This is a genomic window from Pedobacter caeni (assembly GCF_900129215.1).
In the GTDB taxonomy this organism is placed as follows: Bacteria; Bacteroidota; Bacteroidia; order Sphingobacteriales; family Sphingobacteriaceae; genus Pedobacter; species Pedobacter caeni.
Window position 1 is genome coordinate 1 of record NZ_FQUQ01000001.1, and the last position, 57,294, is coordinate 57,294.

Sequence of the window (57,294 nt, forward strand, 5' to 3'; positions counted from 1 at the left end):
GACATCCAGGTTGATGATCAGGCCATTTGTTTAGGCAGTAGTGTAACCCTTAATGCAACCAGTTCAATTACCGGAGCGGTATTTACCTGGTATAGTGAAGCTGCCCTTACTAACCGGGTTGGTACCGGATCAAGTTTCGAGGTGGTTGCACCAACTGCTGATGTAAAATACTATGTAACGGTAAAGAACGCTGGCACCTGCGAGAACGTTGTTGCGGAAGCTAAAGTGGTGACGGTAAAGGTTAAACCAAGAGGCCTTGCTGCTGATATCCAGGTTGATGATCAGACGATCTGTCTGGGAGGTAATGTAACTTTAAAAGCAACCAGCACAATTACTGGTGCAGTATTTAACTGGTATACTGATGCACAGTTAAGAAACAAGGTGTACACCGGTTCAGATTATCCGGTAATCCCAACTATTACCACAACTTATTATGTAACTGTTCAATCGACAGCGGTTTGTGAAAACCTTGCAGTCAATGTAAAAGATGTGACAGTTACAGTTCAGCCCAGGGGGCTTGCCAGCGACATTCAGGTTGATGATCAGGTAATCTGTTTAGGAAGCAGTGTAACTTTAAAAGCAACCAGTACAATTACTGGTGCAGTATTTAACTGGTATACTGATGCCCGGTTAAGAAACAAAGTGTACACCGGTTCAGATTATCCGGTAACACCAACCATCACCACAACTTATTATGTAACTGTAAAAAACACCATTACCTGCGAAAACATTTCTGTCAATGCAAAAACAGTTAAAGTTATTGTCAATCCTTTACCTGCCATACCAACGCTTACAAGCCGTACCTCAACCATTTTCTGCGAAGGCGGAAGCACAATCCTCACCTCTTCAGCTTTAACCGGAAACCGGTGGTACAAAGACAACATCATGATCCCCAATGCTACTGCTCAAACCTACACTGCAACAGAATCGGGTTCTTACACCGTGATCCAAACAAACACCAACGGATGTATCAGTCCTGTTTCTTTACCAATAACCGTTACCAAAAATCTTTACCCGGTAATACCTGGTATTTCTCCTTCCGGCACCACTACTTTTTGTGATGGTGGGGTAGTTACCTTAACTTCCTCCTCAGCAACTGGAAACCAATGGTATAAAAGCGGAATTCTGATTCCTGGCGCTACCCATCCAACTTACGATGTTTCTGAAATTGGTGTATACACTGTTAATGTAACAAATACTGCTGGCTGTACAAGTGCAGTTTCTGCCTCAACAACGGTTACTGTAAACCCTGTGCCAAAAGGATTTGATGATCAGATCAATACATTGAGTTGCAGTAGGTCAACATTTACCTACAACTTGCAGTCATTTAACATAAATAACACCATAAGAGGAGGGAATGGAGTACCATCTTCCTTTACCTGGACTGTAAATCCGACAACTGTATCCGGTGCTGTTGACGGATTTGGAAATGCAATTACTGCAAGCCTGATTAATACCGGTATGAGCCCGGAAGAAGTTATTTATACCGTTACTCCACGGGGATTAAGTGTTGGCTGCGATGGTCTTCCTTTTAAAATTAAGGTCCTCGTTCCTGTATGTTCGGCCATCTCAATCACAAAAACTGCCGATCGCAGTTCAGTCGCTGTTCCAGGAGATCAAATCAATTATACGATTACGGTTAGCAATGTGGCAAATGCCAGTCACCATAACCTGATCGTCAACGATCCGCTAACCGGAGGAAATTTAAGTAATCCTACCGGCGATAATGGTAATCATATTCTGGAAAAAGGAGAGTTCTGGACCTATCATACCTCATATGTAGTTACTCAGACAGATTTAGACAACAATGGAGCTCCTGATACAGACCTTGGAGAAGTACAAAACATAGCTACTGTGAAATCTACAGAATCACCAACTCCCAGAACTGCTGTTGCAAATGTTGCTATCCGGCAAAATCCAATCATCCGTTTGGTGAAAACCGGTGTCTTAAACCAGGATTACAGAACGATCAATTATACCTTTTTCATTACCAATAAAGGAAACATAACCCTTAAAGATTTACAGCTTACTGACCCTAAACTTCCAGGCCTCAGCATACCAAATCTAACTGAACTTGGCCCTGGTGCGTCAACAAGCGTTACGGCAACATACACGATTAAAGAAATTGAAAAAAGAGCCGGGACTGTAATCAATACAGCTAAGGTTACAGGAACCTACAACCTTGGCAGCAGGGTCAGCGACATCTCCGGAACAAATGAAAACAATGATGATCCTACAGTAGTTGATATCATTCGTTATCCCTCAGCAGTGGATGATTTTGCAAAAACCAAGGCAGATATCGAGGTGATGGTGCCGGTAACCAACAACGACCGCCCAAGCTTATTCCCGCTGGATGTAGCTACTGTAGATGTAAAAGTACAACCCATAAATGGAAAGCTGCAACTGAACAGGGATGGGAAGGTTGTTTACCATCCTAATAAAGGATATGTAGGTCTGGAAACATTTACTTACATGGTTAATGATGACAACGGGCTTTCTTCAAATGTTGCAGTCGTAACAATCAACGTCATTCCTGCAGACCTCGAAATTCCAAACACTTTTACCCCTAACGGAGACGGTAAGAATGATACTTTTCTGATCAAAGGAAGAGAGAATTACGAGTCGATAGAGATTTCCATTTTTAACCGCTGGGGAGATGAAGTTTATAAAAATAAAAACTATAAAGACGAGTGGGATGGTGCCGGATTAAATGAAGGTACTTATTTCTATGTCTTAAGACTAAAAAAGGCTGGGAAGGAAGAAATACGTAGAAGTTGGGTACTCATTAAAAGATAATTATAACCATGAAGACATTCAGATATGCATCGGTCCTTGTTTACATTTGCTACACCTTAACCGGAGTTGCAAGGGGACAACAAAACATTCAGTTTTCCCAATATATTTTCAACAGCCTCAGTGTAAATCCTGCTTATGCAGGGTACAAAGAGGAATGGTTTGTGCAATTGGCGATGAGGGCACAATGGGTAGGGGTAGAAGGGGCACCACGAACCGCAACCGCCTCCATTGATGGCATTCTGGATCCGAGAGATCGCAAAATGGGACTTGGATTCCAGATCACCACTGATAAAATCGGTGCGCAATCTTCCACATCGGCAACGGCAAATTATGCGTATCGCTTACAGCTCAACGACGATGATACCGAGCGCTTGAGCTTCGGTTTAGGGGTAGGAGCTGCACAATATAGCCTGAAAGGACAATTGCTAACGACTATAGAGCAGGGCGATGAAGCTGTACCAACAGGAAATCAAAGTAATATTGTCCCTGATCTGCGTTTCGGTGTATTCTATAATTCCGACTTCTGGTACCTTGGAATCTCTGCACTGGATATTTTCTCGGGATCTAAAGAAGGGATCCGCAGAAATCAATCCTCTTCCTTAAACATCATCAGGAGCCGCCATGCTTATCTGATGGCCGGAGCATTGGTCAACTTTTCTCCGGATCTCAGAATGAGGCCCAGCATTCTGATTAAAGAAGATTTTAGAGGGCCAACCAGCCTGGATCTGAATACCATGTTTATCCTCAACGATAAAATATGGATTGGTGCATCTTTCAGGGCAGGGCTGAACCTCCGGGAAAAACAAGACCGCCCCATTGGGATCGAAACAGAGAATTCTTTTTCAGGCATTGCTCAGTTTTTCGTCAGCGAACGGTTTAGGATCGGCTACTCCTATGATCATGTGACAAGCAATTTAGGAAGTAACCAAAATGGCTCTCATGAACTGACGATGGGCCTTGCCTTTGGAAAAGTGCCCAGAGCCCTGATCTGTCCAAGAGTATTTTAGACCGGAACGCTCAATGAGAAAGCGGAGAGAATTGTTGTCCTGAGTTTTTAGGCCCCGGTACCGTGCCCGGATGAACTCCTGTCGGTTGTCCTCCGCTTTCAGGATTGGAGTTACTCATCCTGTTCAGCAGATCATTGTGTTTTTCCAGTAAAGAGATGTATTTATTCATCCAGTACTGCACAGAATTGCTGGCATATGGTTCTGTGTTATTTTTTTGCAAATACAAATCTATAAAAGTCTTGTTTCCTATTTTAGAAAATTCTTCAGGAAATTCATTTGAAAAATCGTGCCCAATAGCGTTTCCAATTTTGCATATAGTATATATGCTAATGTACTCTTGTTCAAACCAGTTGTAGATAGAAGTTCTACTTACATTTAGTTTTCGTGCAAGCTCACTAATTCCGATTTTATTACGAACGATCCGTTCGACTATTTCACCTTTATTTAAAATCATAGATAACATGGTATGCAGTTTATACCATCCTACCATTACTAAAGTTTAAGACCACTGGGAAGTTAATCTTGACGCAATTTAAGAAATTATTATTGATCAAACAAATATTAAGAATTCATAGTTTGTTTGATGATATTTTGGTCTTCTAAGTTAATTTGTGATATGCGTTCAATTTTTTTATATTAGAATTGCACTATTAACTGATCCATTTCTAAAATTTGATTTTATGTTTGATGAGCTGAGTAAATACAAGCAGGGGAATTTCTTTTTTCAGGCAACGGACAGTTTGGTTGAAGTTTGTAACCTGACCAGAGATAAATATGGCTTGTACCTGGTTTATGCGCTATCCAAGGGAAGGGTGGAGCTGGTATACATTAATAAATCAGGTCCACCAGAGAAAGCAGGGGTGGTAAAAGAGCCTAAGGACATTGCCGATGACCTCCGGGAAAATTTACTAAATGGGTATCAGTTTGGTGAAATTGAACGTAAAAATTCCTGGCCTGTTCAAATGATGATCGAAGACATCGAAGCACTGCATGTCCATTGGTATGTAACTTATGATGAAAAGAACCACGATTTGCCCGCAACGGTAAAGTCGAAAATCCTCCAGATCTATCAGGGAATCTATGGACATTTACCGCGCTGGAATAAGATGTAAGCTCTGGTTTTATTTTACATAAACCGTTTTGATATTTACAAACTCCCTGATGCCAAAAGCACTGAGCTCTCTTCCATAACCGGATTGGTTAATTCCTCCAAATGGCAGTCTTGGGTCTGATTTAACCAATGAATTGACAAAGCAGGAACCTGCATTTAACCGTTTTGCTGCCAGTTCTTCTCCATGTTTCCTGTCTGCAGTAAATATTGCTGCCCCCAATCCAAAGGGACTGTCGTTCGCGATTCTGATCGCTTCTTCTTCATTTTTTGCCGAGAAAATTAAAGCTACAGGGCCAAATATTTCTTCTTCATAAGCCGGCATACCTTTCCTGATTCCGGTCAGTATAGTAGGGGTGTAGTAAGCATGTTTGCCTTTAAAATCAGGAATTTTTCCACCCAGGATACATTTTGCGCCTGCATTGATGTTTGCAGTTACCTGCTGTTGCAGTTCATTCCTCAGGTCCATTCTGGCCATAGGGCCAAGATCAGTTCCTTCTTCAAAAGGGTCGCCTGTTAACTTCGATTGCATTTTCCCCAGGAAGATCCTGATGAACTCTTTTTCAATTTCCTTAACGAGAATAAACCGCTTTGCGGCAATACAGCTCTGCCCGTTATTGATTAAGCGGCTTTGCATACAGATCTCTGCAGCCTGTTCCAGATCGGCATCGGCCAATACCAGGTAAGGATCGCTTCCGCCAAGCTCAAGTACCGTCTTTTTTAAATGGAAGCCTGCCTGTTGTGCAACCTGCTTTCCGGCTTCGGTACTTCCGGTAAGGGTAACTGCCTTTACCAATGGATGAGCGATTACCTGTTTTACAGATTTGCTCCCAATCAGGAGTACATTGAAAATATCTTTTGGAAAACCAGCGGCTAAGATGACCTCTTCAATTGCCAGTGCACATCCCGTAACATTGGAAGCATGTTTCAGTAATCCTCCGTTTCCTGCCATTAATGCAGGAGCGAGGAAACGGAAAAGTTGCCAGAAAGGGAAGTTCCAGGGCATTACGGCCAGCACCACACCGAGCGGCTGGAAACTGACATAGCTGCTGGAAGCTTCTGTTGCAATCATTTCATCTTTGAGGAACGCTGCGCCATTTTCTGCATAATAATCACATACTGCCGCACATTTCTCGATCTCTGCAATTCCAGGGGCAATGGGTTTTCCCATTTCTTTGGCCATCAAGGTAGCCAAATCCAGTTTCCGCTTCAAAAGGACCTTTGCGGCATTTCTTAATAATTTTGCGCGGTCAGAAAAGGAGCTGTCTTTCCATTTTAACCATGCGGAATGTGTCTTCTCTATTTTTGCAGAGACCTGTTTTTCAGAATCTTCTTTGTAGGATTTGATTAATTTTCCGTTGGTCGGATTGATGGAAATCAGGCTCATTTTTAATCGTATTGGTACACAGGTATAACACTTATCAGGGCTTCAGGTTTTCCTTAATGAAAACCAGTGGATTGAAAAAACGGAGGTCCAGTTGTTTTTTATTCATGGTCAGCCAGCTGGCGCATCCGTAATCGTCAAAACTTTTTCTGATTTCCAGGTGTAAATGATGGTAATCACCTCCGTATTTTTTTGATTCTGCAGGCGTAAATAACCTCGCAATCTTTACATTTTCATCTACCTGCTGGCCCTGGGCCACATATACCTCTTTTAGGTGTTTGTAGGAAGTAAACATGATTTTTCCATCAGGAAGTTTGTGTTTGATGACCACAGTTCGTTGGTTTTCGCCCAGATGAACAGAGCAAACTATGCCCTTTGCCATTGGATAAACGGTAACCAGCTTGTTCTTGGGTTTTAGAGGATTGATGTCTATCGCGGTATGCACATGTCCTTTCAGGTAGCTGTCGCGATGATCACCAAAAATGCTGACCACCTTGATTTGTTTAGGATCTTTGCGATTTGCGACATCAAAGGGAAGGTACCATTTGCTGGCTATGGCATTCGGCGGGCTATCCGTATAATAAGGCTTCCATCTGTCACGGTCGCGCTCAATGGTCATTGGCTCATCGGGGGCCAGCCATAATAATAAAATGGGGAACAGTAATAATTTCATGTCGTTTATTTTAGGAGACGTTTCATTGCCATTACATATCCAAAATGCATGCTTTCATGAAGAGGGATATAGTTGATGATGTCGTTGATGTTGTTTAATTCCAGCCCGTAGCTGTTCACCCAGGGAGTATAATTGTCAAACTTACTGGTGTTAAGGTCTGTTTCCAGTTGATCTGTCGTGCTGATGAGGAGGGCTTTGATCTGTTCAATCTCTTCAGCGGAAACCAATCCTTCTGGTTTTGTCCCTGGTTTATAGCTAAGTACGAAAGATTCGGGCACAAGGGGTTCCTGTCCGGCTTTTCCGTAACATAGATTTTGCTGACTGGCAATTAAATGTGCCAGGTTCCAGATGACATTGTTGTTAAAACCATCTGGAATCCGGTTCAATTGCTCAGTGCTCAATTGCTCTGTAGCCTTTAATATGGCAAATCTTAATTTTCTTAACGTAGTTACCTGAGGAAAGATCTTATCGGGCATAAGTATTTTATATATGTGTTTAAAACCAGAAATGGATAACTATAATTGTTTTGAAAGATAGTTATTTTCTAATGTTAAAAACATATTTTTAGGAAAACCAGTTATTCAGGATAATTTTATCCTTTATGCATTGTTTAAATGGTTTAAACAGGTTTGCCCGGGAGGTTCTCTAATTTCTTTTTAAGTACCTGATATTCCTTTTCGAGATGCCTGAAGGCTTTGCTTTCCATATGCCTGCCCTCATCCTTTTGTTGTAACCTGATATAATCTGCCTCAACCTGTTCAAATCTTTCTTTTACCTTTTTATATTTTTCCTGTTTGGCTTTTTCTTCCGGACTTTCTATGTTGCCGTTTAGATTTCCAATGTATACGCTGTCAGAAACCTCCTTGCCATCGGCAGTTTTAAAGGAAATATAAGCCTCTATTGGCTCGTTCAGCCATTCTTCTTCCAGTTCAATCAGGTATTTTCCTTCTTCTCTTCTTGCGGCATTCAGGAAGGAACGGACCTTTCTTCTTAGGGGATAGTACAGCAGAATCATCACACAGTCGTCATGCCGGAGTTCCCGATCCAGGTAATATGGATCCCAGTTCACAAGTACACCAGTATCTGTTTTTTCCATACTGATGCCTTTGGCTGCGGGTAGCGTGCCTTTACTTAATACCACTTTACTATAATTCACGCTGATGTCTGGATACTCGCCCTGCAGCGCCTGTTTCTTATTATAAGAGGTGGCCAGATTAAACGCATTTTTGACCGTACCTGCAGCCTCCAGACCAAAACCAATGTTGATGAAATCTTTCATTGGTTTGATGAGTTGCATGGTAAGGCTCATAGATTGCTGATTTCCCAATTGTTTTTTGCTTGGTTTACCAGGATCACCTATGGTTCTGCTTACATTTTGTCCGTTTAGTACATAAAATACCATATTGCCGATTTTTCCATTTGGATGGCCATAAGGGCCGGGTTTTAAAATTGCCATGATTAATAGATTAATTTATAATACTACAATATATAAATAAATTATCAATTAAGAAACAATTGATTTCGGAAAGGTGCTGGTACACACCCTGAAGAGTTCGCTATTGAGCGGAATGATCTATGAAATCAGGAATAGCTTATTTCGACTTTTAAAGGGCCATTTGACCTGATAAGGACCTGGCAACCTCTAATCAATATTCAATCAGTATTCATTAAATTCAGGACTCAACCGGGAGCGTGCAGGAGGAGTTCCTTTATTTCAGCCCTATTCATGATTAACCAGAGCAGGAGCTTTGGATTTTCATTTTTTGAAGGAGTGATATAAAGTTTAGCACTCAAACTAAAAATGACAAAGGGATGAACAAGGTTGAAGTTGAATGCCGTTCTATTCTTTTTGTGAATAATACGAGATCACAAGAAAGAAGGGTGTCAATATACGCAATAAAATTAGAAGTAATGAAATTTTGGTGTAAGTGTGTGTCTCATTTTTGGGGCTGTTCAAAAAAAGAGAGAAATAATTAGGAAAACATCTGATTTTTTGAAGTATTATTTGATTATGTATTGTATTTTTGCACAAAAATTCAAATAAATGACTCGTAAGAATAGTAATTCGGAAAAAACTGCGGATGTTGTATTGATTGGAGCAGGGATAATGAGCGCAACACTAGGGATGTTACTCAAAGAATTGCAGCCGGATATCACCATAGAAATTTTTGAAAGACTGGATGTTGCTGCTGCGGAAAGTTCCGATGCCTGGAACAACGCCGGAACAGGGCATTCTGCTTTTTGTGAATTAAACTATACTCCACAAAAGGAGGATGGCTCAGTAGAGACCGCAAAAGCAGTAGCTATTGCAGAATCTTTTGAAGTATCCAAGCAGTTTTGGTCTTTCCTGGTTGAAAATAACCTCGTAGGATCTCCCGAAACATTTATTAAAAGCATTCCTCATATCAGCTTTGTCTGGGGGGAGAAAAATGTGGAATTTTTGAAGGAACGCTATGCCAGACTTCAGGAAAGTCTGCTTTTCCAGGGAATGACCTATTCTGAAGATCCTGAACAACTGAAAAAGTGGATGCCATTGGTGATGGATCAGCGTGATCCTGCCGAAAAGGTAGCGGCGACAAGAATGACGCTTGGAACGGACGTGAATTTTGGCGCATTAACCAGAATGATGTTCAACCACCTTCAGAAAAAAGAAAATGTAAACATGCATTTTCATCATGAAGTTAAAAAACTAAAACAAAAGAACGGTCTGTGGGAAGTAAAGGTGAAGAACGAGGCGACCGGAGATAAAAGAGTGGTTAAAGCCAAATTTGTATTTATCGGAGCTGGTGGCGGATCTCTTCCATTGTTGGAGAAATCTGACATCCCTGAAGGTAAAGGTTTTGGTGGTTTCCCGGTAAGCGGACAATGGTTGAAATGTATCAACCCTGATGTCATCGCACACCACGACGCTAAAGTATATGGTAAAGCCTCGGTTGGTGCGCCACCGATGTCTGTTCCACATTTGGATACGAGAATGATCGATGGCAAAAGAGCTTTGCTCTTCGGTCCTTATGCAGGTTTCTCAACCCGTTTCTTAAAACATGGTTCTTTGCTGGATCTTCCGCTATCTATTAAAGTAAACAATATCCGCCCGATGATCTCTGCCGGATTGGATAATCTTCCACTGACAAAATACCTGATCAATCAGGTGCGCCAGTCTCCGGAAGATAGGATGGAAGCTTTGAGAGAATACCTTCCAACCGCAAAAATGGAAGATTGGGAACTGGAAACAGCTGGTCAGCGTGTTCAGGTGATCAAGAAAGATGAAGAGCATGGTGGAATTCTGGAATTTGGAACAGAGATGGTAACTGCTGCTGATGGATCTATTGCTGCGCTATTGGGTGCTTCTCCTGGTGCTTCTACTGCGGTATCAATTATGGTTACCCTAATGGAACGTTGCTTTGGCGAACAATCGAAAAGCCCGGAATGGCAGGCTAAACTGAAACAAATGATTCCTTCTTACGGACAATTGCTGAGTAATAATGTAAAGCTGACGGAAGAAATCAGAACAAATACTACAGCGACTTTAAATTTGCTGACTGCAGATTAAGGAACAATTCAGCTTAATATATAAAAAGGGCCATTGGTTTTCACACTAATGGCCCTTTGTTGTATAAAAGTTTTGGATAATTCTATTGAACATTAAAAGCCCAGGGGTTATTATCATCAAACTTTTTTTTAATAGTTTCCTGTTAAATAATTCTCATATTAGAGTGTGGTTTGTGTTGATGTTTTGTTCCTGTCCGAAATCGCAAATATTTTAAAGTTGTCAGTAATATTGAAAAACCAGAAATTAAATGTTTAAAAATTTATTTAAAAAAAAGTTATCACCTGCTGAACAATATTTAAACCATTTGAATGGAATTTTTAAGAAAAAGCCCCTTCTATTCAAAGAGGATAGTTTAGATAGCTTACTTCCCGGTGTATCAACAATTGTATACGAAAATATTCCCAGGAAAGGAATGATCACCTCATTTACTTATGGACTTTCTTTGGGAAACCATCCTGACTGGAAAAATGGCAGACCTGAAATTACTTTAACTGTTAAATCAGATAGTTTTGCCTGGGGACGGGTTTCAGGTTATTTAGCAAATTGGCTAAGAGGTAAATGTCCATTTTCTTATGGTAATCCTATTGATTTTCAAGAAAAGATTTCTGATGATTCAGAAATGGACGGATTTTTAGTGTTTGCCCCATCAATTTTCAAGAATAAAAGCGATTATCAAGATATTGATATTGGTGCTGAATACAAGATTTATATTAAAGGAATTTACCCTATATATTCTTCAGAAATTGAAGTAATATCTAAATTGGAATTGGAAAATTTCTGGAAACATCCAAATTTTGAATTGTATAATGTAAATAGAAAGCGAATAACAGAATAAAACACGATTAGTGACATCAAAGACTGACGATCATAACAAGACTGAAAGATGACAAGCAAGCAACGTCTTAAATTTCGACAAAGCTATGAAAACAATATTTCCACCAAACTAGAAATTGATAAAGAGCAATTTTATCGGGACTATTATGAAACCAAACAACCTTTAATTTTAAGTATTTTCGGTATACTAATGTTTTTATATGGGCTTTATATTCTTTTTGAAATAAATACCATCTATGGGATTTTAATAATATTGATCAGTTTGTTTCCTGTTTATCGAGGATTTAAAAGAAATAAAATAGTTTTTAGAATTTCCAAAAAAGGAATCTGGACCGCTGAATTTGGATTTATTTATTTTCGCCACATTGATCGTTTTGAATTTCAACTTCACACAGGGAAATTCAGTTCGGAACGTATAAAAATCTACATGAAAAATTATAAGGCATATCATATGGAGATGCCTTTTTTAGAACAGCATATTTCTCATATTGATAATTGTTCAGAACTGAAAACTTTAATTACTAAAGATCTACAATCTCAAAAAATGAATGGCTAAAAAACTACCGCGAACAAATTAGGGTGTTTTTTATTCATGTATGGAATAAGTAGAATAAAGAAGCAGCAGGATTGGCTATGGTAGATTACTCGGATGTGATGATGAACCGTGTTGTAGCAGTTAAAGGTTATACCAGCAGTGTGACTTTGGGTGTAGAAGCAGTTAAAGAGTTGATGAAGGCTCCGACTAAAAAATACTGAAAACATTTTTCCTATTTTAGTTATTATATATTTCTAATTGACTTGACCATACATCCCAATTAACCATAAAAAATATGACTCTAGTAAAAGCTTATGCCGCACAGAAGGCAGATAAACCACTTGAACCTTATCAATTAACGCGTCGCGAACCAGGAGCCGACGATGTAGAAATTAAAATCCTGTATTGCGGAGTATGTCATTCAGACATTCATACCGCAAGAAATGAATGGGGAGGGACGATGTATCCGGTTGTACCCGGCCATGAGGTTGTTGGAAAAGTGAGCCGTGTAGGCGCAAATGTGAGTCGTTTTAAAGTGGGGGACACGGTAGGGGTAGGCTGCTTTGTCGATTCATGTGGACATTGTGGGAACTGTAAAGACCATCAGGAACAATATTGTGAAAATGGCCATTCTCAAACCTATAACTCTTTTGAGCAGGACAAGAAAACAATTACCTATGGCGGATACTCCACGCATATCGTAGTGACACAAGACTTTGTGCTGAATGTTTCTGATAAGCTGCCTTTAGAAAAGGTTGCTCCGCTGTTGTGTGCCGGTATTACCACATACTCACCGTTAAAATATTGGGGAGTAAAAAAAGGAGATAAACTTGCCGTTGTTGGATTGGGTGGCTTAGGGCATATGGCGGTTAAAATCGCTGCTTCAATGGGTGCTGAGGTAACCATGCTGAGCCGTTCTCCAGGTAAAGCCAAAGATGCAGCAGAACTGGGCGCCCATCATTTTGCACTGACTACAGAAAAGGAAACGATGCAAGGCCTGGCCAATACTTTTGATTTTATCATCGATACGGTATCGGCAGAGCATGATTATAACGAATACCTCGCTTTACTGAACACCAATGGGGTAATGGTTTTGCTGGGTGTTCCACCAACACCATCCGACGTATCGGCTTTTCATTTGATTATGGGACGCAGGAGCCTTGTTGGTTCATTGGTAGGAGGGATTAAAGAAACTCAGGAAATGCTGGATTATTGTGCTGAACATAACATCACTTCAGATGTGGAAATGATCCGCATGGACCAGATCAATGAAGCATATGAAAGAACCTTAAAAGGAGATGTTCACTACCGTTTTGTGATTGATATGGCTTCCATAGATTAATTAGAAACACATCCGGTTTTAATGAAAATATCTTTTAAAATAGTATTTCTGGCTTTGGCAATTGCACTCTGTTCCTGTAAGAGACAGGAACAGAGTGCAGATGCTGAGCAGACTGACTTGTTCGTTCCAGCGGGTTTCACTGCCCTCGATCAAATTGTTGCTGAAATTGCCACAGACGGTGAAGTTCAAAGTGCTTTTATAGGCGAAAACCGTGTAACGCCGAGGCAATGGAAGAGGTACGAAAAGCTTCATGAAATGGCTACAACCGCACAATTGCTGACTTTTATGAACCACAAAAGTGCCGCAGTTCGCTGTTATTCATTTCTCGCATTGGCAGATAAAAATGCTGATCTTGCATTTCCGGTTTTAATGAATCATTTGAAGGATACTTCCGCTGTTACCACAATGGATGGCTGTATTCAAATGACGAGGCCTGTTGCAGACTATTTAATAGATGAAGTAAGCCTCGATCACCTTTATCCTACACACAGTAGGTTTAGTAAACAACAGTTGGATGCGATAGACCGTGTTCTTATTCTGGACAAATCGATGAAGTCTCATGTGAAAAACGCAGCGATAAGCCGATTAGAAAACACCGTTGAACACTATAGTCTAATCAGAAAACTGGTCGAAAACGAGCAGAACGGATTCGCTTTGGTACAGTTGGCTAAATATAAAAATCAAAATGACAGGAACTTAATTTCGACCTTCTTTGCACAGGATACGACTAAGTTTCATGCCTTAGCTGCGGTAACAGAATTTTCGGATAATTTCTTTTACCCATATGTGAAAAAGGTATTTGAAGATGGCGAAAAAAATGATAACTATAGTTTTCCAAACTGGAAAGCCTGCTTTCTGGCATTGGCTAAATATCCAAATCAGGAGACATTAAACCTTTTTGAAAACATATTAAACCGAAAGGATAAATTCCGGAACAAAATACTGGATAAATACTTACTGCTTGCCATTACTAAATATCCTGATCAGCAATATCAACCATTAAAAAGGAAGATAAAGCTGGATAAGGAGGATATGGATGAGATTCAGGAAGAACTATAAGTTTCTCGTCTGATAATTTCTTATCGCAAAGCTGCAAATCAATAAAGCCACATTGATCATCAGGATACTCAGTATGAAACCCTTGTAGTTTTCATGAGGCAGTGCACCAAGATAATGCGCTACAGCCAGACCCTGAAAAGCAAGATAAGTAAGCGCAAAAAACAAGATTTCAAATAGCTTCTTGCTGCCGCTAACAATACCAAGAAAGGTGCTGAGCATCACAATCAGTAAACATCCATTTATGATCTGGATGGCAGCCATGTGGCCTGAAGTCAGGAATAAACGACAAATAACAGGCAAGGACAATACAATAAGCAGACTGAAGCCTGCAATAATTTGTGCCGGTAGCATTCGCTGTAGCGGTTTGTACGAAGCATAAGTGAAATAATGAAGCCTGTTTGTTTTTTCCTTTGTCACGAGCTCTGATATTCTGCCCACCTGAAGGAAGAGCAATACCGGAAGTAAAAAGGTATAAGCAAAATGTAAAGGAACGAACAGGGTGGCTATCCATAAACCTATATTAAGAAACCATAACCATTTTGAATCTTTCCTGACCATCAGCAGTAATTCCGTTTTGATGAATGGAAAGATCCCATAAGCAGGGACTACTGCCGGAAGTGTAAATTTATCAAAACGGGTTCGGGCAGCGGTCGTTGCTTTCAAAAGACTTTCCTGGTCTTTTTCTTTTTTCTTTCTGACCGTTTGTTTAAAATCAAAACGATGGAAGAAAGAGGAGGATAAATACACCAGGGAAAGGATCATGCCTATCCATAAAGCCCTGCTGAACAGGTAGAATCCAGTCCATGAAACACCATTCCATTCAAACGTTTTATAATCTTTTTTTCCGAGGTGAATGGTATAGCCCAGGGATACGTTTTCTATGTTTTCATTAAACTGAGTATTCACTTTGTTTTTAACACTATTGACTACGGTTCTTATTCCAAAACCATCGGTGATGACCTCTATCGGATTGTTATTGTTGCTATTGACATTACTCATGATGCCACCAAAAAGAGCAATATAAAAGATGCAATGCAGTACAGTTTTTCGGCCTAAAAAGACTTCAGCCAGTATGGCAAGCCCGGAGACCAGAAACATTGCCGGAACCACCATCAGGAAGTAAGGAAGCAGGAAGTCGCTGATATGAAATGGATAGCCATGACTTCGGATAAAAAACATGAGGATGCCCATTAAAAGCGCACAAGCTGAAATCGTGAGCAGGACCAGCAGATTGCTCAGGAGCTTGCTCAACAGGTAGCCGAAATTTGAGATCTGAGTGGTTGCAATGATTAATCCAACCTCCGTTTCAATGTCTTTTTTGATCCCGCTATTCACAAGGAAAAAACCACATAGGGAGAGGACTAGTGTACTCATCATTGCCGATACATGTCCTACCCAGGCAGAGTTGTAAACACCTCTGTAGCCATCTATAGTAAAAGTCGTATAGCTTGCATCCGGAGTAGGGACAAAGGAGTAAGCTGCATAAACGGTTACGGCAAGCGTAATGAGGAAGGCATAACTGCGGCTGCGTTGCAGGTAGTCTGCTTTAATAATGGGATATAGATAGTTCAAAATCTTAGTGCTGAGATTGCGTTAAAAATAAATAGACATCTTCCAGGCCGGCAGTTACTTTTTTTGCTCCGGGTTCGGCTTCAGAAGAGGAGGATATATAGCGTATTTGGATCTTTTCTACCTGTCTGCTGGTATTAATCACAAGGTGTTTTGCTTTAAAAAGCTCCAGATCAGAATGAGCAATGCTGGTTTCAAAAACCCTGTTTTCAATTCTTCTGATCAGTTCTGAAGGTACGGCCTTATCAATTAAGGTTCCGTTCTTCATGATGGCCACATCGTCGGCAATGGTTTCAATATCGGATACAATATGAGAAGAAAGGATGACAATGGCATCACTGGCCATTTCAGAGATCAGCTCACGGAACCTGACCCTTTCTTCCGGATCAAGACCTACTGTAGGCTCATCAAAGATCAATACTTTGGGGTCATTGAGTAAGGTCTGGGCAATTCCGATCCGCTGCTTCATCCCTCCGGAATAACTGCCTATTGGTCGTTTTGCATCTGCGGTCAGGTTAACGCCATCGAGTAACATATCAATCCGTTTGCGTAGACCAGAGCCTCCAACGCCTTTCATAGCGGCAATATATTCCAGAAACTCATAAGCATTCAGGTTGGGATATACCCCGAAATCCTGAGGCAGATAACCTAATGTTTTCCGGATGGTATCCGGTTTTTTCACAATATCTTCCCCATTTAGAAATACGGTTCCCCCGGTGGGTTTACTAATGGTGGCTATAATTTTCATCAGGGTGGATTTTCCGGCACCATTAGGGCCGAGTAATCCCAATATTCCTTTGTCTATCCGGATGGAAAAATCGGATAATCCTGTTTTCTGTTTGTTGTATTGTTTGGTTAGGTTTTTAATCTCTAAGGTCATGGTTTACGTAAGTATAACGCTGTGACGTGAAGAAAGGAAAGCAGGTTACAGGGTGTTGGATTTATTAAGGCATATTTTTTGTATTATTGGTATTACTCCCTGTGTATAATGCCTGAAAACAATTTAATGCTCAAAAACGTTAGCTATTTAAATGGAAAAACTACCTCGCTGGTCTAAAATTACGCTGAAGATATTAGGTGGCCTGGTGGCCCTGATCTTAATTGTTTTCATCGCGCTCGGATTGTATGTCAATGCGAATAAGAAAGAATTGCTGGGAACAATTACAAAACAGCTGAATAAGAACCTCAATGGATCGCTGACGATCGGCAATATGGAGCCTACCTTTTTTAAAGGATTTCCGGGTGTTTCCATCAGCCTGAAAAATGTTGTCATGAAGGATAGCCTCTGGAAAAATCACCACCACACCCTGCTGGATGCAAAAGATTTCGACGTTTCTGTAAATACCATGGCCCTTTTAACGGGAACAATAGAGATTAAAAAGATCGGAATCAGTAATGCAACCATTTATCTTTTTACAGATAGCAACGGGTATAGCAATACGGCAATCTTCAGAAAGAAAGATAAAAAGAAAGAGCCGGAAACTGATGAAGGCGGTTCGGATGCGAGGCTTAAGAAATTCAGTCTGAATCAGGTGAGTTTTGTGGTCGACAATAAAAAAGGGCACAAGCTTTTTCAGTTTGATGTCGACGAGCTGAAAGGGGAGATGGACTATTCCTTCTCGGGATGGGAAGCAAAGCTGAAGTTGAAAACCATGGCCAGAAGTCTGGCTTTTAATACGAGAAGAGGAAGTTTCATCAAGGATAAAATGCTGGAAGGTCCTTTTAAAATAAATTATAATGAGGATAGCGGAATCATTGATGTAGCAGAAAACCAATTGAACATTGGAAAAGATCCTTTCCTCATCGGAGCTAAATTTGACACCTCAAAAGAGAATACTGATTTTAAGATTAACATTAAAGCTCCGGGAATACTCTGGAGAGATGCTTCGGCATTACTGGCACCCAATATCAGCTCAAAACTTAACATGTTCGACCTGAAAGCACCAATCGATGTGACCTGTACCATTGCCGGAAATATGGGGCCGGGAGGCGATCCTGCCATCAATGTAACCGCACTGGTAAAAGATAACGTACTGACCACCCCGGGAGCCGTAATTGACAGCTGTAATTTTAGAGGGGTTTTTACCAATAATTACCTCAATGGTAAGGGGTTTACGGATGAAAATTCGGCCATTAAGCTCTATCAGTTCAAAGGGAGCTATAGTGAAATGCCTTTTTCAATTGATACGGTATTTATACATAACCTGGATAAGCCGATTGCGACAGGTGTTTTCAGGTCCAAATTTGAAATTTCGAAGCTGAATAAAGCAATTGGTGAAGAAACCTTGAAATTCACCAGGGGCACGGCGAATGTTAAGCTGGCCTATAAGGCGGATATTGTCGCTTTTAAATTATCGAAACCCATCGTAACCGGAGTGGTTGACATTACCAATGCAGACGTAAGTTATGTTCCAAGAAAGTTGAATTTTACGAACACCGCGATCTCCCTCAATTTTACAAGTAATGATCTTTTTATTAAAAATATCAGGCTGCAGAGTGGCAGGAGTGTGGTGATGATGGATGGAACGATCCGCAACTTTTTAAACCTTTATTATACGGCACCGGAGAAGATCTTACTGACCTGGAAGGTGACGAGTCCGGAATTGCATCTTGGAGAGTTTCTGGGCTTCCTGGGCACCCGTAAGACGGCAAAGAAAGTGAAGCGACAGACGAAAAGTACAAACTTCTCTCAGGATATGAATGAACTTTTCGAGAAGAGTATGGTGGATATGCATTTAAGGGTAGCAAAAGTGTATTATAATAAATTTTTGGCCACGGATGCAACTGCAGACCTGTTCCTTTCAGAATCCGGAATCGGACTTAAAAATATCAGTGTGAAACATGGAGGAGGCTCATTGAAAGTAGATGGAAACATTTCACAGAAAGGGAAGTTCAATCATTTCCTGATCAATACTACCCTGAGCAATGTCGACATTAAGAATTTCTTTTATTCTTTTGATAACTTCGGGATGACGAGCCTCACTTCAAAGAACCTGAAAGGATACTTGTATTCTAAAACAAAAATTGGTGGAACAATCACCGATCAGGGAAGATTGGTGACCAACTCCCTGAATGGGAATGTGGTCTTTGATGTTAAAAGAGGTGCTTTACTCCGGTTTGATCCGATCAAAAATGTTGGAAAATTTGCTTTTCCTTTCAGGGATCTGGACAACATCACCTTTGAAAACCTAAACGGTAAATTTGATATCCGCGGGCCAAGGATTACGATCAATCCAATGCAGATCAATTCGAGTATCCTGAATATGGATGTCGCCGGAGTCTATTCTATGTCGACCGGAACGAATATAGAACTTGATGTGCCGCTTAGGAACCCTAAAAAAGACGAAGACATTACTGATAAGAAAGAGATTCAGGAACGCAGAATGAAGGGAATTGTACTTCACCTGCTGGCCACAGACGGGGAAGACGGAAAGATTAAAATCAAACTCAACAGAAACCGGAGTAAGGGGAAATAGCCTTGCTTTTATTTACCCTGGTGCAATTCTAAAAAAATATTTCACTAAATTTCAATACAGAGGCAACCTATTTCAGGTTGCCTCCGTACTTGTAGGTATAGATGATTTAAATTTTTTACGTGGACGAATCAATCATTCAGGAACTAATAGATGGCTGTAAGAAGAAAGACCGGAAAAGTCAGAAGGGGCTTTATCAGGGCTATTACAGCTATGCCATGAGGATGTGTATTCGCTATGCGAAAGATAAAGATGAAGCTGTTGAACTCGTAAATGATGGCTTTTTGAGGGTATTTATAAATATTCACCGATACGATAAGACAAAACCTTTTAAGCCCTGGCTGAGTACCATCATGATCAATACTTCAATAGATCATTACAGAAAGCAAATAAGGCGTATGGAAATGGAAGAATTAAATGCAAAACATGAGCTGGAGGATCAGGAAAACATCCTTACTCAAATACATTATGAAGACCTGATTAAACTGGTGCAAAAACTTTCCGTTGCTTACCGAACCGTTTTTAACCTGTTTGCGATTGATGGATTTTCTCATGAGGAGATCTCTTCCATGCTCTCTATCTCAGTAGGAACGTCTAAGTCGAACCTCTTTAAGGCAAGAGAACAATTGAAAAAGATGCTCAAAACGATGTAATCAGATTTTGAAAATGAAATGCTCAGATTTTGAGAATAAAAGAAGATATGAATCTAGTTAAAACACCAATATGGAATTAGACGATAACGAGTTTGATGCCGCCTTCAGGGAAAGGGTGTTTGATGCTGATCCTCAGTTTGAGGAGGCAGCATGGGACAAAATGGAGCGGAAGTTGAGGAGGAGGGAGCGTATTGTTCTGTTCAGGAAGGGAAGTGTGGTATTGTCGCTATTGCTTTTAATTGGATTGATCGGCTATTATTCTTTTGATAAAAAACCGTCGGGTAAAGCCAGGACTGAGCTTGCAGGAACGGGGGAAAAAGGAAAAAATACAGGTAAGATGGCGGTATCAGGAGATACTGTGGTGGTGACAAAAGAAGCATCAGTTTTGTCAAAAGATACGCTGGTTCTGCCGAACGGAGATCTGGGTATTGGCCTTCAAAGCACAGACCATAACAATGGTCTTCAAAATAACCATCTTCTGGCTGTAAAGGAAAATCATTTTTTTGCCGCTGGATCTGAAACTCGTGTAAATAGAAATCTGTCCGCTTTAGAGCAGCATAATCTAAGTATCACTAAAGGACTGCTTCAACCTCCGGCTATAGCCCTTTCTTTGAGTCCAGGTTCGGTCGTAAAAGAGGATAAGCTGATTGCTGCAAATAAAGATGTGGAGGCGGCTTCGAATAAACAGAATGCAGAGGTTCAGATTACACAGGAAAAAGAGCGGGAAAAACTGAAAGTAAAACCCCTGATCAAAAAAGCAATCCCAATGAGCCTCGCTTTAAGTGCCGGGCCTGAATTCAATTCCGCAGGTTCTTTAATCGGAGGGAAAGGTGGCTTTAGTGCAGGCCTGACTTTTAGCATGGGGATAGCAAAGAATTTCAGGCTGCAAACGGGACTTAAATACAGTGCTAAAGATTATGCAACAGATAGCTATGCTTATCGTTTTAAAAACCCTCAGTTTCAGGGAATGATTTCCGGTATTGATGCGACCTGTGCTGTACTTGAAATTCCGGTGATCGCCTCTTATACCGTGATGGAGGACAGGCAACGAAGCATAGACCTGAACCTGGGGCTGTCGAGTTACCTGATGCTGAAGGAAGATTATACGTTTAAATATACGCAGTCTTCAGGCATGCCGGACCGTTTAGTAGAGAGAAGAAATGCCAACCAGCACCTGTTCGGTGTAGTTGATCTTTCTGCAACCTACTTTATCAAGCTTAAAACAGAAAAATTTAAAATAGGGGTGGAACCTTTCGTTAAAATACCTTTAACGGGGGTTGGTGAAGGTAGAGTGAACCTGAAATCAAGTGGAATTTCTTTAAAAATACGCTATGACCTGGACAAATAACATCAAAGACTATTAGATATCTGCTAAACTAAAACCAAAAATTATGGAACGTGATGAATTTATCAAATCATTAGGATTTGGGCTGGCACTGGTATGCTCTGGGTCCTGCTTTCAGGGATGTGGTGGGAAGGGCGATACTGGTACGCCAGAACCTAACCCCAATCCAAACCCAGGCGGAAGCACAGCTTCTGTTAACCTGGCTTCCCAATTGCTGGCTGTTGGCGATCAGGCTACGGCAAACGGGGTATTGTTTTTTAGAGTGGCTGCCGGAAATACCAGCAGTGCATTTGTCGCTACTGAAGCGCTCTGTCCGCATCAACAAGGATCGTTGGTCTGGAAGCAGGCCTTAAATAAGATTCAGTGCCAGTTGCATTTTTCTGAATACAGTACAAACGGTACGGTGCTTCAGGGACCTCAGAACACAACCGGTAATACCAGAACCTTGAAAATATATGCGACAGCGATCAGTAATAATACACTAACGGCAACTATAACTTAGATTTGTGGGGGGATGGGAAGAGGCATATTTAGCTTCTTCCCTTTTTTATTTTTTCTCAACCGGAATCTCAAAAAGAGCCAGTTCAATGTTTTCATAATGTTTTGGGAGAATGTTAGATGCCTCAGGAATAATATTGCCCAGATAGTTGAATCCACACTTTACATAGTAAGCAATCAGTCTGGGATTATCTCCCCAGGTGTCCATCCGGATGTATTCTTTGTCTTTTCCGGCAGCAAAAGTATGTGCCCAGGTCACAATCTCATTGACAAAATTAGCGCCTCTGAATTCCGGATTCGTTACAATGCGGTGGAGGTAAATGGCCGGATCCACATCTTTTTCTTTCCAGATCAGGGGGTCATTAAAATCTATGGCAAAAATACAGGCAGTCTTTCCGTCAATCTGAATTTTCCATTGTCTTTCTTCCTTCAGTTCCCGCTCAATCAGGCTACGTTCAAAGCCCTGCCATTGTTTATTGAATACAGTTTTTTGAAAAGCGATAGCCGCATCGTACAATTCGAAAATCTGGTCAATATCATGTATAGTGGAAGGAAGTATCTGCATATTTTTTAACATCTTGCTTAAATTGAATTAACGACAAAATTCGTAAATTTATTCGGAAGGGAACAGATACAAATTTCCCTTATTTAATGGGTACAGATATTTGCTTTACCGGAGCAGTTTCTGTACTTGATGAATTTGCTAAATAACCACCCTAAAAACAGATAAAATATGAAACGTAATGCAACAGCCGTTTGGAATGGCACAATCAAAGAAGGTGCGGGCCACCTGAGTACGGATAGTAAAGTCTTAGACCAGACGCAATACTCTTTTAACAGCCGTTTTGCAGATGGGATAGGTACCAATCCGGAAGAATTAATGGCCGCTGCACATGCCGGTTGTTTTACCATGAAACTGAGTCTTGACCTGACTGAAGCTGGTTTTACTCCGGGATCTTTAGAAACCAAAGCCACCATATCTCTGGATAATGGCGTGATTACGAGCTCACACCTGGTGTTAAAAGCAAGCGTTCCGGGAATCACTGAAGATCAGTTTCAGGAGATTACTGCTGGTGCAAAAGCGAATTGCCCGGTAAGTAAAGCCTATAATATGGAAATTACACTGGATGCTTCATTAGTTTAAGCATACCCGAAAAACCTCAGGCTCTTTCTTATTCCAGGTCTGAGGTTTTTCTCCAGGTGTACCATGCGGATTCTTTTTACCTGACCTCTGTTCTGATTAAAAACTAGTATTCCTGCAGTACGATATTCCAATGCTCTGAACCATCATGGTAAGAACTTGCGAGTATAAATCCTGCCTTCAGGTGTGATTTCATAGAGACTAAATTTCTGGATACAATTTCTGTAACACAGAGCTCATAGCGATCCTTAAGCAGGTTCTTTGTTTCTGTGTAAAGCCTGTTCAATAAGCCTAATCCTCTGAAATCAGAAGATACACAAACCTGCCCGCCCACGATATAGCGATACTCATTTAATGCCTTGCCTTTATAGCTGACTTTATCAAATTCCTTAAACATAGGAATTAAAGAAGGAATTTTATTACGGAAAGCCAGGGGCATGGCTAAATTGTAACCGATAACCTGACCCTGATTGATGGCGATTACCTGAGGTTCTTCCGCGGCCATTTCCTTCAGCAGTTCAAGTGTATGTTGCGCAAATACAAAACCTTGATTTTCCTGGTTCATTTCCTGTACTGCAGTAAGGTGATTATTTCTTTGTAAAGTCAGAATTTGCTCAAATTCATGGTCAGTGGAGGCAATTTTGAAATTGATCTTCAGGTTATCTTCTCTGCCAGGCATGTTAATTGTTGTTTTTAAGTTTTTATTCAGCATTAAATATAGAAAAAATGTTTCTTTTTGCGGTTTTGTGGCTGTATTTTTTGTGATCATCTGAAAAATGTTTCAAATGAAGCCTGGATTTCTTTGTAACTTCTAAAAACAATAAATCCGGATGAAAAAATGAGGTAAAATTCTTATTTTGGGGCACCAAAAAAATCTCAACCCCAAACCAATGAATAAGCCGATACTTGTTTTGAAATTAGGCACAGCCTCCATCACCACTTCGAAAGGAGAACTTGATGAGGGGGTAATTGCTGATGTTGCTGCCCAGGTAGCAAAACTGGCCAAAGATTACCGGTTAATTCTGGTTTCCTCGGGCGCCGTTGCTGCAGGAAAGCAATACCTGAAAAGTTACAAAGGGAAGATCTCCGAAAGAAAGGCTGCGGCCGCTATCGGTAACCCCATTCTGTTAAACACCTATTCCAAACATTTTCATCCTTATGGCATTCAGATGGCGCAGAGCTTATGTGAGCGCAGACATTTCTCAAATAGAACCCAATTCCTGCAATTGAAGGATACTTATGAGGAATTATGGAAAAACGGGGTGATTCCTATTGCCAATGAGAACGATGTGGTGAGTGATCTGGAACTTAAGTTCTCTGATAATGATGAGCTGGCTACTTTGCTGGGGGTCGGTTTTGGAGCCTCACTGATCTTACTGGGCACCTCTGTGCCTGGGGTATTGGATAAGGATGGCAAGGTGATCGACAAGATTGACTCCATCAATAGCGATGTTTTTTCTCTGGCCAATAAGAAAACCTCTGACCTCGGCCTTGGTGGGATGGTCTCTAAGCTGACTTTTGCCCATTTGGCTTCGACCATGGGGATTAAAGTCGTGATTTTTGGCATCCGTACCGTGAATGGTATTCTGGATGCAGTTCAGGAGAAAACAGGAACTTCCTGTACACCAAAAAACTGTTCCATTTCTGCCAGAAATAAATGGCTGGCCAGCGGCAGTCTGGTAACGGGCAGATTGATGGTTGATGAGGGCGCATGTGAGGCGATCAGGAAACGCAAAAGCTTGCTGGCGGTAGGTGTCGTGGCTGTTGTGGAACAATTCGGTAACGGAGAGATCTTCGAGGTGATCGATGCGGAAAAAAATATAGTGGCGCTGGCCAGGGCAAAAGAAAGTTCAGCAGCCATATTGAAGGATTCAAAACAACATAACCTGGAAATTGCCAATGCCAGTGACATCGTGATCTTATAAGCAGCAAATGGAAACTATAGAAAGTCAATTGATCAACGCTAAAAAAGCAAGATACTCCATCGCTTCTTTAAGTGATAATGACCGTCAGGAAATCCTGATCAGGCTGGCAAAGGTGATCGCCGGGAAATCAGCAGAAATCATCACGGAGAACCTTAAAGACCTGCAAAAAATGCCGGATACAGATCCTAAAAAGGACCGTTTGCTCTTAAACGAAGCAAGGATCCTGGCACTGGCAGAGAGCCTTCGGGATGTGGCGGCTTTACCAGATCCTACAAACCAGTTGCTCTCTGAGCAAACCATGGCAAACGGACTCTTTATCCAAAAGAAAACGGTAGCCCTTGGTGTGGTAGGTGTGATTTATGAGTCCAGACCAAATGTGACGATAGATGTGGCGGCGCTTTGTATCCGGTCTGGAAACGTTTGCCTGCTGAGAGGCGGACAAGATGCGTATCATACCAACCTTTTCCTTGTTTCCCTCATTCAGGAGGTATTGACTTCATCAGGGATAGATAAGAATGTAGTGCAGCAATTACCTGCTGATCGTAAATATATTCTGGACATCCTCAAAGCGGAGAAATACATTGATGTGATCATTCCACGGGGTTCCAATGAACTGATTGACTTTGTGCGTAAAAATGCACTGGTTCCGGTGATAGAAACCGGTGCGGGTGTATGTCATACCTATATCGAAACCTCTGCGAAACTGAAAGAAGGAGCTGAAATCGTTTTCAATGCAAAAGTATCCCGTCCCTCGGTTTGTAATGCACTGGATACTGTATTGATAGACGAAGCGGTTGCGGATGATTTTCTGCAGATCTTATCGCCTTTACTGGCCACAGGAAAAGTCGAGATCTTTGCCGATGAAAGAGCGTTCAGTATCCTGAGTAAAACGAATTACCCTCAGCTTGTTCTTGCTGCTCCGGAAGATTTCGGGCGGGAGTTTCTGGACTATAAATGTTCGGTTAAAATCGTAAAGAATATAGAAGAAGCGCTGGCTCATATTTCTGATTTTTCTTCTAAACATTCGGAAGCCATCGTCACTGAAAATGCCGGTTCTGCAGAACGTTTTCTGGAGGAAGTAGATGCCGCCGTAGTTTACTTAAATGCCTCTACCAGGTTTACTGACGGACAGGTGTTTGGGCTGGGTGCGGAGATCGGAATATCTACCCAAAAACTCCATGCAAGAGGACCTTTTGCATTGGAAAAACTGGTCACAGAAAAGTGGATTGTAAGAGGGGATGGGCAAACCCGGAATTAGGGGATAGCATGCAATTCCCCACTTGGGGAAAAAAGAAGGACAATATTTGCCATACTGATCAGAAAATACCTACAAATAGGTATTACTACCTGTTTTTAGGTATGTGGCTTGACTTTTGAATATCATGAGAGAAAAACTGTCCCTGATAAATGCAAAATAATTTAAGCAATCCTCAACCTCTGCTATTAAAAATGCTGGGCGAAATAGAGGATTATGCAATTCTGTTTCTTGATCGACATGGAAATGTTGGCAGCTGGAATAAAGGAGCTGAAAAGATGAAAGGATATTCCTCAGAAGAAATTATTGGCTTGGATTTCAGGGTTTTTTATACGGAAGAAGCGAGGAAGAACAGAATTCCGGATCTTTTGCTGGAAGAAGCGCTATTGAAAGGAAAGGTGCAGCACAGGGGATGGAGGGTAAGGAAAGATGGGAAATTATTCTGGGCTCATGTGACCATTACCACCATCTATGATGACGACAATGAGGTCATGGGCTTCTCTAAGTTTACCCGCGACCTGACCGATAAATTGAACGCGGAAAAGGCACTTAAAGAATATGCACGCTTATTGGAATTCAGAAATAAGGAGCTGGAGCAATTCGTATATATTGCTTCTCATGACTTGCAGGAGCCACTCCTGACAGTCAATAATTTTATAGGGTTATTAAGAAAAGATTACGGGGAGCTGTTTGATGAAAACGGCGAATTATATCTCAAATACATCTGTGAGTCCACAGAGAAGATGAAATATCTCATCAAAGGTTTACTGGATTATGCCAGACTGGGAGCGCCCGCCCCCAGGGAACGTGTGAATTGTAATTTTTTACTGGAAACGCTGAAGCTGGAGCTTTCTGAAAAGATTGCAGCTTCCGGATTGACGATTGAGTACGACCATCTGCCGGAGGTTTATGGTTATGCTGCTGAATTAAAACAACTTTTTCATCACCTGATCAGCAACTCGCTGAAATTCAGAAAAAAGGATGTGCTTCCAAAAATCCAGATTATGGCTACAGAGGACGATCAATACTGGAACTTCGATTTCAGCGATAATGGAATCGGGATAGAAGCGAAGTATAAGGAGAAGATCTTTTCCATTTTTCAACGCCTGCATAGCCATGAGGATTATGAAGGTCATGGAATCGGGCTTTCTCATTGTAAAAAAATTGTAGAACTCCATGGGGGGGAGATCTTTGTGAAATCTGTCTTAAATCAAGGCAGCACTTTTTGTTTTAGTCTGAAAAACAATGTACCCCTATGAAAAAATTTAAGAATTTAAATTGTGTATTGCTGGTAGATGATGATGTCCCAACAAATTACATCCATCGGAGAATCGTTCAGAATACCAATATCGAAGTGAATGTCAAATCGATCACTTCGGCACAGGAAGCACTGGATTACCTCACCTTTTCAGGGAAGTATGAGCACGACGATACCTTAAGGCCGGGAATTATTTTCCTGGACATCAATATGCCCGGAATGAGTGGCTGGGATTTTATGGAAGAATATGGGAAAATCGATGCAGCACATAAAGCAAGGACAATCGTGATCATGCTGACCACTTCTTTGAATCCTGACGATGAATTAATGGCTTCTGAGAATAAAGAGATTGTAACATATATGCATAAACCACTCAATGAAGATGCTTTTGTTAAAATTGCAGGTAAATATTTTGAGGAGATTAACAATTAATTCTATAGATTGGCGGTAAATTAATTAACGAATGAAACCTCCATCTATTAAAGATATTGCTAAGAGAGCAGAAGTATCGATCACTACCGTTTCCTTTATCTTAAATGGTAAAGCCGAAAAGATGCGCATCAGTAAGGAGGTCATTAAGCGGGTCGAAGAGATCATTCTGGAGCTGGGCTTTAAGCCTAATCAGGTGGCCAGAAGTCTTAGAACCGGTAATACAAAGACCATTGGTCTGATTGTAGAGGATATTTCCAATCCGTTTTTTTCGGCCATTGCCAGACTTATTGAAGATAAAGCGTATAAAAAAGGTTATAAGATCAGTTATTCCAGTACGGAGAATGATCCTGTAAAAGCAAGAGAACTGATCGAGATGTTCAAGTCGAGAAAAGTTGATGCTTATATCATTGCACCCGTTCCGGGAATTGAAGAAGACATTAAACAATTGCTCGCAGAACGGATTCCTGTGGTCATCTTTGACCGGAATCTGCCTGACCTTGATGTCAATTACGTGGTGGTCGACAACTTTGAAGGAGGCTATTCGGCAGCAGAATTTCTCTTGAAAAAAGGAAAGAAAAACATTGCCTTCGTTACGGTAGATGTAGAAGTTGATCAGATCAACAACCGTTTCCTGGGTTACCAGAAAGCGCTGAGAGATTACGGCATTGAATCCAATGAGAAAACGCTGGTCAAAATCCCTTTCGACAGTACAGAAGAAGATACCAATGAAAGATTAAAGGTGTTATTTGAGGAGAATCCTCAGCTGGATGCAGTGTTTTTCTCTACGAACTACCTCGCGGTTAGGGGCTTATTCTTTTTCAAAACCATTCAGAAACCGATCAATGATGATTTCATGATTGTGGCTTATGATGATCAGGATGTATTCAGGATTCATAGTCCTCCGATCAGTGTGGTAGATCAACCCATAGAACAGATCGCTGAAAAGATCATTGATGTCATTCTTCAGGAACTTTCTGTGGATAGATCTTTACCCCAGACTGAAAGAAGTAAGGTAATTTTACCTACTAAATTTATAGAAAGATGATTTAGAGGCTTAAGCCTCTAAATCTTTCATAATCGCTTTAACTTTGTCGCCAAGTCTGGCATCCGTTTCTTTAAAGCTTTCTTTATCTTTTAATGGTGCGTTTACGCTGCAATAGAACTTGATTTTAGGCTCTGTTCCGGAAGGTCTTGCTGAAACAATGCTGCCATCAGCAGTAATGAATTGCAATACATCCGATTTCGGAAGTTCAAGTTTCTTTTTCTCTCCGCTGATTAAATCAGTTTCTGTACCGAGCTCATAATCTTTCAGGGTAGCCACTTTAGCACCGCCAAGGGTAGCAGGTGGGTTGTTTCTGAATTTTTCCATCATGGCTTTGATCTCTTCAGCTCCGGTTTTTCCTTTTTTAGTGATGGAAACCAGTTCTTCTTTATACAAACCGTATTCTACATACATGTCTAACATGGCATTGTACAGACTGCTGCCTTTATCTTTGTAGAAAGCGGTCATTTCAGAGATGAATGCACAGGAAACGATTGCATCTTTATCCCTCACCAGTTCGCCGATCAGGTAGCCATAGCTTTCTTCACCACCACCTATAAAGGTCTTTTTGCCTTGCAGGCTGGTCATGAGTTGCCCGATCCATTTGAATCCGGTTAGGGTATTGTAAAAGGTGACGTTTTTCTTTTTCGCAATCTCTTCGATCAGGTTACTCGTTACAATGGTTTTCACAATGTACTGATCGCCGGTTAGTTTTCCTTTTTCTTCCCATGCACTCAGCAGGTAATTGATCAGTAAGCTTCCGGTTTGGTTTCCATTCAGCAATACAAATTGTCCGTCGTTATTTTTTACCGCGATACCTACTCTGTCGGCATCAGGATCTGTTGCCAGTACCAGGTCGGCATCAATTTCTTCAGCTTTTTTAAGGGCCAGGGTTAAGGCTTCTTTTTCTTCCGGATTTGGGTAAACCACGGTAGGGAAATTGCCATCCGGTGTACTTTGTTCTTCTACCAGGGTCAGGTTGGTAAAGCCAAACTGTGCCAATGCCTGAGGTACAAGTGTGATTCCGGTACCATGAATAGGAGAGTAAACGATTTTCAGGTCTTTCTGGCGGGCGATGGCTTCCGGAGATACCGATAGTTCGGTGATCTTATCCAGGTAAAGCTGATCAATTTCTTCTCCGATCAGTTCAATATTTGCCGCTACACGGTCGAATTTTACCTGATCGATGTTTGTGATTTTCGCCACCTCATCCATTACCATCGTGTCATCAGGTGAAGTGAATTGTCCACCATCTGCACCATATGCTTTATAACCATTGTATTCTTTAGGGTTGTGTGAGGCGGTCAGCATCACACCACTGCGGCAACCCAGCTCTCTGATGGCAAAAGAAAGTTCTGGTGTTGGTCTCAATGCCTTGAAGAAATAAACATGGATTCCGTTGGCAGAAAATACATCAGCAGTAATGCCAGCGAAATAATCTGAATTGTTACGGCTGTCGTGCGCAATGGCTACTTTAATCTTTTCGCCAGGGTATTTTTGAAGCAGGTAATTACACAATCCCTGTGTTGCCGTTCCAATGGTGTACTTATTGATCCTGTTGGATCCTGCACCCATGATCCCGCGTAATCCACCTGTTCCGAACTCCAGATTCCTGTAAAAAGAGTCTGTCAGCTCCGTAAAAGCTTCTTTGTCTAAAAGCTGTTGAATTTCTTCTTTTGTTTTCGTGTCGTAATTACCATTAAGCCATTGGTTGATGGTGTCTAAGGTTGCGGCTTCTAATTGCATATTATAGGGTTAAAACTGATGATTCCAAATTTTATTTTGTGTATTTCGCATTAAATGTCGGCGATTTTTTTAATTTCACGCCCAATTACAAGTATATAGCCAATTTATCAAAAAATAAAATTCTTACCTCAATTAAATGAAGATATTAAAGTTTGGAGGAACTTCCGTTGGAAGCCCTGAGCGCATGAAAAAGTTGCTGGATATCATAAATCCGGCCGAAGAGCAAATTGTGGTCCTGTCGGCCGTGTCTGGCACAACCAATAGTTTAGTGGAAATTTCAAGCAAACTTCTGAAGGAGGATAAACAGGTGGCGTTAAGTTTAATTAACGCATTAAACCAGAAATATAATGAGTTTGTAGTTGAGCTATTACCTGAAGGCGAATTCCGCGGTCAGGGACAGGAAGTGGTGGATTATCATTTCAGCTTCTTAAGCTCGTTGGTGAATGATATTTTTACCCCGATCGAAGAGAAGGTAGTCCTTGCACAAGGGGAATTGCTATCTACTACTTTGTACCATATTTACCTGAAATCTATCGGTGTTCCATCCGTATTGCTTCCTGCATTGGATTTCATGAAAATTGACGAAGACAATGAGCCGGATGTTCCTTACAGTACCAAGCATTTGCAGCCATTACTGGAACAGCATAAAGGAAACAAATTGTTCATCACTCAGGGTTTTATCTGCAGAAACAGCTTTGGTGAAGTAGACAACCTGCGTCGTGGGGGAAGTGATTATACGGCTTCTTTGATTGGTGCTGCAATTATGGCGGAAGAAGTTCAGATCTGGACAGACATCGACGGGATGCACAACAATGATCCGAGGATTGTAAAAGGTACGAAGCCCATCTCTCATCTTTCATTTGATGAAGCTGCTGAGCTTGCTTATTTCGGGGCAAAGATTTTACATCCACAGTCGGTATTCCCGGCACAAAAATACAAGATCCCTGTCCGTTTATTGAACACAATGGAGCCACAGGCTGCCGGAACGTTGATTTCTACAGACAGTGAAAAAGGAAAGATCAAATCTATTGCTGCTAAAGACGGCATTACGGCCATCAAGATCCAGTCAAGTAGAATGTTACTGGCTTATGGTTTCCTTAGAAGGGTATTCGAAATCTTTGAGCGGTATAAAACGCCAATCGATATGATTACCACCTCCGAAGTTGCCGTTTCTTTGACAATAGATTTTACCGATAACCTGGATAAAATAGTAGAAGAGCTGCATGCTTTCGGTTCAGTAGAGATCGATAATGACCAGAGCATCGTTTGTGTAGTAGGTGATTTCAGTGCAGATAAGCATGGTTATGCAGCACGCGTACTGGATTCGATTAAACACATTCCTATCCGGATGATCTCTTATGGAGGGAGTAATTACAACATCTCCCTGCTGATCAATACGAAGGATAAAACGGAAGCTTTAAAGAGTTTACATAACCGTTTGTTTGAATAGGAGACGGGTTTACCGTTTTCTTAACCAGACAACAATGGCAAAGAGAATGATGACCAGTCCAAAAAAGAGCCTGACCCTGCGGTCGTACTCTTTACTGCTCATCTTTTTGTTCTTATAATCGAGATAATTGCCGAAATAGATTAAACTCAAAACAACGATAAAAAATATAATCAGATACTTGAACATTATGTTTTCCGATAAAGATATAGCACGTTTCGCAAATTTAGAAACACCCTTTTATTATTATGACCTTACTTTACTGCAAAAAACGTTAAGTGATTGCGCAGCGGCCGCTAAGGTATATAATTTTCATGTGCACTATGCCATGAAAGCAAATTTCAATCCTGCAGTTTTACAAAAAATCAAAACCGTGGGTTTTGGTGCAGACTGCGTAAGCGGGGGAGAAGTGAACAAGGCGATTGAAATTGGTTTCGACAAAAAGCAGGTTGTTTTTGCGGGGGTGGGTAAATCCGACCGCGAGATCAATGCCGCCCTGGACCATGACATTTTCTGCTTTAATGTGGAGTCTATTCAGGAGCTGGAAGTGATCAATGAGCTGGCCGCAAAGAAAGGAAAAGTAGCGAGGGTGGCGATCAGGATCAACCCAAATGTGGACGCACATACGCACCATAACATTACCACCGGACTGGATGAGAATAAATTTGGGGTAAATTCATGGGATTTACCTGCCTGTGCGGATACTTTAAAAAACAGCCCGAATCTTGAATTTATAGGGATTCACTTCCATATCGGATCGCAGATCACGAATCTGGATGTGTATAAAAACCTTTGCGTTCGTGTAAACGAATTTGCAGTATGGTTTGAAGAACGTGGATTTATTGTGAAGGTGTTAAACGTTGGTGGTGGTTTAGGAATTGATTACCACAATCCGGAACAACAGGTGCCTGATTTTGCTGCATATTTCAAAGTATTCCAGGATTTTCTGGAAGTAAGGTCTAACCAGGAGGTACATTTTGAACTGGGAAGGGCATTGGTAGGTCAGTGTTCCTCACTGATCAGCAGGGTGCTTTACGTGAAAAACGGAAAGAAAAAGAACTTTATCATTTTAGATGCAGGGATGACAGAGCTGATGAGACCGGCATTGTATCAGGCCTACCATAAAATTGAAAACATCTCTAAACTTGCAGTTGCTGATGCGTTAAAATACGATGTGGTTGGACCGATTTGTGAAAGCACAGATTGCTTTGGTAAAGAGGTAGAATTGCCGGAAACTTTCCGTGGTGACCTGATTGCTTTGCGCAGTACAGGAGCGTATGGAGAAGTAATGGCTTCGCACTACAATTTAAGAGAGAACATCGTGTCGGTGTACGACACAGAAGGATAAAACGTAAAACAGAAAGATAAAACGTAAAAAGGAGATCATTAACGATCTCCTTTTTTATTGCATTTGATGATTTCTTTTGCACTTAATTAATTTTTATGGCATTTGATCAGAAAGAAGGGCTGGCTTTCATTGATGCTTGTAATTTCAAATAATCCGGCTTTGCTAAATTCTGATTTTATAGATTCCTCATCATAAAAGAACATCTGTACCCCATCAAATATTTCGTAACGGTCTTTGCTGATGTGCTTGCCCTGTCCGTAGGTATGTGCTGCCTTCGAAATTACGGTAAAGACCATGTAGCCATCGTCTGACAGTTGATCATAGCAATCACGGATTAATTTTTCCCTTTCGCTGCTGTCCAGTAAATGAATTAAAGCATAGCAAAAGATCCCATCATATTGGTTTTGATCAAAAGGCATATCGGTTACGGAACCATGATGGATCACCATATCTGTTCCATAATGTTTTTCCGCCATTTCAATCGCCGTTTTAGAAATCTCAATTCCGGTTACAGTTATCCCGCTTTCTTTAAAAATTTGCGCGTTCCTTCCGTAACCAATTCCAGGTATCAGGATATTCTTCAGCGATTTTTCAACAAAAAAATCCCTGGTCAGGAGGGCAGATTTTGAAGGTTCAAAGCCCCACATTTCTTGTTTTTCTTCAAAGGCTGATTCCCAGAATTCTGGTTTTCCGGCTTCATTTGCCATAATGTATGCGATTTATAAGCTTATTTTTTTGGATATTCCGGCAGGGGTACAAACTCCTGATCATCACCCGGTATTTTAGGAAAAGTTTGTGCTTTCCAGTCTTCACGTGCCTGATTGATCCTTTCTTTATCCGAAGATACAAAGTTCCAGTTGATGTGACGTGCTTCCGGTAATTCCTCTCCTCCAAAGATATACAGGGTGGTGCCTGCTTCTATTTCAAATTCACAAAGTTTACTGTCGTGAGCCACCAATAGTTGTTTCGTTCCAAAATTGCTTCCTTCCGCATTGATGCTGCCATTTAAGATGTACAAGCCACTTTCTCCGTACAGGTGTTCCCCAATTTTTACATGTTGGGTAGTGTCAGACTTTATTTCAATGAAATACAGTTTACTGTACACCGGAACCGGAGATTCTTTTCCGAAGGCGGAGCCGGCAATGAGTTTGATTTGCAGGCCATTCTGTTCCCAGGAAGGAAGGTCAGCTTCTTCAACATGCGAAAAGCTGGGCTCAATTTCTTCCAGTTCTTTAGGTAAGGCAATCCAGATCTGAAGACCATGGAGGGTATATGGCTTATTTTGCAGGCGTTCGGGTCTTCTTTCAGAATGAACCACACCTTTTCCGGCAGTCATCCAGTTTACCGCACCTGGTTTGATTTCAGCTACTGCACCAGTGCTGTCACGGTGCATGATGGCGCCTTCAAACAGAAAGGTCAGGGTCGATAAACCGATATGTGGATGGGGTGGGACATCTGCATTTTGTTCTGCGCTGACCTCAACGGGGCCCATATGATCGATAAATACAAAAGGCCCTACATGGCGTTTATCAATAAAAGGCAGCAGACGGCCAACCATAAAATTGCCGATACTGGCTGCTTTTTCCGGGATGATGATTCCTATATTTGACATATCATTTTTTTTATCTAAAATACGGCTTTAATCAAGACCTGCCCATTACCATATGTTAAGAAATATGAATCTGGTTTTACACTTCAAAAACAGGAAGAAATAAAGGCTTGATGTTACTCTTCGAAAAAGTCGATCAGACCACCAAAATAATATTCGGTTAATCCGGAAGTGAACTCTTCATAATCTTCATCAGGGATATTGGTTTGGACGAATTCCAGTGAAGTACCTTTTTTATCTGCATGAAGTTTAATGGTCACGATAGAAGGTTCATTTTCTTCTCCGAAATACCATTGCTGAACTATCTTTTTGCCGTATTCCAGTTCCAGGTTTTTACCCACGATATCGCCATCCCAAAAAGAGAATTCTGTGTTTACTTCTTCGGTAAATTCTGCTTCAGCGCCTGTCCACAGTTGAATGCTTTGTGCTTTTGTCATTGCCCAGTACACCTCTTCAGGAGGGGCAGGGAGGGAGTAGTATTTTTTAAATGTTTTCATGATCAGTGTTATCTTGTCGTTTGGCGGTAGCCTGATGGTTATAATGTTTCATCATTTCGGTCCGCCATTCTAATTCTGAATATGGAAATACAAATGTTTCTTCGACGCGCACAGACTTCTTCAAATATAAAATCCACAATAAACTGAAGATCATTGAACCGATCAATCTGCTGATTTCTGTTTTTACAGGGGAGATTCCGATGTCGTCTTTTAACAGCCAGTAAATGCCACAATTCAAAATTAAAAAGCAAATATATCCAAATAAGAAGGGAATATAGAGTGCAGAGAAGCTTTTACGCCTGTTAAAGAGTAAAAATATACCTAAGATCGAAGCGCATAACAGGATTCCGAAGGAGATCGCCTGTAAAATAAGCATCCCTTTTACACTGTATTCCAGTAAGGTAGATTCCTGAGTCAGGCCTTTCCAGACCTGATGGTCCCATAGTCTGAAAGACATCACTCTGGCTAATAATCCGAACGGCAGTAATACTGCCTGAATGCTTAGTAAGATCAGCCAACCCCTGATTGGTTTTGCTTCCTGAATCTCTTCTAAGGAGTAAGGGGAGTTGGACTGGTAAATTTTCAGGGCGTAAATGACCGAAATCACAAGGGTGATGATCGTGATGATCACCAGAAAGGGATTCCCTATGCCGGCAGTTGCAGCAGGTCCCCAGGAGATGTAATAACTGAGGTGATCCAGGACTTTTGCCCTTGCCTTTACATATGATTTTACTTCTGAGCCATTAATAAAGGCCTTCTTTCCCCTAAAGGTATAACTGAGGGTTAGTGTTTTGTCTTTTTGATGACCATTGCTTTCGAAAAAGAAATAATCATTGTCTACCGTAACCGGATTGATGTCCATGTTCCATCTTTCCGGCGTAATGATCTCTATAAACTGTTCGATATTGACCGGAGATTTCAGCGATAGTGGTGCCGTTCTCGCTTTTGCGGGAATATTCCGCATCTCATGACTGATCATATCTGCCACAAAAGAAACATAGGGGCGACCATCATCTGCATCTGTAGCCCAGATGTCACTGATTTCATAGCTTTCTGTAACTTCCAGTGTATTGGTTGCATCATTGTCTCTGATCACAATTTCCCCGGCTTGCGAGATATTGGTGTAAAGTTTTGAATAATACTCCAGGTAAGATTTTTCTAAATCATCCGTTCCGGTCTCTGCCAGTTCCGACCGCATATTATCTGCATACTGACCTGTATACGTTGTTTTAATGAGAAGTTTTGCCTGTTGATCTGCTGTGGTATCCGGCAGGGTAAAACTGAGTTTGGCTACCTGTTTGCCTGTCGGCTTGCTGATCACTCTTTCCAGTGCATTTACCCCTTTTTTAACCACTAATGCATAGCCATAATCAGGGAAATATATTTGATCCACGGGGCCTCTCTGATAGGAGATGGTGGGGTCTATCCATATTTTTTTCTGCTGATGCTCCACCAAAACCACGACATGGTTAAAGGCAAATGGGCTGGGCAGTGTTTCATTCGTTTTTACAGTGGTATAGGTATCAGCATAAGCCATATAAGCGCTGATGTTCATCGGAGCGAGCAGGTGAACCAATAATAAAGACTTATCCTTACAGTCACCATAGCGCTGTTTCATCACTTTCTCCGGCGAGTTAGGTTTATGGGAATACTGGCCCACTTCAATACCCATATACCTGATTTCGTCCTGTACAAACCTGGTGGCCAGCTCCAGGTATTTATCAGGCTTATTTCCGGATTTTGCTTTTAGTTCCTGAACTTTTTTATCGAGTAATGGGGAATTCAGATTGGGGTAATCATTGATCATCAACCCCCAGTTGACCACTTCATTCCAGTTTTTATATTCTGTGAGCTGTGTTCTTCTGAGTGGGCTGTACCAGGAAGGCTCAAAATCTGTCACCCGATGGGTTTTTGTTAAGCGGCTTTCCCATTCGTACAAGGTCAGTCCATCTTTTTCAGAAACTTTTGGCCCATTATTGAAATTGAAGTTCTTCATCTGAAATGACCTGCTTTTACTGAAGATCATATTGGTATAAAGGTGACCTACGCTGCTGGCCCCTTCAAAGTAAAGTTGAGTGGCATGTTTCTGACCAAAAATGGGGTTGTTGCCTTTGATCGTATAAGCATATTCAATGCGGTCTCCTTTTCTCACATCATCCAGAAGCAGGAAAGCGTCGTAAGTCCCGCTGTAAATAAATTTAGAAAGGTCCTTTTCCGTTTGCAGGACTTTAAACTTATGGGACTGCAGCAGGTCTGTAGACTGGTTATTTCTCCATAACAGGATCTTGTGGAAGATCAGCTTCTGAAAACCCGGTTCGTAAGTTACAGAGACTTCTGATCCGTTTTGTACGCCTGCATCAGATACGATCTCGCGGATGATATGGGTATATTCTTCCTGTAATTCTACATGGTTCTGGTTTTCATAAAGAGAAAGGAAATAGCCGTCAGAAATGTCTTTGGCAGGAGGGCTGGCTCCTTTACGGTCTGCTTTGACTGTCCATGAAGGATCTTTACGGTCGATGCTGAAGTTTTTTCCTTGTCCGGATGCAGTGCTGATGGCTATAAAACATAAAAATGCCAATAGGGGCATTTTTATGTTGATGTGAAATGTGGTGGAGCGCATCTATCTGAAAGATTGATTGGGTTTATTTGAAGGCATTTAGTCCGGTCACATCCATACCGGTGATCAATAAGTGGATGTCATGTGTACCTTCATAAGTAACTACCGATTCCAGGTTCATCATGTGTCTCATGATCGAGTATTCACCGGTGATCCCCATTCCGCCTAACATTTGTCTGGCGTTACGAGCGATGTCCAGTGCGATCTCCACACTGTTTCTCTTCGCCATAGAAATCTGCTCCGCAGTAGCCCTGTTTTCGCTTTTCAAGACGCCTAAACGCCATACTAACAATTGCGCTTTGGTAATTTCAGTCACCATTTCTGCGAGTTTCTTTTGTTGCAGCTGGAATCCTCCGATAGGTTTTCCGAACTGTACACGTTCTTTAGAATAGCGTAATGCAGTATCGTAGCAGTCCATCGCAGCACCTAACGCACCCCAGGCAATCCCATAACGGGCCTGGTTTAAACAGCCCAACGGGCCTTTTAATCCGCTGATTTCAGGGAAAATATTTTCTTTAGGCACTTTTACATTGTCAAATACCAGTTCTCCGGTAGCTGAAGCCCTTAAGCTCCATTTGTTATGTGTTTCGGGAGTGCTGAAGCCTTCCATTCCTCTTTCTACCACTAACCCTCTGATTTTTCCGGATTCATCTTTAGCCCATACCACTGCGATATCGGCGAAAGGGGCATTGGAGATCCACATTTTAGCGCCATTTAAAAGGTAATGGTCGCCTTTGTCTTTTATATTGGTTACCATTCCACCTGGATTAGATCCATGATCAGGTTCGGTTAATCCGAAACAGCCCATCAGTTCTCCGGTAGCTAATTTTGGTAAATATTTTTTACGTTGTTCTTCTGTGCCATAAGCATAGATCGGGTACATCACCAATGAGCCCTGTACAGAAGCGGTAGATCTGATTCCCGAATCGCCACGCTCTATTTCCTGCATCAGGATCCCGTAAGCGATATAGTCGAGTCCGGCACCACCGTACTCCACTGGGATGGTTGGTCCGAAAGCACCAATTTCTCCCAGACCTTTGATCAGGTGTTTCGGGAATTCTGCCCTCTGTGCATAGTCCTCAATGATGGGACTCACTTCTTTCTTTACCCAGTCTCTGGCTGCAGAGCGGATCAGCTTGTGTTCTTCTGTAAGTAATTCGTCGAGTAAATAATAATCAGGAGCTTCGTAAAGGTCTTTTTTGGCAGATTTATTCATTGTTTACACTATATTTGGTTAAGTGATCAGCTTTGCTTTTGTTTGAAACGGGATTTTTTCGAACCCCTTTGCTTCAAAGGTAATAATTTCGGGGAATGGCTGGTGAAAACCGTCCAAAAAATTAATTTTGCCAAATGAGTTCAGCAAATAACTATATACAGACCGTTGCGTTAAGAGATGTAAAGTGTTTCGCCCTGCATGGGTGGTACCCGGAAGAACATTTAACCGGGATTTACTTTTTGGTAGATGTGGTGGTTACCTTTGTTCATTCCGGAGATACAGAAAACCTGAACCATACCGTGAATTATGAAGTGATCAATACCATCATTCTGGAAGAAATGCAACGCACCCAAAAGATGCTGGAAACGGTAGTGAAAAACATTCTGGACCGTGTGATTGCCCATTATCCTTTTGTGCGGACTGCTCAGGCAGGGATCCGCAAAATGAACCCGCCAATGCCGGGCGAAGTGGGGCATTCTTTTGTTCAGTTAAGTTATACTGCTCCTGAAGAAGCTTCTGCTTAAATTAAATACATTGTTAGATCAAACCCTCTTAAATTAATTGAACATTAATATCATTTTTAAATTACTCCGCTTAAAGATTAAAAACCAAATATATAATGGAATACACTAAAATAACTTCAGAATTGCTGGAGCTGATCAAAACGGCTGTTGGCGCGGAAAGTGTTTTTACGGATGAAGATTCTTTAAATACTTATTCTCACGATGAGACTGAAGATTTAAAATATTACCCTGAAGTAGTGGTAAAACCTAGAAATACGGATGCTGTAGCTGCTTTATTAAAGTTATGTAATGAACAGCATGTTCCTGTAACTCCCCGCGGTGGCGGAACCGGATTAAGCGGTGGTGCATTGCCGGTTTTTGGTGGAGTGCTGCTTTCTATGGAAAAGTTCAAACAAATCATAGACATTGATACGGAGAACCTGCAGGCTGTAGTGGAGCCAGGTGTAATCACTCAGGAATTTATGGATGCTGTTGCAGAAAAAGGATTGCTTTATCCCATAGACCCTTCGAGTAAAGGTTCCTGCTTTATCGGCGGAAATGTGGCGCATGGCTCCGGCGGACCAAGAGTGGTAAAGTACGGTACCATTCGTGAATATATCCTGAACCTGGAAGTGGTCCTGCCAACAGGTGAGGTGATCTGGACAGGTGCAAATACGTTGAAGTATGCCTCGGGTTATAACCTGACGCAGCTGATGATCGGTTCGGAAGGAACCTTAGGGGTGGTGACCAAGATTGTCACCAAACTGATTCCAAGGTCTCAGCACAGTGTCTTGATGATGGCTTCTTTTTCGGAGAATGAACAAGCCTGTGGCGCAGTGTCTGCGATATTCAGGGCAGGGGTGATTCCTTCTGCTTTGGAATTTATGGAAAGAAGAGGGGTAGAGTGGGTAGTAGAATATGACGACATCAAGTTTGACCTTAAAGACGGCGTGAATGCTTTTCTGTTGATCGAATTTGACGGGAATGATATGGATACCATTTTTAAGGACTGTGAACAGGTGAATGCCGTGTTGGAAGAGTTTGGTTGTACAGATGTACTATTTGCTGATACAGCGATGCAAAAGGACGAACTGTGGAGAATCAGACGGACCATGCCTGAGTCGGTGAAATCAAACTCCATTTATAAAGAAGAAGATACGGTAGTACCAAGAGCAGCCCTGCCTCAGCTGATTAAAGGAATTAAAGAGATTGGCGGCAGATATGGCTTTGAAAGTGTGTGTTACGGACATGCGGGTGATGGAAACCTGCATGTGAACATCATCAAAGCAGGGATGAGTGATGAGGATTGGAAAAACAAGTTGAAAGACGGTATTGTTGAAGTGTTTGAACTGACCAGTGCATTGGGCGGAACCATTTCCGGAGAGCATGGGATTGGTTTGGTACAGAAGGATTTTATGCCGATTAAATACAGTGAAATCAATCTGAACCTGATGCGCAGCATCAAAAAAGTATTTGACCCATCAGGGATCCTGAATCCTGGAAAAATCTTTTAAGGTTTTTACAACTGGAATAAGAAAGGATGACCGGATTAATTTCCGGTCATCCTTTTTTTATGGAAAATTTAATGTCAGATAAAGGTCAGACCTTTGAATTGGGGATTGGTTTTTGATGTAGCATGTTCTATTTTAGAAAAATAATGGATAAAACAAAGATTTTGCTGGTTGAAGATACACCGGATCTGGTTTCAATAATAGTGAGGGGACTGGCTGCAGAAAATATGGAAGTAAGTGTGGCGGGAGATGGGATTACCGGATTGGAAATGGCATTAAAATACGATTTTGACGGGATTGTTTTAGATATTATGCTTCCCGGAATGAATGGTATTCAGGTATGTAAGGAAGTCAGAACTAAAAACTCTGCTATTCCGATATTGATGCTGACTGCTTTGGGGAGTACAGAGAATGTGGTGACCGGCCTGGAGAGTGGAGCTGATGATTACCTGGTTAAGCCGTTTAATTTCGTAGAACTGGTGGCTCGTATCAAAACCTTATTAAGGAGAAGTAAAGGGCATATGAACATCGCTTCCGATGTTTTAAGTATTGCAGATCTTCAGGTGAATACGAGTTCAAAGTCGGTCAGCAGGTCAGGACAGGCTGTTCAGCTTACCGCAACTGAATACCGTTTGCTGGAATACCTGTTGAAAAATCAGAATAAGGTGCTTTCAAGGGTCCAGATTCTGGAAAATGTATGGGATATTGATTTCAATATGGGGACTAATGTGGTCGATGTATACGTCAATTACCTGAGAAAGAAAATTGATGCCGGTGCTAAAGAGCGCCTGATTCATACGGTATTTGGAATGGGATACATCATGAAACATTCCCTTGAACACCAGGAGCTCCGTTAGGTATGAAGATTCAGACTAAGATTACCCTTCTTTTCTTCAGTATTGGAGCCGTTGGACTCATTTTATTAAATTTCACCATTTTCTATTTTGTTTCCCAGTTCAACTTTCAGGATTTCTTTAAGCGGCTGGAAGCGAGGGTAAACCTGGCGGCCGACATTTACATTCATCCTGATGAGCTTTCCTCAACCTATAAGGAGATGAGGACAAAGTATCTGGAGAAGCTGGAAGATGAGCAGCAATACATCATCGGACTGGACTCTTTAAACAGGTTAAACGGGGATGTTCCCAAAAATATTCCCGGTGATTTTTTCTATCAGGTGCTGAAAGAAGGAAAGGCCAGTTATAATGAAGATAACCGTTTTTTTTACGGAAAGTTATTTAAAGAAAAAAAGGAGAAGCATATTGTAATTGTGACTGCTTTAGATCCTTATGGTTTTCGCGAGTTGGAAACATTGAGGAAGGTCATGATTTTTGTCTTCATCATCTCTTTGTTTCTAACCTATATTGCCGGTAAAGTGTTTTCCCATTATACCGTTAATCCGATTCGGACTGTGATGAGAAAAGTAAAGAACATTTCGGCCAATAACCTGCATTCCAGGTTGGAAGAACTGGGTGGGAACGATGAAATGTCTGAGCTGGTGCTTACATTTAACAATATGCTGAACCGTCTGGAAACGGCATTTGAAACTCAGAATAACTTTGTGAGCAATGCTTCTCATGAGCTTAAAACCCCATTGTCGATCATTACCGGAGAGGTGCAACTCCTGCTTGCGGGAGGAGAATTGTTGCCAGCTGCAGAAAAATCTGCCAAGGTCATTCTCTCTCATGCAGAACAACTGGAACACATTATCACCAGTTTGCTGGGTTTAGCGCAATCGGGATTTGATGGAAAAAAGCAAAACTGGCAGAAGATCAGGATTGATGAGCTGGTGATGATGGTGGCGGGATTCGTTAAGAAAATTGACGAAAAGAGTGTGCTGGAGCTTGATTTTTCTGCACTTCCCGAAGATGAATCTCTATTGTATACAGAAGGGAACGTCAATTTATTGCAGCTGGCATTGAGTAACATTATTCTGAATGCCTGTAAATACTCCAGTCACCAGACCGTGAAGATTGAGCTGCGTTTAGAGCATAAAAGAATTTTGATCGTGGTGACTGATCAGGGGATCGGGATTCCTGTAAAAGATCAGCAGTATATATTTGAACCTTTTTTCCGGGCATCCAATACCAGCGAGTTTAACGGACATGGAATCGGTCTGCCACTTACACTCAATATTATCCGCTTACACAAAGGCTCAATTGGTATAAATTCTGAAGTAGAAAAGGGAACGCAAATGCGGGTGGTATTGCCCATCAGTTCCTGATTTATCCGGGCTTTTTCCAAATTATTCCTTCCTTTTTCTAATGACTTTCTAATAAGTTGGTTTTCAAAATATTCGTTTTGGGAATAAACAGCATTGAGAGGTCAGCAGGCATGATATTGCCCGCAGGTTTTTGTTGTAAACTCTAATCAAATTATAATTTTTTCCTTAAGCCCTCCTAATTTCTGTCCGGTAAAATTGCATAAGTAATTAAAGTTTAACCCCTTAAAACAAATTAATATGCAAACCATTTTAATCCCAACAGATTTTAGCACTTCCAGTCTGGACTGTATGTCTCAGCTTTGTTCTCAAAACCATTCAGAGGAGCTGACTTTGGTTTTTGTTCATATGTTTAAGCTTTCTGATTCTATCGGAGACTTGCTGATGTTGTCCAGAAGATCCAGAGAATATGAATATGTAGGTGAATCATTTTACCAGCAATGCGATGAATTGAGGGTTCAGTTTCCGAATATAAAAGCAATTAAAATCGAGTTTTTTTACGGAAGTACGCTTGTGCTGTTTAGAGAATTTCTGGACTTTCATGAAGTAACTGGTATTCTTCATCCCTCAAATTGTTCCTGGAGCAGCATTAACGGGGCCAGCATTAATCCCAATGTCTTAGCGCATAAACTGGGATTGCCGGAGGTAACGATCAGAAGAAGACCAGCGGGTATCCCTGTAGCGGAAGGACTCGTTGTATTGCGTGAAGAAGTTGTTGTTTAGCATTCCTAACCCCAGAATTTATGTTATTAAAAGAAAATATTCCTGTTCAGTATATCCTGGGCAAGATCAAGAAAGAGATGCTGTGGGTAACTGTTTATGCAGTCCTGATTGCTGTCCTGTATGAGAATTTTCATATCACCCGGATATCCATTCCAATTGCTGTTCCTACCATTCTGGGGACTGTTATTTCCCTGTTACTCGCCTTTAAATCCAATCAGGCTTACGACAGGTGGTGGGAGGCAAGAACCATCTGGGGTGCAATCGTGAACGACTCCAGAACGCTGACACGGCAGCTCATTACATTTATTGATGTGCCTTTTGGCTCATCTGATGAGCATTCATTTTGTGAGCGTGTGGCAAAAAGACAAATTGCCTGGTGTTATAGCCTTAGCAGGCATTTGAGAAGAGAGGATCCGCTTCATCAGCTGGAACGTTTTATCAGTGCCGAAGATATCGCATATATAAAGAGGTATAATAATATCCCGCTGGCTTTGCAGGAGCTTCAGGCAAGGGATCTGCGTAATGCTTTTAAGCTGGGCTGGATCAATGAATTTCAACAGATTCAGATCGATAAAACGTTAACGGCCTTTTCAAATGAAATGGGTGGATGTGAAAGGATTAAGAATACGGTGTTTCCATCTACCTATGCGGTGTACATTCATTTTTCACTGATTCTGTTTATTATGCTCCTGCCTTTCGGACTGATTGAGTTCTTTGGGATTATTGAAGTTCCCCTGGTGATTGCAATTTCCTGTTCTTTTTTCTTAATTGAGAAAATGGCAATTCATCTGCAAGATCCTTTTGAAAATAAGCCCACAGATACGCCTACCACGACCATCTGCCGGACGATTGAAAAAGACATCAGGCAGATGCTTAAAGAAAGCCATCAGCATGATGAAGATCTAAAAGATAAATCTGTGCTTAATGAAGCGAATATATTTTATATCCTTTAAAGCTGTTTTAAAAAGTATCGATGAAACAGCAGCAATGAAATCCCCAATCCCTGGGCGTTTAAACCTTTGTGCCGGGTAGTTCAAACTATCCCGGTGCAGGGTTTTTACCGTTTAAGAATAGAACTTAGGCAGGTTTAATTTCCCTCCAGCTGTTCAAATGAAATCATTCTTGCCCTTTCGTGTTCAGGAATAGGGGCGGCAGCTTTTGTATCGTAGTCGAAGGCCACGCAGACTGTTTTCCCTTTACTGCAAACCACTTCTTTTCCATGTTCGTGTTTTACCAGCAGATACTCCAGGTCAAAGCTGCTGTTTCCGATTCTCGAAGTCCTCACATACATGCTGATTTTATCGTCGATCAGGATCGGAACGACATAGTCCAGGCTGGCCTTTGCGATGACAACACCGGTCTTCTTCCAGTCCCATTTAATAGCCACATTCCAGTACTTTGATCTGGCCACTTCCAGGTAAGTAAAGTATACTGCGTTATTCACATGGCCGAACATATCAAAATCAGCAAAACGGGTTTCAATCTCTGTTTTATACTTAAAACTGTCTAAATGGTTGATGATGTCTGCCTTTTTGTCTTGTGTTTTTGATTTGTTGCGCCAAAATGTCTTGAGATTCATAAAAAATACGGTTGGTATGAGTGTTGATTAGATGCTTAGTATAAAATTAAAACTTAAAAAATAGGAGAAATAAACAATGACACTAGTAAAATTTAACAACAGAACCAGAAACACTGCTCCATACTTTAACAACGTATTTGACTCTTTGTTTAGTGAGGCATTAAATAAAAATTTAACTGTAAACAAAATTCCGGGAGTAAACATTCTGGAAACTGAAGCAGAATATAAAATTGAATTGGCTGCCCCTGGTTTAACAAAAGAAGATTTTCAGATCAACTTAAAGAAAGATACACTTTCTGTATGGGCTGAGAAAAAAACAAGCGAAACTGATGAGAAAAAAGATTATAGCCGTAAAGAGTTTGATTATTTCTCCTTCGCCAGATCATTCGTATTGCCTGAAAGTGTAGATGCAGAAAAAATTGCTGCTGAATACATCAACGGGATTTTAAACATCACGATTGGTAAAAAAGATGAATCTAAATCTGCTACTAAAGAGATTAAAGTTTCTTAATACAAGAAAATACAAAGTTTTCATAATTGGTTTGGTTTAAGGTTGTAAGGGCATATCGGGAGATATGTCCTTATTTTTTTGCTTTAGAACAGAATGTTAAGATTTTTGTTATCCTATAAATCCCTGATCAATGAAAGCCATCGGAAAATTTATACTGCTGGAGCCGGAGGAATTTGATTCCTGGCTGAAGCTCCAAAGAAAGACAAGCAGAGCGATAAAACTCGTTCAATTACACCACACTTATATTCCTGCTTACAGTCATTTCAAAGGCGACAATCATTTTGCCTTATGTGAAGCTATGGAGCGCGCTCATCTTGAGCGTGGTTTTGCAGAAATCGCACAGAATTTTACCACCTTCCCCGATGGGAAGATCATGGTCTGCAGGAGTATGGATACCATCCCGGCAGGGGTAAAAGGAGCGAACACGAATGGAATATGCATAGAGAACGTGGGGAACTTCGATAGAGGAAAGGATGTGATGACTGAAGCGCAGCGCTCTGTGATCTTAATGATGACGAAAAGTTTGCTCGCTCATTTCGGCCTTGTGGCCAGCGATCAGAGTGTAATTTATCACCATTGGTATGACCTGAATGCCGGTAAACGGATCAAAGTGGAAGGTACTGGGGTCACTAAAAGCTGTCCCGGGACGAACTTCTTTGGAGGGAATACGGTAGCTGATTTTAATGCGCATTTGTTGCCTTTGCTAACCTGAAAACCATCCATATCATCAACTCATTATTAAGTCGGCAATACCAATTTGCAAAGAGTTGGACCTTGCTTTTAATCACTGAGTTATATGTGCATATTTGTTGTACTGTAAATTGAGCAGCAAAATTCTAAATCATTATTACGAACAACAAAATATGAAACACGGACTTCTAATTGACATGGATGGTGTCATTTACAGCGGCGAAACTTTAATAGAGGGCGCGGATAAGTTTATTGCCAATCTGCTTAAAAACGATATACCCTTTACTTTTATGACCAATAATAGTCAACGGACCCGATTGGATGTGGTACGTAAGCTAAAACTTCTTGGTATTGAAGTGACTGAAAAACATGTTTATACCAGTGCGATGGCAACGGGTAAATTCCTGGGCGACCAGGGCGAAAACGGAACTGCTTATGTGTTAGGAGAGGGTGGACTGATTACCAGTTTACATGAAAATGGCATCAACCTCGTGAATACCGATCCGGAGTTTGTGGTATTGGGCGAAGGCCGGAATTTTACTTTGGAAATGGTGCAACGCGCTGTCGATATGATCCTTGCAGGAGCTAAATTCATCACGACCAATCAGGATCCATCTCCTAAAAAACCAGGATGGAATAATCTGGGTATTGCTGCCACTACTGCAATGATCGAAGAGGCAACAGGAAGGAAGGCTTTTGTAATCGGCAAGCCAAGCCCGGTCATGATGCGTTCGGCCAGAAAATATTTAGGATTGGAAACCGCAGAGACGACTGTAATTGGCGATACGATGGAAACGGATATACAGGGAGGGGTGCAAATGGGTTACAAAACCATATTGGTTCTATCCGGAATCGCAAAAAAAGAAAGTTTAAGTGAGTATGCCTTTAAACCGGATTTGATAGTTGGCTCGGTAGATCAGCTTGAATTCCCACTGAAATGGTGGTAAGAAGACATTTAGTTAATTAAAAAAAGAGGCTATCCCTTTGCGGAGATAGCCTCTTGAAATTATGCTTTGATCCAGGTTTAAGCGTAACCTAGAATTTTTAATACCTGTTTACTGTTTTGCTCTTCTCCGAAGACCTCAAAGTTGAAGGTTTCATCTCTGTTTCTGCGAATGATCACATGTTTAGGACTTGGCAACAAGCAGTGATGAATTCCACCATAACCACTCAGTACTTCCTGGTAAGCTCCGGTATTGAAGAAACCAAGGTATTGCACTTTACGTGTTTTAGGCATAAATACACTGTTCATGTGTGCTTCCTGATTGTAGTAATCCTGGCCATCACAAGTGATTCCGCCTAAGTTTACCCGCTCATATTCTGCATCCCAGTTGTTGATCGGCAATAAGATGTATTTTTGGTTTAAAGCCCATACATCAGGCAGGTTGGTGATGAATGAACCATCCAGCATCAGCCACTTTTCCCTGTCGTTCTGTTGTTTACGACCCAGTACCTTGTACAGGATACCAGATGCTTCTGCAACGGTGTATTTTCCGAATTCAGTAATGATATCCGGTTCTACCACATCGTGCTCTGCACAGATCTCTTTAATCCTTTTTACGATTTCATTCACCATGTATTCGTAATCGAAATCAAATACAAGAGAATCTTTAAATGGCATACCACCACCGATATCTAAAGTATCCAGCTCAGGATTGATCTTTTTAAACTTGCAATACAAGGTCACGTATTTTTCCAGCTCATTCCAGTAGTATGGAGAGTCTGTGATTCCGGAGTTGATAAAGAAGTGAAGTAATTTCACCCTGAAGTTTGGATTTGCCGAGATCTTATTGTTGTAGAAATCGATTACATCTTCCATACGTACCCCTAATCTGGAGGTATAGAATTGTGAATCCGGTTGTTCCTCTGCCGCAATACGGATTCCAAGGTTACAAGGTGTATCCAGTTCTACTTCATCATCGAAAAGGTTAAACTCTTCTTTGTTGTCCAATACAGGGATGATGTTTTTATAACCATCATGCAACATATCGATGATATACTGTTTGTACTGGTAGGTTTTAAATCCATTACAGATCACCGTAATGTCTTTGGTAAGGGAACCTTTTTTCTCCAATGCCTCAATCATGGGCATATCGAACGCAGATGAGGTTTCCAAATGGATGCCATTTTTCAAGGCTTCTTCAACAATGTGCCTGAAGTGCGAACTTTTAGTACAATAACAATACTTATAATCCCCACGGTAATTGTTCTTAATGATCGCCGTTTGAAATAATAATTTGGCTTGTTGGATTTTCTTACTTATCATTGGGAGGTAAGTGAAACGTAATGGCGTACCATAGGTTTCAATCATCTCCATCAGATTGAGATCTTGAAAATATAATTCGTCGTCTATAACGCTGTAACCTTCCTGAGGAAAACCAACACTTAGATCAAGAAATTCGGAGTAACTCTGCATTTTTTATATTTTTGAACAATTATTTAAAGGAGTAGCAAATTAAAATGAGTTAATTTCGGTTCCAAAGATAAACACTTTATAAAATACACTTGTATTTTTTTTTATGACTAAGACTTTAAAAATTATTGAGGTAAAATCCGAGATCGGCGCCGGTACCCGCGGAGCTAGTTTAGGAGTAGACGCGATTAAGATTGCAGCACTGGATTTTGGGAGCAGATTTTTTAAGAAACACAAATCTGTTGAGGTGCCTAATGAGAACCATTTATTGCTTGAAGGTACCGGCAGCCCCTATGCACGGCGGATTTCCGGTATTTTAACCATGGTGGAGCGGGTGAGTGAAATGGTACAAACTACGCTGGACCAGAAGGAATTTCCGGTGGTTTTGGCGGGTGATCACAGTACTGCTGCGGGCACAATTGCCGGCATAAAAGCAGCCTATCCGAAGTCGAGATTAGGGGTAATCTGGATCGATGCACACTCAGATTTACATTCCCCTTACACAACTCCCTCCGGAAATATGCACGGAATGCCCTTGGCGATGGCGCTCGACGAAGATAATTTAGAGTCGAAAGTGAACAAGCTGGATCAGGAGACAATCAACTACTGGTATCAGCTAAAAAACGTGGGAAATATCGCACCTAAGATTAATTATCGCGATCTTGTACTGATTTCTGCAAGGGATATGGAGAAGCCGGAAGAATTTTTACTGAAGAAAAACAAAGTGAAAATTTATACGACTGCTGATGTCCGGAAAAGAGGAGTAGAGCGGACAGTAATCGACACTTTAGTTTACCTTGACCATTGCGACCTGATCTATGTATCATTTGATGTAGATTCTATGGACCCTACCGCATCGCGGGGAACGGGAACACCGGTTGCACAAGGACTAACTGAAAGAGAAGCAGGAAAGCTAATGTCCGGGCTGATCACCAACCAAAAGGTATGCTGCTTCGAAATTGTAGAAGTAAACCCTACTCTCGACAGAGAGAATCAAATGGCCGAACATGCCTTTGAGATTTTAATTAAAGCGACGAACGCTTTTAGAAACGAGTAAATTATGAATATCGAACAACATATTACCACTGCAACGATAGCTGCAGTAAAACATTTATACGATCAGGAGATTCCTGAAAACCAGGTTAGTTTACAAGATACCAGAGTAGAATTTGAAGGACAGATCACCATTGTGGTGTTCCCTGTAGTGCGCTTTTCTAAGAAATCACCGGAAGTAACGGCCACTGAGCTTGGAGAATACCTGGTAGAACATATTGAAGAAGTGACTGCATTTAATGTAGTGAAAGGCTTTTTAAATTTAACGGTAGCAGACAGCTATTGGTTAAGCCTGTTTAATCAGGACTTGCTAAGCCCTGAATTTGGTCTTGTACCAGCGAATGGCAAAAAAGTAATGGTTGAATATTCTTCGCCAAATACCAATAAGCCATTGCACCTTGGACACGTAAGAAACAACCTGTTGGGTTATTCTGTTGCTGAATTGCTGAAAGCAAGCGGTCATGAGGTATTTAAAGTAAACCTGGTAAACGACAGAGGGATCCATATCTGTAAATCCATGCTGGCTTGGCAGAAATGGGGAAATGGCGAAACGCCTGAAAGTTCTTTGTTAAAAGGAGATCATCTGGTAGGAAAATACTATGTCATCTTTGATAAAGAGTACAAAAAAGAAATTGAAGCTTTAAAAGCAGAAGGACAAACGGAAGAAGAAGCTAAAAAGAATGCTCCATTGATCAAAGAAGCGCAGAAAATGCTACTGGATTGGGAAAATGGGGATGAAGCGGTGATCTCGTTATGGAAAACGATGAATGGTTGGGTGTATGAGGGCTTTGCCGTGACTTACAAAACCATGGGCGTAGACTTCGATAAATATTACTATGAGAGCAACACTTATCTTTTAGGTAAGGGTACGGTGGAAGAAGGTCTTGAAAAAGGGGTGTTCTTTAAAAAACCGGACGGTTCTGTATGGATTGACTTAACCTCAGATGGTCTGGATCAGAAACTGGTATTGCGTGCCGATGGTACTTCGGTATACATCACTCAGGATCTGGGAACTGCTCAAATGAAACACGATGATTTCCAAATGGATGATTCGCTTTACGTGGTAGGAAATGAGCAGGATTATCACTTCAAGGTCTTGTTTCTGATCCTGGAGAAACTGGGTAAAACCTGGGCTAAAGGATTACACCATTTATCATACGGCATGGTCGATTTGCCAAGCGGTAAAATGAAGTCGAGGGAAGGTACTGTAGTAGATGCCGATGACCTGATGGCCGAAATGGTGGAAACTGCTAAACAGAAGACCGAAGCTTTAGGAAAGGTCAACGACTTTTCTGAAGAAGAAAAAGAGAACTTATATAAGAACATAGGATTAGGTGCATTAAAATACTTCCTGTTAAAGGTAGAGCCTAAGAAACGCCTGTTGTTTGATCCTGCAGAATCTATCGATTTCCAGGGAAATACAGGTCCGTTTATCCAGTATACCCATGCACGTATCAAATCACTGTTGAGTAAAGCAGGATATGATGCTGCGAAAGGAGGAGCAGAAAACGTGGTATTAACAGCTACAGAACGTGAGATGATCATGTTACTGGCCAAATATCCTGTAGAACTGGTGGCTGCTGCAAAGGTGTACAGCCCTGCAAGTTTAGCCAATTACCTGTATGAGGTGGCGAAGATGTTCAATAAGTTCTATCATGAAGTTCCACCAATTGTGAAGGAAGAAGATGAGGAATTGAAACACCATCGTTTAAATATCAGTGCAGTAACTGCAAGTATTCTTAAATCAGGAATGAGGATTTTAGGGATTACCGTTCCGGAAAGAATGTAAGACCTGTTTTGGTATGAAGATATAAGGTGCTGTTTTTAACGGCACCTTTTTTGTTTCAGATGGCTATGTTTAAAATTGACCAGAGTCTGTCTGTTTATGGATTGCTTATTCATTTTGTGATAGCGATGATATTCACACTTTCATTTATCCTGGTGATTCCTGAATATTGGGGAGCTGCCTTTGGATATTTTGCATTCTGTGTAGTATTGTTTACACAACAACGCCTGCATAGAAACAGTTTTAGGGTAGGGATGATGTTTCTAAAACTCAACCATTATGAAGCAGCTTTGGAAAGCTTTACCAGGAGCCTGGAGTATTTTGAAGAACATCCGGTTTTAGATAAGTACCGCTGGCCTTTGTTGATTTCGACTTCTTCCTTCACTTGCAAAGAGATGTGTTTGAGAAACATAACAGCCTGCCATGTCCTTTTAAAAAACAAAGAACAGGCAAGCTTTTATTATGATACCTTACTCTGCATTAATGCAGATTGGAAGCTGAAAATGCCCTGGTATGATGAGTTTTTAAATAAGTTTTACTGAGTTAAAATATAGCGGCTTCAACTGCTTCCAGGATTCCATCAGTTTTGCCACGTCCTTTATATCCAAGAAACATATTTGCAATCGGGGAGTCAATAATCCCTCCGAAGTTGGCATTAATGACGATCACCGCATTTTTTTGAGGGTAATAACATACCCAGTTGGCTCCGCCCAGGGAAGCGCCAACATGATAAATCCTTTGTAAACCTTTCGGACTGGTGATTCTTTCTATTCCCAAAGCTCCTTCAAAACTGTATCCGTTAATGGGATCCCGGGCTGGTTTAAAATCAAGCATGGTCTGTAAGGATTGCCCGTTGATGATCTTCCTGTCAATAAAAAGGGCTTTAAAAAACAGAAAGCAATCATGAGTGGTAAACAACATTCCATCATGACCAATGTTGTTTTTTGCAAAATTACGTTCCCAACCTGATGAATTCTGGAGTTTCCCATCTCCGTACAGGTCTACATAAGTATTTACTGTACCAAAGGGTGCAGGATAACCTGTTTCATCTTTGTAATAGGAATGCAGCAATCCATAAGGTTTAAAAATACGGTCTGTCAACAGGCTGGCATGACTTCCATAGACTTTGTCCAGGACCAGTGCGAGCAACATATAATTGGTATTACAGTACTCAAATTTCTCTCCAACCTGGAACAGGGCCTTTTTATGGTAGATATATTTCAGGTAATCGGTCGTGCTGAATGTAGCATAGAAGTTATTGTAGTAATCTGTCTCATGACTGGACTCAAATAAAAAATCAGGGATACCCGAAGAGTGGTTTAAAAGGTTTAAAATTGTCGCTTCATGCGCATTTGCAATGTTATCGCTGTACGCTGCCGGCAGGTATTGATCGATCTTATCACTTAGTTTCAGCTTTCCTTCTTCTGCCAGTTTAAGTGTTGCGACCGACATATAGGTTTTAATCACGCTTGCGGAATGAAAAACGTTGAATAGTTTCATCGGAACTTTATCTTCTATAGAGCTGTATCCGGCTGTACCGATCCACATACCTTTTTCAGGGGTGTAAACAAGCATGGAGACGCCGGGAATTCCATCTTTTTTATATTTATTCAGGATGTTCTGAAACTTTTCTTTGTCCGGATGTTCTGCGCTATGGTTTTCAAAATCTATGCTGCCATTGAGGTCCACGGGAAGATTTCCGGCTTTTTTACAGGAAAAATTCAGGATGCTGAAGATCAGGATGAATGCGGATAATAATTGACTTCTCATTTTCTAGTTCTGTTTAAATGGGTAAATGTTTATTCCTATGCGTAGGGTATTTTGGAGCAGAGAGGGGAGGTATTTGCTGTAGTTTGTTTGTAACCACCATTCGTTTTTTACATAAAAGGAAAATGGGATGTTTAATTTTTTTCTGAAATCATAACCAACCTGGAGGCTATAACCCAGAAAAAGAGAAGACCTGCCCTTATCCTTACTCAATTCATATTCCCCGTTGTCATTTAAGGAGTACAGGTCATAGGCATTAAAGGTGCGGATATAGCCCAGGGGGATCCCTGCGGCAAAATAAATTCCAATACCGGTGGTAAAGGTGTAGCTGAGGCCGGTATTGATGTTGATTCCTGTGGCAAGTTCTTTGTGTTTAAAATATCCCAGTTCACCATCAAGAGTGATTTTTGAGTGTTTTTTCAGCAGAAGCGGATAGGAGCTGGTGATGGCCAGGCCAAAGTTAAATGGCTTTTTATTGGGGTTGTCAAATGGGAGACCAATGGTATGGTTATAGAACTCAATACCAATGGGGATCTCTGCTCTTTTTTGTGCAGTGCTGTTTAAGGGGCTGAATTGGCAGAGTATACCAAGCAATACAAATAGTTTCTTCATCATGGTTTGTTTTATGTTGAAGCAAAGCTATTGTCTGGTTTTTACAGTTAATTTGACCTAAGTCAAACCTGGACCAGTTTTCTGATCCGGCTGAGCCGTTCCCTGGAAATGCCCAGAAAAGAGGCAATATAGGTGAGGGGGATTCTGGCTGATTCAATGGGTTGCTGTTTAAGTAAGAGCAGGTAGCGTTCTTCGGCAGTGATGCTTTGATGTTCGAGTAGCCGGTTCTGCAGGATGTTAATGTAGTTGGACAGGAGTTTCAGTATAAAATCCTCTAAAGCGGAGTCTTTTCTCTTTTGATCGGTAAAATCGGCTTTATAGAAAACCAGAATCTTTGCCTCTGTTATGGCTTGTATCGTTTCATTTGCAGGGGCTGCGTTAAAGAAAGAGTAAGCAGAGCCGTCAATATCACCGGGGAAGGTGAAACCTGTAATGTATTCTTCGGAATCTATCGTTCTGAACGTGCGGAAAATGCCATCCACTACAAGAAAAAAATAATGGCTGACGATACCTTCTTCAATAAGGTAACCTCCTTTGGGAATGAGCCTTTTTCGGGCAAAGGGGAGTAAAAGGTGGAGCTCAGGAGGCAGGTAAGCCAGATCGGCATGTTCAAAATTGTTATTGGGGTTTAACATAGACAAAGTTTTTAGGTTGTCTATGTAATACAACTCAAAAGTGCCTGAGGACTAGTTGTATATAAAAAAAGGCAGTACCTATAAATATAAGCCCTGCCTTTTCTTAAAATTTAATGACCTAGATATTGGGGAACATCGTCTGTGCCGCTTTACCGATCAAAGGCATTTCTTTCTTTTCTCCCTGAAGAGCCCCGATGAAACCGATGATCCATAGGATAAATATTCCCAGGTATACGATTTTATAGATCAGACCTCCATCAAAAGGCATGATTGCAATCACAATGCTCAGTGCAATATTTAAACCAAAGAGAATGATAAAAAGCAACAGAGTTTGTCTGAGATGAAAACTAGCCAGGTCTGTTTTTTTGTCTTTGTACATGCCAAAATAGGCGACAAGCCATCCTATAAGTGTAAGGTAGCTGACAATTGCAGCTGTCTTTCCATTGTCTGTTGATGAGTTAAAGTTTGTTTCCATAGGTTTGAAATTTGTTAATTTTGATGTTGGAGGCGTTTTTTGATGTTAATATAGTAAAATATTCGCTATTTGGGTTATTTATTTACTCCGGACTCTGTAGGGACAGTTTTCTTCTTCCTGAAAGAGGGAAAGGTCATAGGGCTTTTTGCCGGCCTTTCATCCCCCAATAATACGCCCCATTGTTTGAACATCTCTGTTCTGTCGAAGATTACTTTCAGTACCGCAATGATCGGCATGGAAAGGAACATTCCCGAAACGCCGGCAATACTTCCCCCGATAATCACTCCAAGGATGGCAAAGAGTGCATTGATCTTCACCTTAGAGCCTACAATTTTAGGCATCAGGATATTGTTATCCAGGAATTGAACTACTGCAATTACACCTAAAACAGTAATTACCGGCCATAATTCAGTAGAAGCCGTAAGGGTCAGCAATACACCGATGATGTTTCCGATTAATGCACCTACATAAGGGATCAGGTTTAAAATGGCGAAAATAACGCCTATCAACAGGGCATGTTTGATGCCTATCAATAATAGAATACCTCCTAAAAGGATGGTCATATAGGTGACCTGGATCAGCAATCCTACCAGGTAGTTTTTGATGATTGCCTCAGTTTCGTAAATGGCCTCTTTTACTTTTGGATGGTGATCTGGTTTGAACCACATGAAAATAAAACGTAGTAAAATGTCTTTGTAAAAAAGCATCAGGTAGATGTAGATGGGCAGAAGGCCAACAAATACAAATATGGAGCTTAACGTTACTGCTGCACCACTGGCTGCTTTTCCGGCCATTCCCAATAAATCATCACTCTTTTCGGTAATGAACTTCATTTGTTCCTTTGTAGAGACATGACTGATGGTGCTGAACCATTCGCTCAGTGATTTCAAATGAGAGTTTACATTGCTCTTGATCTGAGGGAAGTCTGCTGCCAATACGCCAATTTGTGCGGAGAAGAACCAGACAATCGCACCCACAAAGATGACCACGAGAAGGATGGGAAGGATAATCGCAGCAATTTCAGGAAACTTGTATTTCCTTAAAAAGCGGAATACAGGAAGTAGCACGATGCTAATGAAAAATGCCATGATTACAGGCATGATGATGTCTTTTCCAATGACCAAGAGCGCGCCAACGAGGACGATTCCGAGGAGTTCAATGGATCTTTTTACGGTTAGGGGCATGTCTTTCATAAGGAACTGGGCTTTTAGAGCGATAATACGGCTTGATTTGTCGTTTATTTGTTTTTTCAAAAGGTAAACACGGTAAGGTATGAAATGTTTGGCTAGTTTTGTAAATAATCCAAACACAGTATATTTCTTCTTATGATCAGTAATGAAACCATAGTTGCCTTATCTACCCCGCCCGGAATCGGTGCCATAGGTGTAATTCGCCTTTCAGGTAAGGATGCGATCTCTATCACCAATTCAGTTTTTAGTGGAAAGGACCTGCTGAA

General features: G+C 41.1%; 57 protein-coding genes (1 of these 57 only partly in view). 34 read left to right on the top strand and 23 right to left on the bottom strand.

All coding sequences use genetic code 11. The features are described 5' to 3' along the window. Both BUC20_RS00005 and BUC20_RS00010 read left to right on the top strand, forming a co-directional pair. On the top strand, positions 1-2,796 hold a 2,796-nt coding region (locus tag BUC20_RS00005), incomplete at its 5' end, for an Ig-like domain-containing protein (protein ID WP_143166646.1). A gap of 8 nt (positions 2,797-2,804) precedes the next feature. Further along, the gene (locus BUC20_RS00010; RefSeq protein WP_073225824.1) at positions 2,805-3,803 is read left to right on the top strand and encodes a PorP/SprF family type IX secretion system membrane protein; all 999 of its coding nucleotides are present in this window, start codon (positions 2,805-2,807) and stop codon (positions 3,801-3,803) included. A 10-nt stretch (positions 3,804-3,813) separates the two neighbouring features. On the opposite strand, the gene BUC20_RS00015 is transcribed toward BUC20_RS00010, so the two are convergent. Continuing rightward, positions 3,814-4,293 carry a helix-turn-helix transcriptional regulator gene (locus BUC20_RS00015; RefSeq protein WP_073225827.1) on the bottom strand — a complete coding sequence of 160 codons (480 nt, stop codon included), beginning with the start codon at positions 4,291-4,293 and terminating at the stop codon, positions 3,814-3,816. A 190-nt stretch (positions 4,294-4,483) separates the two neighbouring features. Between BUC20_RS00015 and BUC20_RS00020 the strand changes: the two genes are divergently transcribed. Then, positions 4,484-4,915, top strand: coding sequence for a hypothetical protein (locus BUC20_RS00020; protein WP_073225829.1), 432 nt, complete (start codon positions 4,484-4,486; stop codon positions 4,913-4,915). A 9-nt stretch (positions 4,916-4,924) separates the two neighbouring features. Here BUC20_RS00020 and BUC20_RS00025 read toward each other — a convergent pair whose 3' ends face one another. From BUC20_RS00025 to BUC20_RS00040, 4 genes are all read right to left on the bottom strand, one after another. Further along, positions 4,925-6,298 carry an NAD-dependent succinate-semialdehyde dehydrogenase gene (locus tag BUC20_RS00025; RefSeq protein ID WP_073225832.1) on the bottom strand — a complete coding sequence of 458 codons (1,374 nt, stop codon included), beginning with the start codon at positions 6,296-6,298 and terminating at the stop codon, positions 4,925-4,927. A gap of 34 nt (positions 6,299-6,332) precedes the next feature. Continuing rightward, positions 6,333-6,968 (bottom strand): M23 family metallopeptidase, encoded by a 636-nt coding sequence (locus BUC20_RS00030; RefSeq protein ID WP_073225835.1) that lies wholly within the window; start codon positions 6,966-6,968, stop codon positions 6,333-6,335. Positions 6,969-6,973: 5 nt separating this feature from the next. After that, positions 6,974-7,444, bottom strand: a complete 471-nt coding sequence (locus BUC20_RS00035) for a DinB family protein (RefSeq protein ID WP_073225838.1) — start codon at positions 7,442-7,444, stop codon at positions 6,974-6,976. Positions 7,445-7,587: 143 nt separating this feature from the next. Continuing rightward, positions 7,588-8,424, bottom strand: coding sequence for a DUF6266 family protein (locus BUC20_RS00040; RefSeq protein WP_073225841.1), 837 nt, complete (start codon positions 8,422-8,424; stop codon positions 7,588-7,590). Positions 8,425-9,012: 588 nt separating this feature from the next. Between BUC20_RS00040 and BUC20_RS00045 the strand changes: the two genes are divergently transcribed. The 6 genes from BUC20_RS00045 (at position 9,013) to BUC20_RS00065 (ending at position 14,288) form a co-directional block, all read left to right on the top strand. Next, complete coding sequence (locus BUC20_RS00045; RefSeq protein WP_073225844.1) at positions 9,013-10,518, top strand: malate:quinone oxidoreductase; 1,506 nt, start codon at positions 9,013-9,015, stop codon at positions 10,516-10,518. 247 nt (positions 10,519-10,765) lie between these two features. Beyond that, on the top strand, positions 10,766-11,353 hold the full coding sequence (locus BUC20_RS00050) for a hypothetical protein (protein WP_073225846.1): 588 nt from the start codon (positions 10,766-10,768) through the stop codon (positions 11,351-11,353). A gap of 48 nt (positions 11,354-11,401) precedes the next feature. Further along, positions 11,402-11,908, top strand: a complete 507-nt coding sequence (locus BUC20_RS00055; RefSeq protein WP_073225849.1) for a hypothetical protein — start codon at positions 11,402-11,404, stop codon at positions 11,906-11,908. A 77-nt stretch (positions 11,909-11,985) separates the two neighbouring features. Next, positions 11,986-12,108: a hypothetical protein gene (locus BUC20_RS34260; RefSeq protein ID WP_262497402.1), complete on the top strand. Its 123-nt coding sequence runs from the start codon at positions 11,986-11,988 to the stop codon at positions 12,106-12,108. Positions 12,109-12,182: 74 nt separating this feature from the next. Then, positions 12,183-13,229, top strand: a complete 1,047-nt coding sequence (locus BUC20_RS00060) for an NAD(P)-dependent alcohol dehydrogenase (protein WP_073225851.1) — start codon at positions 12,183-12,185, stop codon at positions 13,227-13,229. A gap of 21 nt (positions 13,230-13,250) precedes the next feature. After that, complete coding sequence (locus BUC20_RS00065; protein WP_073225854.1) at positions 13,251-14,288, top strand: hypothetical protein; 1,038 nt, start codon at positions 13,251-13,253, stop codon at positions 14,286-14,288. Here the strand turns inward: BUC20_RS00065 and BUC20_RS00070 are convergent. Then, complete coding sequence (locus tag BUC20_RS00070; RefSeq protein ID WP_073225856.1) at positions 14,283-15,860, bottom strand: hypothetical protein; 1,578 nt, start codon at positions 15,858-15,860, stop codon at positions 14,283-14,285. The genes BUC20_RS00065 and BUC20_RS00070 overlap by 6 nt on opposite strands. Positions 15,861-15,864: 4 nt before the next feature. Then, a complete protein-coding gene (locus BUC20_RS00075) occupies positions 15,865-16,737 on the bottom strand; it encodes an ABC transporter ATP-binding protein (protein WP_073225858.1) in 873 nt (290 codons plus the stop codon). 151 nt (positions 16,738-16,888) lie between these two features. Here BUC20_RS00075 and BUC20_RS00080 point away from each other — a divergent pair, with 151 nt between their 5' ends. The 4 genes from BUC20_RS00080 to BUC20_RS00095 all read left to right on the top strand — a co-directional run bounded on the left by BUC20_RS00080 (position 16,889) and on the right by BUC20_RS00095 (position 21,830). Further along, a complete protein-coding gene (locus tag BUC20_RS00080) occupies positions 16,889-19,333 on the top strand; it encodes an AsmA family protein (protein WP_073225861.1) in 2,445 nt (814 codons plus the stop codon). A gap of 119 nt (positions 19,334-19,452) precedes the next feature. Continuing rightward, on the top strand, positions 19,453-19,983 hold the full coding sequence (locus BUC20_RS00085; protein WP_073225863.1) for an RNA polymerase sigma factor: 531 nt from the start codon (positions 19,453-19,455) through the stop codon (positions 19,981-19,983). 70 nt (positions 19,984-20,053) lie between these two features. Beyond that, positions 20,054-21,331, top strand: a complete 1,278-nt coding sequence (locus tag BUC20_RS00090; protein ID WP_073225865.1) for a hypothetical protein — start codon at positions 20,054-20,056, stop codon at positions 21,329-21,331. A 43-nt stretch (positions 21,332-21,374) separates the two neighbouring features. Next, entirely contained in the window at positions 21,375-21,830 is a 456-nt protein-coding gene (locus BUC20_RS00095; protein WP_073225868.1) for a QcrA and Rieske domain-containing protein, read from the top strand. Positions 21,831-21,875: 45 nt separating this feature from the next. Here the strand turns inward: BUC20_RS00095 and BUC20_RS00100 are convergent, their stop codons facing one another. Continuing rightward, positions 21,876-22,391 (bottom strand): GNAT family N-acetyltransferase, encoded by a 516-nt coding sequence (locus BUC20_RS00100; protein WP_073229266.1) that lies wholly within the window; start codon positions 22,389-22,391, stop codon positions 21,876-21,878. A gap of 168 nt (positions 22,392-22,559) precedes the next feature. Between BUC20_RS00100 and BUC20_RS00105 the strand changes: the two genes are divergently transcribed. Next, positions 22,560-22,970 (top strand): OsmC family protein, encoded by a 411-nt coding sequence (locus BUC20_RS00105; RefSeq protein WP_073225871.1) that lies wholly within the window; start codon positions 22,560-22,562, stop codon positions 22,968-22,970. A 103-nt stretch (positions 22,971-23,073) separates the two neighbouring features. Here the strand turns inward: BUC20_RS00105 and BUC20_RS00110 are convergent, their stop codons facing one another. After that, complete coding sequence (locus BUC20_RS00110; protein WP_143166647.1) at positions 23,074-23,646, bottom strand: GNAT family N-acetyltransferase; 573 nt, start codon at positions 23,644-23,646, stop codon at positions 23,074-23,076. Positions 23,647-23,857: 211 nt separating this feature from the next. Between BUC20_RS00110 and proB the strand changes: the two genes are divergently transcribed. From proB to BUC20_RS00135, 5 genes are all read left to right on the top strand, one after another. After that, positions 23,858-24,892 carry a glutamate 5-kinase gene (proB, locus tag BUC20_RS00115; RefSeq protein ID WP_073225873.1) on the top strand — a complete coding sequence of 345 codons (1,035 nt, stop codon included), beginning with the start codon at positions 23,858-23,860 and terminating at the stop codon, positions 24,890-24,892. Between the two features lie 7 nt (positions 24,893-24,899). Further along, on the top strand, positions 24,900-26,150 hold the full coding sequence (locus BUC20_RS00120; protein WP_073225875.1) for a glutamate-5-semialdehyde dehydrogenase: 1,251 nt from the start codon (positions 24,900-24,902) through the stop codon (positions 26,148-26,150). A gap of 149 nt (positions 26,151-26,299) precedes the next feature. Further along, a complete protein-coding gene (locus tag BUC20_RS00125) occupies positions 26,300-27,406 on the top strand; it encodes a sensor histidine kinase (RefSeq protein WP_234994409.1) in 1,107 nt (368 codons plus the stop codon). After that, complete coding sequence (locus BUC20_RS00130; protein ID WP_073225878.1) at positions 27,403-27,837, top strand: response regulator; 435 nt, start codon at positions 27,403-27,405, stop codon at positions 27,835-27,837. The genes BUC20_RS00125 and BUC20_RS00130 overlap by 4 nt, the downstream gene beginning before the upstream one ends. 31 nt (positions 27,838-27,868) lie before the next feature. After that, a complete protein-coding gene (locus BUC20_RS00135) occupies positions 27,869-28,882 on the top strand; it encodes a LacI family DNA-binding transcriptional regulator (protein ID WP_073225880.1) in 1,014 nt (337 codons plus the stop codon). A gap of 9 nt (positions 28,883-28,891) precedes the next feature. Here the strand turns inward: BUC20_RS00135 and BUC20_RS00140 are convergent, their stop codons facing one another. After that, complete coding sequence (locus BUC20_RS00140) at positions 28,892-30,625, bottom strand: phospho-sugar mutase (protein WP_073225883.1); 1,734 nt, start codon at positions 30,623-30,625, stop codon at positions 28,892-28,894. 136 nt (positions 30,626-30,761) lie between these two features. Between BUC20_RS00140 and BUC20_RS00145 the strand changes: the two genes are divergently transcribed. Next, entirely contained in the window at positions 30,762-32,075 is a 1,314-nt protein-coding gene (locus BUC20_RS00145; protein ID WP_073225886.1) for an aspartate kinase, read from the top strand. A 9-nt stretch (positions 32,076-32,084) separates the two neighbouring features. Here BUC20_RS00145 and BUC20_RS33845 read toward each other — a convergent pair whose 3' ends face one another. Beyond that, complete coding sequence (locus BUC20_RS33845; RefSeq protein ID WP_159441017.1) at positions 32,085-32,261, bottom strand: hypothetical protein; 177 nt, start codon at positions 32,259-32,261, stop codon at positions 32,085-32,087. Between the two features lies 1 nt (position 32,262). Between BUC20_RS33845 and lysA the strand changes: the two genes are divergently transcribed. Then, positions 32,263-33,420, top strand: coding sequence for a diaminopimelate decarboxylase (gene lysA / locus BUC20_RS00150; RefSeq protein WP_073225889.1), 1,158 nt, complete (start codon positions 32,263-32,265; stop codon positions 33,418-33,420). 86 nt (positions 33,421-33,506) lie between these two features. On the opposite strand, the gene BUC20_RS00155 is transcribed toward lysA, so the two are convergent. The 5 genes from BUC20_RS00155 to BUC20_RS00175 form a co-directional block, all read right to left on the bottom strand. Further along, positions 33,507-34,127 carry a class I SAM-dependent methyltransferase gene (locus BUC20_RS00155; RefSeq protein ID WP_073225891.1) on the bottom strand — a complete coding sequence of 207 codons (621 nt, stop codon included), beginning with the start codon at positions 34,125-34,127 and terminating at the stop codon, positions 33,507-33,509. A gap of 20 nt (positions 34,128-34,147) precedes the next feature. Beyond that, positions 34,148-35,032, bottom strand: coding sequence for a pirin family protein (locus tag BUC20_RS00160; protein WP_073225894.1), 885 nt, complete (start codon positions 35,030-35,032; stop codon positions 34,148-34,150). Between the two features lie 113 nt (positions 35,033-35,145). Further along, the gene (locus BUC20_RS00165) at positions 35,146-35,526 is read right to left on the bottom strand and encodes an SRPBCC domain-containing protein (protein WP_073225896.1); all 381 of its coding nucleotides are present in this window, start codon (positions 35,524-35,526) and stop codon (positions 35,146-35,148) included. Beyond that, positions 35,513-38,149: a DUF3857 domain-containing protein gene (locus tag BUC20_RS00170; RefSeq protein WP_084528374.1), complete on the bottom strand. Its 2,637-nt coding sequence runs from the start codon at positions 38,147-38,149 to the stop codon at positions 35,513-35,515. Before BUC20_RS00170 ends, BUC20_RS00165 begins: the two co-directional genes overlap by 14 nt. Before the next feature lie 22 nt (positions 38,150-38,171). Next, positions 38,172-39,362 carry an acyl-CoA dehydrogenase family protein gene (locus BUC20_RS00175; protein ID WP_073225901.1) on the bottom strand — a complete coding sequence of 397 codons (1,191 nt, stop codon included), beginning with the start codon at positions 39,360-39,362 and terminating at the stop codon, positions 38,172-38,174. Between the two features lie 134 nt (positions 39,363-39,496). Here BUC20_RS00175 and BUC20_RS00180 point away from each other — a divergent pair, with 134 nt between their 5' ends. From BUC20_RS00180 to BUC20_RS00205, 6 genes are all read left to right on the top strand, one after another. Beyond that, positions 39,497-39,886, top strand: coding sequence for a dihydroneopterin aldolase (locus BUC20_RS00180; RefSeq protein ID WP_073225903.1), 390 nt, complete (start codon positions 39,497-39,499; stop codon positions 39,884-39,886). Positions 39,887-39,981: 95 nt separating this feature from the next. Then, positions 39,982-41,379: an FAD-binding oxidoreductase gene (locus BUC20_RS00185; protein WP_073225906.1), complete on the top strand. Its 1,398-nt coding sequence runs from the start codon at positions 39,982-39,984 to the stop codon at positions 41,377-41,379. A 143-nt stretch (positions 41,380-41,522) separates the two neighbouring features. Further along, positions 41,523-42,233: a response regulator transcription factor gene (locus BUC20_RS00190; protein ID WP_073225909.1), complete on the top strand. Its 711-nt coding sequence runs from the start codon at positions 41,523-41,525 to the stop codon at positions 42,231-42,233. Between the two features lie 2 nt (positions 42,234-42,235). Next, on the top strand, positions 42,236-43,597 hold the full coding sequence (locus BUC20_RS00195; RefSeq protein ID WP_073225912.1) for a sensor histidine kinase: 1,362 nt from the start codon (positions 42,236-42,238) through the stop codon (positions 43,595-43,597). 237 nt (positions 43,598-43,834) lie between these two features. Further along, on the top strand, positions 43,835-44,317 hold the full coding sequence (locus tag BUC20_RS00200) for a hypothetical protein (RefSeq protein ID WP_073225914.1): 483 nt from the start codon (positions 43,835-43,837) through the stop codon (positions 44,315-44,317). A 20-nt stretch (positions 44,318-44,337) separates the two neighbouring features. After that, positions 44,338-45,270 (top strand): bestrophin family protein, encoded by a 933-nt coding sequence (locus BUC20_RS00205; RefSeq protein ID WP_073225917.1) that lies wholly within the window; start codon positions 44,338-44,340, stop codon positions 45,268-45,270. A gap of 134 nt (positions 45,271-45,404) precedes the next feature. On the opposite strand, the gene BUC20_RS00210 is transcribed toward BUC20_RS00205, so the two are convergent. Then, positions 45,405-45,896 (bottom strand): acyl-CoA thioesterase, encoded by a 492-nt coding sequence (locus BUC20_RS00210; RefSeq protein ID WP_073225920.1) that lies wholly within the window; start codon positions 45,894-45,896, stop codon positions 45,405-45,407. Positions 45,897-45,972: 76 nt separating this feature from the next. Between BUC20_RS00210 and BUC20_RS00215 the strand changes: the two genes are divergently transcribed. The 3 genes from BUC20_RS00215 (at position 45,973) to BUC20_RS00225 (ending at position 48,044) form a co-directional block, all read left to right on the top strand. Beyond that, positions 45,973-46,407, top strand: coding sequence for an Hsp20/alpha crystallin family protein (locus BUC20_RS00215; protein WP_073225922.1), 435 nt, complete (start codon positions 45,973-45,975; stop codon positions 46,405-46,407). A 130-nt stretch (positions 46,408-46,537) separates the two neighbouring features. Continuing rightward, positions 46,538-47,119, top strand: coding sequence for a peptidoglycan recognition protein family protein (locus BUC20_RS00220; RefSeq protein WP_073225925.1), 582 nt, complete (start codon positions 46,538-46,540; stop codon positions 47,117-47,119). A 151-nt stretch (positions 47,120-47,270) separates the two neighbouring features. Beyond that, positions 47,271-48,044, top strand: a complete 774-nt coding sequence (locus BUC20_RS00225; protein WP_073225927.1) for an HAD-IIA family hydrolase — start codon at positions 47,271-47,273, stop codon at positions 48,042-48,044. A gap of 77 nt (positions 48,045-48,121) precedes the next feature. Here the strand turns inward: BUC20_RS00225 and BUC20_RS00230 are convergent, their stop codons facing one another. Further along, positions 48,122-49,513, bottom strand: a complete 1,392-nt coding sequence (locus BUC20_RS00230; RefSeq protein ID WP_073225930.1) for an arginine decarboxylase — start codon at positions 49,511-49,513, stop codon at positions 48,122-48,124. Positions 49,514-49,616: 103 nt separating this feature from the next. Between BUC20_RS00230 and BUC20_RS00235 the strand changes: the two genes are divergently transcribed. From BUC20_RS00235 to BUC20_RS00245, 3 genes are read left to right on the top strand one after another with little or no spacing between them, the layout of a single operon-like run. Continuing rightward, positions 49,617-50,567: an arginase gene (locus tag BUC20_RS00235; protein ID WP_073225933.1), complete on the top strand. Its 951-nt coding sequence runs from the start codon at positions 49,617-49,619 to the stop codon at positions 50,565-50,567. A gap of 3 nt (positions 50,568-50,570) precedes the next feature. Next, the gene (argS, locus tag BUC20_RS00240; protein WP_073225936.1) at positions 50,571-52,352 is read left to right on the top strand and encodes an arginine--tRNA ligase; all 1,782 of its coding nucleotides are present in this window, start codon (positions 50,571-50,573) and stop codon (positions 52,350-52,352) included. A gap of 59 nt (positions 52,353-52,411) precedes the next feature. After that, positions 52,412-52,891 (top strand): hypothetical protein, encoded by a 480-nt coding sequence (locus BUC20_RS00245; protein WP_143166648.1) that lies wholly within the window; start codon positions 52,412-52,414, stop codon positions 52,889-52,891. 1 nt (position 52,892) lies between these two features. On the opposite strand, the gene BUC20_RS00250 is transcribed toward BUC20_RS00245, so the two are convergent. From BUC20_RS00250 to BUC20_RS00270, 5 genes are all read right to left on the bottom strand, one after another. Further along, complete coding sequence (locus BUC20_RS00250) at positions 52,893-54,119, bottom strand: serine hydrolase domain-containing protein (RefSeq protein WP_073225941.1); 1,227 nt, start codon at positions 54,117-54,119, stop codon at positions 52,893-52,895. A gap of 3 nt (positions 54,120-54,122) precedes the next feature. Further along, positions 54,123-54,731, bottom strand: a complete 609-nt coding sequence (locus tag BUC20_RS00255; protein ID WP_073225944.1) for a hypothetical protein — start codon at positions 54,729-54,731, stop codon at positions 54,123-54,125. 59 nt (positions 54,732-54,790) lie between these two features. After that, on the bottom strand, positions 54,791-55,363 hold the full coding sequence (locus tag BUC20_RS00260; RefSeq protein WP_073225946.1) for a Crp/Fnr family transcriptional regulator: 573 nt from the start codon (positions 55,361-55,363) through the stop codon (positions 54,791-54,793). Between the two features lie 118 nt (positions 55,364-55,481). Further along, positions 55,482-55,838, bottom strand: coding sequence for a DUF4870 domain-containing protein (locus BUC20_RS00265; protein WP_073225949.1), 357 nt, complete (start codon positions 55,836-55,838; stop codon positions 55,482-55,484). A 74-nt stretch (positions 55,839-55,912) separates the two neighbouring features. Then, positions 55,913-57,031: an AI-2E family transporter gene (locus BUC20_RS00270; protein ID WP_073229274.1), complete on the bottom strand. Its 1,119-nt coding sequence runs from the start codon at positions 57,029-57,031 to the stop codon at positions 55,913-55,915. A 132-nt stretch (positions 57,032-57,163) separates the two neighbouring features. On the opposite strand from BUC20_RS00270, the gene mnmE reads away from it, so the two are divergent. Then, positions 57,164-57,294: the beginning of a tRNA uridine-5-carboxymethylaminomethyl(34) synthesis GTPase MnmE gene (gene mnmE, locus BUC20_RS00275; RefSeq protein WP_073225952.1), read on the top strand. It continues 1,240 nt past the right edge of the window; the window shows 131 of its 1,371 coding nt (coding positions 1-131); the start codon lies at positions 57,164-57,166; its stop codon lies beyond the right edge, outside the window.

What these genes read in the sequence shown, in the direction of transcription:
- BUC20_RS00220 (WP_073225925.1), top strand. Translation starts at nt 46,538, where the DNA reads ATGAAAGCCATCGGAAAATTTATACTGCTGGAGCCGGAGGAATTTGAT.
- BUC20_RS00185 (WP_073225906.1), top strand. Translation starts at nt 39,982, where the DNA reads ATGGAATACACTAAAATAACTTCAGAATTGCTGGAGCTGATCAAAACG.
- BUC20_RS00045 (WP_073225844.1), top strand. Translation starts at nt 9,013, where the DNA reads ATGACTCGTAAGAATAGTAATTCGGAAAAAACTGCGGATGTTGTATTG.
- BUC20_RS00020 (WP_073225829.1), top strand. Translation starts at nt 4,484, where the DNA reads ATGTTTGATGAGCTGAGTAAATACAAGCAGGGGAATTTCTTTTTTCAG.
- BUC20_RS00025 (WP_073225832.1), bottom strand. Translation starts at nt 6,298, where the DNA reads ATGAGCCTGATTTCCATCAATCCGACCAACGGAAAATTAATCAAATCC.
- BUC20_RS00265 (WP_073225949.1), bottom strand. Translation starts at nt 55,838, where the DNA reads ATGGAAACAAACTTTAACTCATCAACAGACAATGGAAAGACAGCTGCA.
- argS (WP_073225936.1), top strand. Translation starts at nt 50,571, where the DNA reads ATGAATATCGAACAACATATTACCACTGCAACGATAGCTGCAGTAAAA.
- BUC20_RS00010 (WP_073225824.1), top strand. Translation starts at nt 2,805, where the DNA reads ATGAAGACATTCAGATATGCATCGGTCCTTGTTTACATTTGCTACACC.
- BUC20_RS00125 (WP_234994409.1), top strand. Translation starts at nt 26,300, where the DNA reads ATGCAAAATAATTTAAGCAATCCTCAACCTCTGCTATTAAAAATGCTG.
- BUC20_RS00140 (WP_073225883.1), bottom strand. Translation starts at nt 30,625, where the DNA reads ATGCAATTAGAAGCCGCAACCTTAGACACCATCAACCAATGGCTTAAT.
- BUC20_RS00250 (WP_073225941.1), bottom strand. Translation starts at nt 54,119, where the DNA reads ATGAGAAGTCAATTATTATCCGCATTCATCCTGATCTTCAGCATCCTG.
- BUC20_RS33845 (WP_159441017.1), bottom strand. Translation starts at nt 32,261, where the DNA reads ATGTTCAAGTATCTGATTATATTTTTTATCGTTGTTTTGAGTTTAATC.
- BUC20_RS00030 (WP_073225835.1), bottom strand. Translation starts at nt 6,968, where the DNA reads ATGAAATTATTACTGTTCCCCATTTTATTATTATGGCTGGCCCCCGAT.
- BUC20_RS00055 (WP_073225849.1), top strand. Translation starts at nt 11,402, where the DNA reads ATGACAAGCAAGCAACGTCTTAAATTTCGACAAAGCTATGAAAACAAT.
- BUC20_RS00035 (WP_073225838.1), bottom strand. Translation starts at nt 7,444, where the DNA reads ATGCCCGATAAGATCTTTCCTCAGGTAACTACGTTAAGAAAATTAAGA.
- BUC20_RS34260 (WP_262497402.1), top strand. Translation starts at nt 11,986, where the DNA reads ATGGTAGATTACTCGGATGTGATGATGAACCGTGTTGTAGCAGTTAAA.
- BUC20_RS00195 (WP_073225912.1), top strand. Translation starts at nt 42,236, where the DNA reads ATGAAGATTCAGACTAAGATTACCCTTCTTTTCTTCAGTATTGGAGCC.
- BUC20_RS00170 (WP_084528374.1), bottom strand. Translation starts at nt 38,149, where the DNA reads ATGCGCTCCACCACATTTCACATCAACATAAAAATGCCCCTATTGGCA.
- BUC20_RS00065 (WP_073225854.1), top strand. Translation starts at nt 13,251, where the DNA reads ATGAAAATATCTTTTAAAATAGTATTTCTGGCTTTGGCAATTGCACTC.
- BUC20_RS00155 (WP_073225891.1), bottom strand. Translation starts at nt 34,127, where the DNA reads ATGGCAAATGAAGCCGGAAAACCAGAATTCTGGGAATCAGCCTTTGAA.
- BUC20_RS00135 (WP_073225880.1), top strand. Translation starts at nt 27,869, where the DNA reads ATGAAACCTCCATCTATTAAAGATATTGCTAAGAGAGCAGAAGTATCG.
- lysA (WP_073225889.1), top strand. Translation starts at nt 32,263, where the DNA reads ATGTTTTCCGATAAAGATATAGCACGTTTCGCAAATTTAGAAACACCC.
- BUC20_RS00205 (WP_073225917.1), top strand. Translation starts at nt 44,338, where the DNA reads ATGTTATTAAAAGAAAATATTCCTGTTCAGTATATCCTGGGCAAGATC.
- BUC20_RS00200 (WP_073225914.1), top strand. Translation starts at nt 43,835, where the DNA reads ATGCAAACCATTTTAATCCCAACAGATTTTAGCACTTCCAGTCTGGAC.
- BUC20_RS00210 (WP_073225920.1), bottom strand. Translation starts at nt 45,896, where the DNA reads ATGAATCTCAAGACATTTTGGCGCAACAAATCAAAAACACAAGACAAA.
- BUC20_RS00050 (WP_073225846.1), top strand. Translation starts at nt 10,766, where the DNA reads ATGTTTAAAAATTTATTTAAAAAAAAGTTATCACCTGCTGAACAATAT.
- BUC20_RS00075 (WP_073225858.1), bottom strand. Translation starts at nt 16,737, where the DNA reads ATGACCTTAGAGATTAAAAACCTAACCAAACAATACAACAAACAGAAA.
- BUC20_RS00060 (WP_073225851.1), top strand. Translation starts at nt 12,183, where the DNA reads ATGACTCTAGTAAAAGCTTATGCCGCACAGAAGGCAGATAAACCACTT.
- BUC20_RS00095 (WP_073225868.1), top strand. Translation starts at nt 21,375, where the DNA reads ATGGAACGTGATGAATTTATCAAATCATTAGGATTTGGGCTGGCACTG.
- BUC20_RS00165 (WP_073225896.1), bottom strand. Translation starts at nt 35,526, where the DNA reads ATGAAAACATTTAAAAAATACTACTCCCTCCCTGCCCCTCCTGAAGAG.
- BUC20_RS00245 (WP_143166648.1), top strand. Translation starts at nt 52,412, where the DNA reads ATGGCTATGTTTAAAATTGACCAGAGTCTGTCTGTTTATGGATTGCTT.
- BUC20_RS00175 (WP_073225901.1), bottom strand. Translation starts at nt 39,362, where the DNA reads ATGAATAAATCTGCCAAAAAAGACCTTTACGAAGCTCCTGATTATTAT.
- BUC20_RS00255 (WP_073225944.1), bottom strand. Translation starts at nt 54,731, where the DNA reads ATGATGAAGAAACTATTTGTATTGCTTGGTATACTCTGCCAATTCAGC.
- BUC20_RS00110 (WP_143166647.1), bottom strand. Translation starts at nt 23,646, where the DNA reads ATGCCTGGCAGAGAAGATAACCTGAAGATCAATTTCAAAATTGCCTCC.
- proB (WP_073225873.1), top strand. Translation starts at nt 23,858, where the DNA reads ATGAATAAGCCGATACTTGTTTTGAAATTAGGCACAGCCTCCATCACC.
- BUC20_RS00105 (WP_073225871.1), top strand. Translation starts at nt 22,560, where the DNA reads ATGAAACGTAATGCAACAGCCGTTTGGAATGGCACAATCAAAGAAGGT.
- BUC20_RS00015 (WP_073225827.1), bottom strand. Translation starts at nt 4,293, where the DNA reads ATGGTAGGATGGTATAAACTGCATACCATGTTATCTATGATTTTAAAT.
- BUC20_RS00180 (WP_073225903.1), top strand. Translation starts at nt 39,497, where the DNA reads ATGAGTTCAGCAAATAACTATATACAGACCGTTGCGTTAAGAGATGTA.
- BUC20_RS00235 (WP_073225933.1), top strand. Translation starts at nt 49,617, where the DNA reads ATGACTAAGACTTTAAAAATTATTGAGGTAAAATCCGAGATCGGCGCC.
- BUC20_RS00215 (WP_073225922.1), top strand. Translation starts at nt 45,973, where the DNA reads ATGACACTAGTAAAATTTAACAACAGAACCAGAAACACTGCTCCATAC.
- BUC20_RS00090 (WP_073225865.1), top strand. Translation starts at nt 20,054, where the DNA reads ATGGAATTAGACGATAACGAGTTTGATGCCGCCTTCAGGGAAAGGGTG.
- BUC20_RS00145 (WP_073225886.1), top strand. Translation starts at nt 30,762, where the DNA reads ATGAAGATATTAAAGTTTGGAGGAACTTCCGTTGGAAGCCCTGAGCGC.
- BUC20_RS00130 (WP_073225878.1), top strand. Translation starts at nt 27,403, where the DNA reads ATGAAAAAATTTAAGAATTTAAATTGTGTATTGCTGGTAGATGATGAT.
- BUC20_RS00160 (WP_073225894.1), bottom strand. Translation starts at nt 35,032, where the DNA reads ATGTCAAATATAGGAATCATCATCCCGGAAAAAGCAGCCAGTATCGGC.
- BUC20_RS00270 (WP_073229274.1), bottom strand. Translation starts at nt 57,031, where the DNA reads ATGAAAGACATGCCCCTAACCGTAAAAAGATCCATTGAACTCCTCGGA.
- BUC20_RS00040 (WP_073225841.1), bottom strand. Translation starts at nt 8,424, where the DNA reads ATGGCAATTTTAAAACCCGGCCCTTATGGCCATCCAAATGGAAAAATC.
- BUC20_RS00225 (WP_073225927.1), top strand. Translation starts at nt 47,271, where the DNA reads ATGAAACACGGACTTCTAATTGACATGGATGGTGTCATTTACAGCGGC.
- BUC20_RS00230 (WP_073225930.1), bottom strand. Translation starts at nt 49,513, where the DNA reads ATGCAGAGTTACTCCGAATTTCTTGATCTAAGTGTTGGTTTTCCTCAG.
- BUC20_RS00120 (WP_073225875.1), top strand. Translation starts at nt 24,900, where the DNA reads ATGGAAACTATAGAAAGTCAATTGATCAACGCTAAAAAAGCAAGATAC.
- BUC20_RS00260 (WP_073225946.1), bottom strand. Translation starts at nt 55,363, where the DNA reads ATGTTAAACCCCAATAACAATTTTGAACATGCCGATCTGGCTTACCTG.
- BUC20_RS00080 (WP_073225861.1), top strand. Translation starts at nt 16,889, where the DNA reads ATGGAAAAACTACCTCGCTGGTCTAAAATTACGCTGAAGATATTAGGT.
- BUC20_RS00100 (WP_073229266.1), bottom strand. Translation starts at nt 22,391, where the DNA reads ATGCAGATACTTCCTTCCACTATACATGATATTGACCAGATTTTCGAA.
- BUC20_RS00190 (WP_073225909.1), top strand. Translation starts at nt 41,523, where the DNA reads ATGGATAAAACAAAGATTTTGCTGGTTGAAGATACACCGGATCTGGTT.